Genomic DNA, 54622 nt, shown 5'->3' on the forward strand with positions numbered 1-54622 from the left:
GCCCTTACAAGGCGAGGGTCAGCGGTTCGAACCCGTTCACACCCACCACTTAATGCGGAGCGGTAGTTCAGTTGGTTAGAATACCGGCCTGTCACGCCGGGGGTCGCGGGTTCGAGTCCCGTCCGTTCCGCCACTTTAAGTTTCGAAGCACTAGTTGAATGTGGGTGTGTAGCTCAGTTGGGAGAGCATCGCCCTTACAAGGCGAGGGTCAGCGGTTCGAACCCGTTCACACCCACCACTACTGTGGAGCGGTAGTTCAGTTGGTTAGAATACCGGCCTGTCACGCCGGGGGTCGCGGGTTCGAGTCCCGTCCGTTCCGCCACTTTTTCTTAAATAGAAATTAGTGGAAATGAAATGTGATGCGACCTTGTCGCGGGCAGAGTGTCTGCCCAGTCGAGTTCCGTCCGTTCCGCCACTTTCTTTTGAAAGTGGCAGTATTGCAAAGTGTAACGACCATTAGGTCACCATCTTTTGATGGGTGTGTAGCTCAGTTGGGAGAGCATCGCCCTTACAAGGCGAGGGTCAGCGGTTCGAACCCGTTCACACCCACCAATTCCGCTGCGGAGCGGTAGTTCAGTTGGTTAGAATACCGGCCTGTCACGCCGGGGGTCGCGGGTTCGAGTCCCGTCCGTTCCGCCATTTTCCTTGAGGTTATCCAGCGCACTCGAGCGACTCCGTCGCGGCAACGCGGTTGCCGGTTGAGTCCCGTCCGTTCCGCCACTCTATATTAGAGTAAAATTTGGAAGAATCATGGCACGCATTAGGCGTGTTTTTTTTATGTCTGTAGGTTTTACGAACTTAAGGTTCGGGAAACAACTCCCTGCGTCACACCCGAATGCTTTTATCGGTGTCTAATTTGCTGTTTCGAATGTGGTGATTAGATTCCCGCCTGCGCGGGAATGACCGATAACCACGCGCCGTACAACCTACAGGGTGCCCATATAGTTCTAATAACCCTGCAATCGCCGTATTCATAAAACTTTCATCGAGTCGCATCATAGTATCCGCAAAGTTAACTGAAAGAGTAAAAAACAATGGAAGACTTTATCGATGAATTGATTGATCAAGGCCAGTACGACTACGAAGAAGAGCAGGACGTGTTCGACGATGCGGTAGAAATGTAACTTTATTGTGAACTAAACAAACCTGTTACTCATTCCCTTCTATGCAGATTTCCGATATCGCGCCATACTAGCTATACAGCAGAGCAAAGATGGACGTTATGCAGAAATTTGTCGCCTACGAGGCAGTCTACCTACTTACCAACGAGACGATCACCAAGGAGATGCGCTTTAGCGAGTTTGAAGCTGTGCTCGATCGTTATATCTCGGTGCCTGAGTTTATCAACAAGGTGGTAAAGGGTATTTACATCGCTGCCGATGACCAAATTTCACCCATGCATGCAGTTCTGTTTGCGCTTCCTTTTGACGGTAAGGGGCTAGCAGACGCTCGCTGGCATTTAAACCTATCTACCATGGCGCCTATGCTCAATGCACAGTTGTGTGGTATCCCCATTGTTCAGCGCGAGGGTTATCAAGGGGAGAAAAAAGATGTGCCCCTGTTGTGGACGCCTAAGACCCAAGTGTTAGGCGAAAAAGCATTAGGCAGCGTGCTGGGTCGGTTAAAAGAAAATCGCTTGGGCTTTAACATTGTTCGTAAGAGCGCGACAACAGAGCCTGTCCCCGAGCCTATTGCTGCACAACCGCCTGAGCAGTGGAAAGAGGTTGAGCTGCAGTTGCGCCAGAAAAAAGATGAGCTGGCAAAACAAATTGATGAACTGAACCAAGCTTTGGAGACTGAGCAGGGTAAGAATCTCTCATTAGAGCGCCACTACCAAAAGTTTATTCAAGAAAAAGATGAAAAACTGTCACTGTTAAACCAAAAGCTAAAGCTGGCACAGCAAGAAGGCGAAGCGCACGCGAAGTTATCGGCTCGCAGTCAGGCTAAGCTTATCGAAGCTGAAGAAGCGCTAGAAAGCCTCACTGAGCGCTACGAAGCCATGATTGCCGCCCAGAGCGAGAAGCTTCAGGCATTAGAAGCTAAGAATGATGCTGAATTAATCCATCGACTCAAACAGCAGAATCAGCGCTTGGCAATCGACAGAGAATACCTAGACGGGGTGAAGCAAAAGTTAGAAACCCAGTTAGAACATACCCGAGAACAGCTGCAGCAAGCTGTGGATCAAAGCGCCGAGGGGCTATTAAAACAGCTGCAAGGGTCAGATGTGGAGATGGTGGTCTATCACCCAGGTTCGGGCCACACCGCGATTGCACCCAAGCGTTTAATGGAGTACCTAGACGACCCGCAAGCATGGGCTGCTGAGCATTGTGGTGTTAGCAAAGAGCATTATTTAGCTTGGCTTGAGCATTTTGATCGGCCTGTCTGCAAAGAATGCGGCAAGCCTGCTGCGAGGGTGAATAACCCAATTGATTTTGATCGTGATAAAGATGTGTACTGCATGTTGCACAAACAAGCTTTGTAAGCGGCAAAAAAAAGAGGGCCGAAGCCCTCTAGTGTAGCTGTAAGACTAAATCGATTAACTATACAGATGGCAGCGCGTGAAGTGGTTATCGGCCAATTGGGTAACGCCTGGCATTTCTTTGCGGCAGTGATCGGTTGCCGATAAACAGCGCTCGGCAAACGGGCAGCCCACTGAATCTGGATACCAAACTGGAATCTCCCCACGCTCACCGCCTTGTAGAGGTGCATCAATTCTCTTGCTTGGGTCTGGCACCGCACTAATTAGCAATTGCGTGTATGGGTGCTTAGGCGCTTGGGTAATGGTTTCTGTGTCGCCCCATTCCACCATGTGCCCGACATACATTACTGCGGTTTGCTCGGCAAAGTATCGTGCTGTGGCAATATCGTGGGTAATGTACATAAAGCCGATGTCATGTTTGTCTTTCATATCAGACATCAGATTGAGTACACCAATTCGAATCGACACGTCAAGCATCGAAGTAGGCTCATCGGCTAGAATAATTTCAGCCCCTGCTGCCATGCCACGGGCAATATTAACCCGTTGCCGTTGACCACCGGAAAGCTCATGCGGGTACTTATCAGCCGTCGCTTTAGCAGGTGTAAGGCCAACTTCGGTTAATACTCTTAGTACTTCCGCTTCGAGTGCATCGCCTTTAAGTTTGCGATGAATTTTTAGTGGCCGCTCAATATGATGGCGAATGGTATGAGTTGGGTTGAGCGAGGCAAACGGGTCCTGAAACACCATTTGTACTTTCTGGCGAAATTTACGTTTGTCGTCGCCTTTAAGCTTCACCACATTTTTGCCATTCAGCTCAATCTCACCGCCGGTTGGGTCGTGAATTCCAGTAATGATTTTAGCAATGGTACTTTTGCCACTACCCGATTCACCAACAATCGCTAGCGCCTTACCACTCTCTAGGTTGAGGCTAACGTCATTGAGGGCGCGCATCTTTTTCGGATTGAGCGTTGTGCCACCGCTGCGGAAGTCTTTTTTAAGACCCTTTACTGTTAGGGTTAACTTTTCGCTCATGCTTTGGCCTCCAGCGGGTAGTGACAGCGGGCTAGGTGGCTTTGTACTTCGATCAGTTCAGGTACATTGGCTTTGCATTTGTCGTTGGCGTACTCGCAACGGGCGGCAAAGCGACAGCCATTTGGTACATTGCTTAAATCCAGCGGAGTACCTGGAATACCGATTAATGGCGTTTTTTCACCATGAATGGCAGGGAACGCGCGACCAAGGCCTTCGGTATATGGGTGCTTAGGCACCGATAAAATCTCGGTGCTTGGTGCTACTTCAACGAGTTCACCAGCATACATGATGCCAATGCGATTCGAGAACTCGACCATCAGTGATAAGTCATGCGTGATAAACAAGATTGAGAAGCCAAGCTTCTTCTGTAGCTCGTGAATTTGTTGCAGAATTTCACGCTGCACCACAACATCCAAGGCAGTGGTTGGCTCGTCCATAACAATGAGTTTTGGCTTCAATGCCAAGGCAATCGCAATTACGATACGTTGGCGCATACCACCACTAAACTGGTGGGGGTAGTCGAACATTCTGCTTGGGCTGATACCAACCAAGTCTAATAACTCAGCGGTGCGTGCTTGCGCTTCTTTTTTATTGCGCACCACTTTGTGCGCCATCAGTGTGTCGCGGAACTGTTTTTCCACGCGTAATACTGGGTTGAGTGCGTTCATTGCACTCTGGAACACCATGCTTACATCACCCCAGCGATACTTCTGTAGGCGATCCTTATTCATGTCAAGCACTTCTTCGCCAGCAAACTTGATGCTACCTGAAGAGATAATGGCCGGTGGTTGGTGTAGGCGAGTCACACCATAAGCCACGGTACTTTTACCACAACCCGACTCACCAGCAAGGCCGAATACTTCGCCTTCGCCAATGGTGAACGACACGTTATTGACGGCCCGCACGCTAGTGTCAGCGGTTAGGTAGTCGATGCATAGGTTATTAACTTCTAATAATGGCTTCATGCTTTCACCTCACCACGCTTTAGCATGCGCTTGTAGCGCCGCAGGGCACCTTTGGCACGCAGTTTCGGGTTGGCCACTTCGTCGACCGCAAAGTTCAGCAGTGCTAATGACGCACCAAATAGTGAGATGGCAACACATGGCACGAGAAGGTCCCACCAGGCGCCCACATAAATAGCCGAGCTAGTTTGTGCATGATACAGCATGGTGCCCCAGCTGATGGATGTTGGGTCACCCAAACCAATGAACTCAAGCGTGGCTTGGGTCATAACGGCATAAATCACCGCCCCAATAAAGCCAGAACCAATGATTGAAATTAGGTTTGGCAATAGCTCAATGAAAATAATGCGCCGTGCTGGTTCGCCAATAAGTTCTGCTGCTTTAATGAACTCTTTTTCGCGCAATGCCAAGGTTTGTGAGCGAATCACCCTAGACCCCCAGGCCCAACTGGTCACACCAATAATAAAGGCAATTAGGGCTGGGCTCACCTCACCTAAAAACGCTGCGAGTACTAGCAGCAGCGGTAACTGCGGCAGTACCAAAATAACGTTTGTAGCAAAGGTAATGACCTCATCAATACGACCGCCAAAGTAGCCAGCACTGAGGCCAGTGGCTAGGGCGATAAACGTAGTAATCAAACCGGCGGTAATACCAACGGTAATCGAGATTTGTCCAGCGTAAAGCACCTGGCTAAACACATCACGGCCCATGCGCGAGGTGCCAAATAGGTGCTCACTGCTAGGCGCTTCGTGTGGTAAACCGACGCGGGCTTCTGGGTCATAGGGCGCGATAATCGGCGCGGCCAGCGAAATGACGATAAAAAACGCCATAATAGACATGCCGATAACGGCCTGCGGGTTGCGAATTAACAGTTTGAAAAACATTAGGCTTCACCTCCGTGGCGTACGCGTGGATCAAGCACCACGTAAAGCAGGTCTGCAAGGAAGTTGGCGGTCAGCATCACCATAGTGAAAATCAACATATGGCCCTGAACCAGCGGGTAATCGCGAGCTAGAATGGCTTGAAACATAATGTAGCCAATACCAGGGTAGTTAAACACCACCTCGGTGATGAATGAACCACCCACCACAAAGCCTAGCGCCATGGCCAATGTTGTCATTGATGGCAACAAGGCGTTGCGCGCACCATAGGTAAACATCACGCGGCTACCCGATAAGCCCTTAGCACGGCCCATAGTGATGTAGTCTTCGCCAAGCAAGTTAATCATGTTGGCGCGCATTGGGATCAAGAAACCCGCCATTTGGAACACCACTAGCGTGCCAATAGGCAGAATGGAGTGTTTAAGCACACTGCCGGCAAACTCGAAGGTCCACTGTGGGTCTAAGGAAGTGTCGTAACCATAGCCTGTGGGCAACCAATTGAGCCCAATACCAAAAATTATTAGGGCCACTAAGCAGATGACCACCGAAGGGATGGACTGCATGACCAGTGCCCCAGGTGTGGCGAGGCTGTCAAATATGGAACCCCTAAACCAAGCGGCAAGCAAGCCGAGAATAGAACCAAGCAAAAAGCTGATAATGGTGGATGAGCCAACCAAAAACAGCGTCCACACTAGGCCATCCGCCAATACTTCGCTTACTGGTTTAGGGAAGAATTTAGTCGATACGCCAAGGTCCCACTGGAACACGTTCACGACGTACTGGAAATATTGTTGAATTAACGGGGCGTCCGAAAAACCAAAGGTGTCGCGCATGGCGTCGATGGTTTCTGGCGACATCCGCGCCATCTGGGGGCCGAACATAATCGCCAACGGGTCACCAGGCATAATGCGAGGCAAGAAAAAGTTAATGGTAGCGGCAATAAGAAAGGCTACCAGGTAGAACGACAAGCGTCTGGCAAAAAACTGCATAAGCGCACCTAGCGGCTAAATTAGAGAGAGAGGCCGGGCTTGCGCCCGGCCAACGCATAAGCAATGAGCTTACATGCGTGGTTCTAGGTCCAGAACGAGCATCAGGCGAGATTCGTTGCCTGGGTTCACGTTAGGTAGACCTTGTGGGTTTTCAGCACTCCACCAACCAGTGAAGTTGGTTTCGTTGTACTGGTACCAAGTAGGGTTGTTGTATAGCGGTACAACTGGGAAGTCTTCTGCCCAAATTGCTTGTACGCGGTCCATGATCTCACCACGTTCGCCAGCATCAACGGTCTGAGTGAAGGCTGCTAGTGCGTTGTCTAGCTCTTCATTACAGTAACGGCTGATTGCGAACCAACCTTGAGGGTTGCCACACGCATCCTGGAACTGGCTATTGAAACCAGTGTGGAAGTAGTCGAATGGATCTACGCCGTTGGCATAGCCGTTCATCACTACATCGAACTCACCGCTTGAGCGCTTGTCGATGATTAAGCCCCATTCAGGCGTCGACATTTCGGCGTTGATGCCCGCTTTCTGCAAGCCTTCCATCGCGATTTGTACTGTGTTCACCCAGTCGGTCCAACCATTTGGTACTAACAGTTCGAAAGCGAGTGTTTGACCTGATGGCGTCTCAACAAAACCATCACCATCGGTATCAACAAAGCCAGCTGCCTCTAAGCGAGCTTTGGCTGCGTCGATGTCGTAAGTCAGAAGCTCACCGTACTGATCTTGCACATCTTGGTTAACCCAAGCTGCGTAAGTTGCACCCATACCCGTTGGGTCAGTCATGTTGGTCGCTGCTGGGTTAGCAAAGTCGATCATCGCTTGACGATCCATTGCTTGAGACATAGCGCGGCGGAACTCAACATTGTTAACCGCTTCGTTAACTGCTTCGTTTGCTGTTGCAAGGTTTAGCGCTAAACCTACGGTGCCACCAGCCGGGAACCAGTATTTGAAGTTTTCGTTTTTCGACGTGTAAACCGTTTCTGGCTCCATCATGCCGATCGAGAACCAGTCTAGTTTGCCTTGTTGTGCTTGAATCAATGCCGCGTTGTTATCAACTACTTGTGGCATTTCCAAACACTTAACCGCTAGGTTGTCAGCATCCCAGTAGTGTGGGTTTTCGCACTGCACGTAAATTTGCTGGCTGAAACGAGTGATTTCAGTGAATGGGCCTGAGCCAACCGGGTTCTCGTTGGTGTACAGCGCAGGATTTTCTACGTCTTTCCAAATGTGTTCTGGCACAACGTATAGCGACTCACCAAGCTGTGCTAAGAAGTTAGCATTGGCTTCTGCAAGTTGTAGTTCAACCGTGTGGCTATCAACTTGTGTAACGCTAGCAATTTTGTCGTTGGTGATCGAGCCTGAATCTAGCTCATCTGTGTTCAGCAGTAGGTTGATGGTGAATACAACGTCTTCAGCGTCGAAAGCTTCGCCATCTGACCATTTCACACCTTCGCGTAGTTTAACGGTAAGGGTTTTTAGGTCATCCGAGAACTCAGCTGCTGTGGCTAAGCGATAATCGATTTCGCCACCTTTTAGGATGTTCGAAATATATAGTGGTTCATACATAAACTCGCGGGTTGTACGCAGACGAGTTTGTGTGCTGAACGGGTTAAAGTTGCGAATGAAGCCAGTCGAAAGCTCTGGCAGAATGCGCAGGTTAGGCACTTCAGCTACTTCTGCTTCTGCGGCTGCCGGAGCAGCACTGTCAGCACTGGCTGCTTCTGTTGGTTCATTGCCACCACATGCAGTTAACGTCATTGCAGCGATAAGCGGGGTAAGCGCAGCACTCAGGAGTGTTTTTTTCATGAAATTACCCTATACAGTTCTATTGTTGTTGTTTTAAATCTTCGTTGCCGTCCCAGCAAAATGCCTTATTTCGGCACCGGTTCCAATACATTACCCAGAAATTGCCAGAAAACAAAGCACCTTCGTTGAGCCTGATCAGGTATCATAAGCAGGAAATAGGAGGAGACATGCAAATACATTGGTTTCCGGGCCACATGAACAAGGCTCGCAAAGAAATAAAACAGATCATGCCAAGAATTGATGTGGTGATTGAAATTCTTGATGCTCGCTGCCCAGACACCGCGTCTTCTCCGCTGTTGGCTGAATTAAGGGGCGATAAGCCCGTTTTGCGCTTGCTTAGTAAATCTGATCTTGCCGACCCAAACACCACTAAAGCTTGGGTAAACGAGTTAACAGATGGTAAGACCCAGGTGCAGGCAATCATTAACGGTCAAAAAAATCTGCGCAAGCAAGTTGTCGACTGGACAAAAGCCATGGCACCAAAGCGTGGCAACATGATTAAACCACTGCGGTTATTAGTGGTGGGGATTCCAAACGTGGGTAAATCAACGCTGATTAATACCCTTGTGGGCAAAAAAATTGCCAAAGTAGGTGATGAACCAGCGGTGACTAAAGGCCAGCAAAAGGTCGCTTTGGCAGATGGTGTATTCATTCACGATACGCCAGGGGTAACCTGGCCTAAACCAAAAAGCATTGAATCAGGGTTCCGCTTAGCCGCCGCTGGCAGTATTCGCGATACGGCAATGGAGTACTCCGATGTCGCCATGTTCTTGGTGGATTACCTGCAGCAAGCCTACCCAGCACTGTTGGAAAAGCGCTATGGCGTCGACATTTCGGGTGATGCTGATGAAGTGATTCACCGAGTGGGTGAAAAGCGCGGCACCATTACCGACGGTGAAGTAGACTTTACCAAAGCATCAGAAGCCATCGTACGAGACTTTCGCACAGGTCGAATAGGTCGAATCTCGCTAGAGCACCCAGCCAAAGAAGTTCCCTTCCGCTTCGCACCACCGCCGGAAGAGGAGGAGGTTTAATTCCCAATCTGATAAGGGGCTGATGGCTGCGTAGGTTTTACAAACCGAAGGTTTGGGAAACTCCCCACCGAGTGTCGGATCAATTAAAAACGTCGGGGATAACGGATTCCGGTGTAGGTTTTACAAACCGAAGGTTTGGGAAACAAATCAGTCGCCCAAACCTATGGTTTGTACGACCTACGATTCTTTTGATGTTAGTTAAATCCTCAGCCTCTGTAACTAGATCCCTGCAGCGTGTCGGGCCATGTAGACAGTTGGGGTACCGCCTTAGTCTGGCTTCCAATCATAAGGCAAATCACTTAACGCCAGCAGGTGCTTCTCTACGCAGACAGACAGGGCTTGCAGGTGATAACCACCTTCGAGCATGGAAATAATGCGTCCATCACAGTGCTTTTCGGCAAACTCTACTATCTGGCGGGTGAGCCAGTAGTAGTCTTCGCTATGCCAACCTAAATCAGCCATCGGGTCGGCCGTGTGGGCATCAAAACCGGCGCAAATTAAAATGATCTCAGGCTGATGCTTTTCTAGGGCAGGCAGCCAGTCGTCTAACCAAACACGTTTGACTGTATGGCTATCGCTACCAGCGGGTAGGCGGGTAAACACCATATTGGGTTTGTCTAAATGGGTAAAACGCTCTGGGTAGTGCGGTGACTGAAAGCTTGAGCAAAACAGTACATCTGGAATATTTTGAAAAATGCTGGCCGTACCATTGCCGTGGTGCACATCAAAATCAAGAATAGCAACCTTGTTTAGGCCATATTCGTGGCGCAGTAACTGAGCGGCCACGGCGATGTTGTTAAAGAAGCAAAACCCCATCACCCGGTCCACTTCGGCATGGTGCCCAGGTGGGCGCACACAGCAGAAAGCACGCTTGTAGTAGCCAGCCATAATGTCCTTTGCTGCCATCACGCCGGCACCAGCAGCTAGATAAATGGCATCCAATGACCCAGGGCTCACCCAGGTATCACCTTCCACTTGAATACAGCCGTGCTCGGGTTTTAGGCGGTCGACTTGGTCGATATGTTTTGGATGGTGAACTCTTAATACATCGTTGTAGCTAGCGCGATCAGCCACCTGTTCCATTAGCAACTTGTCTGTTAAGCCAATATTTTTGAGGTGACGCATAATCGCCTGAACACGTGCGGGGTGTTCTGGATGGGCAGGCCCTGGCTGATGTAGGTCACATTCTGGGTGGTAGATAAACGCCGTTTCGGTCATAGAGTTGACTATAGTTGTTGTTATTCAATATACGAGTATATTGACAGAAACAGCCAACGACCACCCCTGAGCGACTAAGGAAGTTTTAATGCCGCAACTTGATGCTTTCTTCCACCCTAACTCGATCGCCGTGATTGGCGGTTCAAATCGACCGTTATCGATGGGCGCACTGGTCATTGAAAACCTGAAGTCAGCTGGCTACCAAGGCCGGGTGTGGGCAGTCAACCGCAAGGGTTACGACGATGTGCAAGGCTACCCCTGTGTGAAAACCATGTACGACATTAAAGAACATGTCGATCTGGCGGTGATTTGTATCCCACAGCAGGGCATTCTGCGCGCGTTGAAAGAGATTGCCTCTCACGGCACAAAAGCAGCGATTATCCTAACAGGCGGCATCGCGCGGCGCTTATCCGAGGGGGCGGTTTATGTTGAGAAACTAAACGAGCACGCCAATAAGCTAGGCATTCGACTCCTAGGCCCAAACTGCATGGGCGTATTGGTACCAGACGAGGGGCTCAATGTTAGCTTTAGTCACGTGCCGATATTGCGGGGCAACACAGCGTTTATTGGTCAGAGCGCGTCGCTGGGTGCATCACTACTCGATTGGGCTTATGGCCAGTCGATTGGTTTTTCACACTTTTTAACCGTAGGCGAGCGTGCCGATATCAATGCCTCCGAAGCCATTGACTACCTAGCTGCCGACCGGCGAGTGAAGTCGATGTTGCTGCACGTAGAAAAAATCATCAATGCGCGACGTTTTATGACCGTGTTGCGCTCGGCTTCGAGAACCAAAAACGTATTAGCGATAAAAACCACCGCTGATGAACAGCCTGCGCCTGGTTTGCGCACACGTGATGGGTTAGATGACGCATTTTTTGCCCGTGCGGGTGTTTTATCGGTCGATAATATGGACGGCTTGTTTAATGGTTTGGAAACGCTGGCGCGTGCTAAGCCACTTTATGGTGGCAAGTTAGTCATTGTTTGCAATGGCCTAGGCCCAGCCATACTGGCAGAGCAGCGCCTGAAAGCGCTGCATGGCGAGCTCGCTGATACCAGTGTGATTGCTGAGCGCTTTGGTGAGGCGTTTTGGTACGCCGATGAAACCGGCGGCAACCCGATTATTTTGCGCCCAGATGCGGATGCCGATGAGATCATTCAGGTACTGAAAAAACTCGATCAAGATCCACAAGTCGGTGGCATTCTATTGATCCATGCGCCGAATAAGCGCTCACAATCGGCCGATTTAGCCGAGGCGTTAGCGCCGGTTATAAAACGTTTGTATCACAGTGTGCTAACTTGCTGGACGGGCCATGCGACGGTAGATGCGGCAAAAGAGCTGTTTGCCGAAAAGGGCTTGCTAACTTATGACTCGCCAAACGAGGCCGTGGATGCCTTTATGACTCTGGTGGCGCATGAGCGAAACCAAAACCTACTGCGCCAAACGCCATCCACTATGGAGCTTAACACTCGCCAAGCACGGCAGAGGGTGCGCTCGCTAGTTGCCAAAGTAGAAAAATCCGGTCGTGATTACCTTACTTGGCTAGAAGCTCGTGATGTGCTGGAAGCTTACGGTTTAAAAGTAATCGAGAGTCGGTTTAGTGAGCAGTTTGAACCACTAGTTGATGAAGTCTACCAATACCCTTGTGCGTTGCGCTTAGTTCATACCGAAGCCTGCTATCCATTCAACTACCCGGAAGACCCGAGTAAACGCTGGCGCGGTGTTGCCATTGAGCTAGCGGACTCGGATGCGCTGCAAGTGGCGGGCAAACGCTTGATTAACGAAAAAGCTGAGCGCTTCCCAAATAGTCAAACGCTGGGTTTTGCCGTTCAGCCGATGCTGCGGCGATTAGACTCTATGCAGTTCTGTATGGGGATTACACGTGACCCGGTTTATGGGCCTTTGGTGTTATTTGGTGAAGGCGGCTCGGCGGCGGATATCTTGGCCGATCGACAGTTTGCCTTTCCACCACTGAACAGCGAGTTGGCGCGGCAGTTGATTGAGTCATCACACGCGTGGAGTGTGTTGCGCGAGCGTTCGAAACAATTGAGTAAAGATCAAGGGTATCTGGTTGGTGCGTTAATGCGTATCTCTCAAATGATCATAGATGTGCCAACGATACGCTTACTGGAGGTTAATTTTTTATTACGCCCAGAAGAAGGCCTTACCGCACTTGGTGTGTCGCTTAGCCTAGGGGAGCCAGAGTTGCCGGTCGTGACGCCATACCCTCAAGAGTTAGTATCGACGATGGAAATAGACGGTGAGCAACTGCAGGTGCGGCCAATACGAGCTGAGGATGAACCCCAGTTAAAGCAGTTCTTCGACAGTATGACACCACAAGATCTTAGATTCCGGTTTTTTGGCTCACGTATTAATTTTCAGCATCGAGAGCTGGCCTCGATGTGCCAAATTGACTACGAACGGGAAATGGCATTTTTAGCATTCAGCCAATCAGGTCAAGTGGCAGGCGAGGTGCGCACTTGGACTGATGTTAATTACAACACCATGGAGTTCTCTATCATGGTGGCGCCGGCGTACAAGGGAAGGGGGCTTGCTAAGGCTTTAATGCGTAGAATGAAGAACTTTGCTGCCGAGCGCGAATGTGATGAATTGTTGGCTGAGGTGATGCCAGAAAACCGCCCTATGCGTGGGTTGGCGAAACATTTTGGTTTTAGCGAAACCATTGAAGAAGAAGCGGTGCTATTAAAACTGCCGCTTAGCTGAGCAAGGAACTAATTTGTATATAGCATTTGTAAAAGACCAGCTGGTTCAGTCGCCAGTTGGCATTGTATTGCCAAGTGTACGATCGGTTAATATTCATAAACAGCTGCCTTTATGGCCGGGTATTGAGATTAGTGCTGTAGAGGTGGATGCTTGCCCAGAAGGCTGCGAGCTTGTGCCACCTGTGGAGGCGAGATTCTTAGCCCCAGATGATTTGGCCATGTATGCCAGAGCTCGACAGTTATTGTACTGGCAAACACAAATGCGCTTTTGCGGCTTTTGTGGCACCGAAAACAACCTGCAAACCACGCCTAATGAGCAGTTTTTATTGTGCCCGCAATGCGATCAGCGACATTACCCGCGCTTGAACCCTTGTATCATTAGTATCTTGACCGATTACGACAATCAGCGAGTGTTACTTGGGCAGGCGAAAAAGCATAAAAATGGCATGTATGCTTGTTTTGCTGGTTTTATCGAAGCAGGAGAGTCGGCCGAGCAAGCACTAGTACGCGAGTTAAAAGAGGAAACGGGCGCGGATATCGGTCGTTGCCGGTACCTTGGTAGTCAAAGTTGGCCGTTCCCACAGCAACTGATGATGGCCTATGCCGCCGAGTATCGCGATAGCGAAATAGTTGCTGATCCAGATGAAATGAACCATGTAAAATGGTTCGATATCCATGCATTGCCGGATAATATACCCGGCGAGCAAACCATAGCAGGGCGCATCATCCGCTTCGTGACCAGCCGGATGCGCGCGCAGCAATCGCTATACGATGATTATTTTTCTTTGTCTTGATGCATTTTGATATCGCGCCGAATGGCGTAAACAAAGCCACCAAAGAATAAACAGGTTGCCGCCACAACGGCTAAGCCAGCGATAACAACAGTGTCTAAATACATAATTCAGCTCCAGTGATAAGTAGCAATGAGTTAAGCATAGCTACTTATCGCAAGCGCCAATTGACTTGGCGCAATGGAGTGGTTGAATCAGTCCAATAGACAAAAAAAGCCCAAGCAAGGCTTGGGCTAGTTTTTATGTCGGCAGGTTGTGCTTTACTTGCACGCGCAAATTAGCATTTCGGTGCGCTCACCAGCCGTTAGTGCGGCGGCTTTGGTCAAACCATCCATATCAGTGATATTGATTTCTTTGGCGTTACCAAGCAAATCGATTAACCCCTGCTTTTGGAAGCGGGTAAACACGCGTGAAACCGTTTCAACAGCTAAGCCTAGATAGTTCGCCATATCGGCGCGAGACATGGTTAAGCGGAAAGTTGTGCCTGAAAAACCACGGCGCGCAAAACGCTGAGAAAGCGATAATAAAAATGATGATAAGCGCTCTTCGGCTGTTTTCTTCGAAAGCAATAACATCATGCGCTCATCCGCGCGCAGCTCTTTGCCCATCATCCGCATTAACTGACGGCGAAGTTCAGGTAAGTCGCCCGACAGTTCATCTAAGCGATCAATCGGGATTTCGCAAACGTTAGTGGTTTCTAACGCTTTTGCTGATGCCGGGTACTCATCTAAGTCGTAGGCGTTTAAACCAATGATTTCACTGGCTAGGTGAAAGCCGGTGATTTGCTCTTCACCATCGCTCGTGAGCGTATACGTTTTAAGCGTGCCGGTGCGAACAGCGTAGACCGCTGAGAACTTATCGCCCTGGTGAAAAAGGTGCTCACCTTTACGAATTGGACGACCGCGACGAATGATATTGTCGAGCTTGTCAATTTCGTTGTCATCCAATGACAGCGGTAAGCATAGTGGGTGCAAGCTACAGGTCTTGCAAGCTGTGGTTAAGCCCATAATTTTTCCTCCATCAGAGCCATACTCAGGCCTCCTGCCACAAAGGCTCAGCGCTAGACTCCGATTCTCCTTCCGGTACCCAGGCATTCACTTTTGTATGTGCCATGGGGTGGTAACTTGAATCGTGTGACTGATTTACCATTGGGATCGCATTCGCTCGCAGATCGGCGAAGTTAAATAGTTCGCTATCGGCAAGCTGCGATGGTGCAACATTTTGTAATGCGCGGAAGATGGTTTCAATCCGCCCCGGGTGTTGCTTATCCCATTCGCCAAGCATTTGTTTGATCGCTTGACGTTGTAGGTTCTCTTGGCTGCCACACAGGTTACATGGAATGATCGGGAACTCGAGATGCTTCGCAAAAGCGGCAATGTCCGACTCTTTCACATAAGAGAGTGGGCGAATAACGACGTTGCTCTGGCTATCAGCTAAGAGCTTGGGTGGCATAGCTTTAAGCTTGCCGCCGTAGAACATGTTGAGAAACAGCGTTTCAATGATGTCATCGCGGTGATGGCCTAGTGCAACCTTGTTAGCACCTATTTCATCGGCAAACGCATAAATAGTTGAACGGCGCAGGCGCGAACAGATACCACAGGTCGTTTTACCTTCTGGTACGGTTTCTGTTACCAGTGAATAGGTATCACGCTCTAAAATGTAATAGGGTACATTTTGCGATTTTAGGTAGGTCGGTAAAACGTCTTCAGGAAAGCCAGGCTGTTTTTGGTCTAGGTTAACCGCCACCAGCTCAAAAGACACCGGCGCGCTGCGCTGCAAACTTTGCAACACATGCAGCATGGTGTAAGAGTCTTTGCCCCCCGACAAACAAACCATGATTTTGTCGCCGTCTTCAATCATGTTGTAGTCAGCGATGGCTTGCCCTGTTAAGCGACGAAGGCGCTTTTGCAGCTTATTAAACTCAGTTTTACTTTTGACGGTCGACACGCCTACCTCAATTATTTACGCTTTAGGTGCATACCAATGAACCTAAATCAATTTCTCTACGTATTATTCTAATCCATTTTTCAATGAACTAAAAATGACACTTTAAGATTCTGCGTAAGCAACCAAAGAAAATGTGCTAATTCCGGCGCTAGTGAGCTTACTGCTGCCGCCTAAATCGGGCAAGTCAACGAGTGCTGCCACTTCAGCAACCTTAGCGCCAAGCGATGTAATGAGTGTGGTGGCAGCCATTACTGTGCCGCCTGTCGCCAAAAGGTCGTCAAATAGTAATATATTATCGCCAGCTTTCAGAGAAGCTTTCTGCATTTCTACCGTTCGGCTGCCGTATTCCATACTGTAACTAGCTTGTTCGCACTCACCTGGAAGTTTGCCCGCTTTGCGAACCATGATGAGTGGCTTCTTTAACTCCCATGCGAGAATGCTGCCCACGATGAAACCGCGGGCATCAATGGCAACCACCGCATCTAGATCCCAGTCGATATAACGCTCTAGGTAGCGGTCAATGCAGATGCGAAGTGCTTTAGGGTTGGCAAAAAGTGGGCTGAGGTCACGAAATACGACGCCTGGCTCTGGGAAGTCAGGAATAGCGTGAATATATTGTTCAATTTCAAATTGCGAAGACATTAGCTTACCACTAGGTTGATCTGTTGAATGACCGGCCAAAGCGTATACACACCAAGCGCTGCCACACTGGCTGCAGCGATTCGTCGATAGCCTTTAGATTGCAGCAGTTTTATCACATGACCGCCTGCTAGGGTAGTCGCAAGCATGGCAGGAATGGTGCCAAAACCGAAAGAAAACATGACAGCCATGCTACCAATTGGGGTGGCTTGACTAACCGCTAAGGCCAGCATGGAATACACTAGCCCGCACGGCAATAAGCCCCAAAAAGCACCAGCTATAAGTGCTTGTGAGCCAGACCTTGGTACCGAAAAGCGGCTGGCGTAGGGACGCAGTCGATTAAAAACGGCTTTACCACCTAAGCGCTCCAGCCATAGTAGGCCTGCTTTCCATTCTAATAAGTAGGCCGCCATGAGCAGCATTAATACGCCAGCAAAGCCGCGCAACCAGAGTAGGTCTTGAATCGCGAATAGGCTGCCAATCAGGCCAATAATTAGGCCCAGAACACTATAGGTAAATACTCGGCCAACTTGATAGTTGATCGCTAAGATCGGTCTGCCATTTAACCCAAGGGTTGCAGCCAAGCCACCACACATGCCTAGGCAATGTGCGGCGCCAGACAGACCAGATATAAACGCAGCAAATACAGCGGCAGACATGGTTACTGCTCGTCTTTCGGTGGTGTGTCTTTGTTTTGTTTTGCTTCCGGTGGAATCAGGTCTTCATCGTCGTCATACAAAATCATATGGCTCGGTGAATCCAGGTCATCATACTGGCCTGATTTGATCGCCCAAATGAGGCCAGCAATCGCTACTGATAAAAAAATCAGACTAATGGGAATCAATAAAAGAATAATGGTCATGCTTTTCTCCGCATGCGCATAGCGTTACTTACCACCACTACTGAGCTTAGCGACATGCCAATGGCAGCAAGCCATGGTGGCACTAAGCCTGCCACGGCTGCCGGCAATGCCAGTAGGTTATAAACCAAAGAAATAGTTAGGTTTTGTTTTATCGTGCGCTTGCAGCGTTTGGCTGTGGTGAGCAGTTCGGGTAACTGGTTAAGATTAGCTTGCAACAAAACCACATCGGATTGCTGTTTGGCCAGATCGACGGCATTACTCATGGCGACTGAAACATGAGCGCTGGCGAGCACTGGTGCGTCGTTAAGACCATCGCCTACCATCATCACTGCTTGTGCTTGGCTTAACTCGCGCAGTTTGGCAATTTTATCCTGAGGCGTTAAGTCACCATAAAATTGGGTAATACCCAATTCATTGGCGATTTTTGCCACGCGCTTACTCTGGTCACCACTTAGAATAAAGCAGCGGTCGCTCCCTAATGTTGCCACGGCTTGTTTGGCTTCTGGGCGTAAGTTGTCATCAAAGGCAAACCAAGCAAGCGGGTTGCCTGCTAGCGTTAGCAAGTGCCAAGAAGCACTATCATCAGGTGAGTCAATTGATAGACCAGCCAAAGCTGGCTTGCCAAAAGTGATGGGCTCGCCTTGCCAATAAGCAGTTAGGCCTAAACCGGCTTTTAGTTCGATGTCTTCACAGTGTTGGTTTGGGTTGCCTTTATCGGCTAGTGCTTCGGCAATCGGGTGGGATTGGCCACGCTCAATCGCTGCTGCCATGTTTGTGAGTGTTTGCTCGTTGTACGCTGGGTCGATGATGCTAATGTCGGTTAACGACAACTGCCCATCAGTTAGCGTGCCTGTTTTGTCAAAGGCAATACATGACACTGACTCAAGCGCCTCGAGCGTGGTGCCCTTGGTAAGCAGGATAGCCTTGCGTCGTAGTCGTGTGGTGGCTGCGGTCAGTGCTGTGGGTGTGGCGAGGCCTAACGCACAAGGGCAGGTAACCACTAGTACAGACAGCGCCACCCAGAACGCATGGCTAGGGTCAATGAAATACCATGCTACGGCGGTAATAGAGCAAACAACTAGTACCACTACCACAAAGTAAGAAGCGACTTTATCAGCCACTTGCGCGATATGTGGCCGGTTGCTGCTCGCTTGATCTACCAGTCGATGGAGCAGGGATAACTGCGTATCGGCACCTGTGTGCTCAACCTCAATGAGTAAGTGTTGAGCACGGTTAATGGTGCCTGCGGCAACTTTGCTGCCCGGCTCAACAGCCACTGGAATTGATTCACCGGTAAAGGAAGCTTGGTCAACCTCACTACTGCCTTCAATAATGCGGCCATCTACTGGAATGGTTTGCCCTGCAGGGATGCTAATCAAGTCACCTTGGCGAAGTTGCTTCACTAGCACCTCTTCGCGGTTGTCGCCCTGAATACGAACAATGGCTTCTGGTAAGCTAGGGTCTAACACATTGCCTGATTCGCCAAACGCCAACCGAGCCCTGAATTCTAAGTAGCGGCCAATGAGCAAGAAGCAGGTAAACATAGCAACGGATTCATAGTAGGTCTCGCCCGAGCCTTTGAACGTTGCCCATATCGAAGCACCAAACGCTAAGCCGATTGCCAAGGATACGGGGACATCCATACCTAATTTACGTGTGCGAATACCACGCCAAGCATTAGTGAAAAAAGGCCCGGCACTTATAATGATCACAGGGATCGTTAGCACCAAGCTCGCCCAGTTAACAAAGGATTTATCGGCGCCTGCAATGCCACCACTGTAAAGTACCACGGCATTCATCATTACCTGCATCATGCCTATGGCCGAAACACCTAAGCGTATGAGGTATTGGCGGTGCGTGCGCTCTAGTTGTGCCTGTGCCTCGCTGTGGCGATAGGGTCTAGCGGTGTAACCGAGTTCGAAGACGGCTCGTAACAGTTGCGAAAGAGGCTGTTCGCTACGCCAAGTAAGCTGCATGCGTTGAGTGCTTAAGTTGACCTGTACATCCATAACGCCATCAAACTGCTGCAGGCGCTTCTCGATTAGCCAAACGCAGGCAGCACAGCTAATACCGTCGACTAAAAACGTCGCGTGGCGCTGTTGCTCACCGATGTCGACAAAGTCACTTTGAATTTCGTCTTGGTCATAGCGTGCTATGGCGCTAATTTGCTTGGCGGTTAGTGTGGTTGCACGCGGTGAGAACTTATCGCGAAAACGGTAGTAGTTGCTTAAGTCACTGCTGTCGCCAATTAAGCTTGCGGCTGCTTGGCAGCCGGGGCAGCAGGCGTCCTGCACTTTTTGGTCAAGCGTAACTGGGAAGCGGCCAGCTTCTGCTGGCTCGCCGCAGTGAACGCACTGACTCATTGCCAGATAGCTGGCGTCAGGTTAACCGGAATGCTTGACGGCCATCGTTCTAAGTTGCCATGAACACGCCACATCTGCTCTGCTTCAAATGGTTGTAGCTGTAGGATGCGGCTGCCTTCAAATGCTGTGATTTCGGTATTGGCCAGGTAGCGGTTGCCTTCTTGCAAGGTAAAGTCGATGCGCTGGTCAAAATCAGATTTAGTCGGGTGAATCACATACAGCTTTAACTCTTTTGGCAGGCTGTTGATTTCACCATTGACTTGCACCAGTAGGTTGTCGCCTTGTTGAAGCATTAGAGCACTCAAGCCCATTTGTCTTGCCGCGTAGTCTTCGTCTTGGCGCATCTCATAAGAACGCCCGTCTTTGTAATAGTTGTCTACTACAACGCCATCCCAAGACACAATCGACGCTATAAGGAAGGTTGTGCCCGCGACAACGGACGCCATAACCGGTATTAACACCATCCACATGTATGGGCTTTTGTAGCCCGGGGTTGGCTTGTTTTCTGTCATTACAAATTACTCCGGCCAATAAATCGGCTCTCTTGTTTCACCGATGTATCAGGGTCATCGGCGAGTGACATAATAAAATCGACGTCATGTACAGGTAGCGTGATGTCATCACCCTCTGCTACCAAGCGCACTGGCAGTGTTTGGTTGGCGCTGCCATCAAGCGTTAGCGTTGTTGGCCCAATAAACGAAATCTCTATATCTGATTCTATTAGCAAGTTTACCGTTTGTGGGCGCTCAGTCATATTAAGCAATTGCAAGGTGTACACATTCTCAATACGGCCATCCGATAGTACGCGGCTTAACTGGTCGCGTTCACGCATGACATCAATATCTAATGGTACGCGCAAGCTTATCCAGGCGGCTAGTATGCCGATCATCAGCACCATTAAGGCACCATAGCCAAATAAACGTGGACGCAGGATTTTAGTTGGTTTGCCATTGAGGGCGTTTTCTGTGGTGTAACGAATCAAGCCTGGCTCATAGCCCATTTTGTTCATTACATCGTCGCACGCATCAATACAGGCCGCGCAGGTGATGCACTCGTACTGCAAGCCATTGCGGATATCGATCCCTGTTGGGCAAACCTGCACACATATTTGGCAATCGATACAATCGCCCTTATCGCTTACTTCTACGCCACGCTTGCGCGAACCTCTTGGTTCGCCACGGTTTTTGTCATAAGACACCACAAGTGTGTCGGCGTCGAACATCACTGACTGGAAGCGTGCATAAGGGCACATATAAATGCACACCTGTTCGCGCATCCAGCCAGCGTTGATATAGGTTGCAGCTGTGAAGAAAAATAACCAAAACGCCGCCCAGCCAGATATTTGCAGCGTAAACAAGTTCGGGATTAGTTCACGAATGGGCGCAAAATAACCAACGAAAGTAATGGCCGTTGCCAAGGCCACGATTAGCCATAAAACGTGTTTGGCGGTGCGCTGTGCTAGTAGTTTTTGCGTTAATTTTTGCTTGTCTTGGCGAATGCGAACATTGCGCGGGCCTTCCGTTTTCTCTTCGATGAACATGTAGATCCATGTCCAAACACTTTGCGGGCAGGCATAACCACACCACACCCGGCCTGCGAATACAGTGATAAAGAACAAACCAAATGCGCAAATAATTAGGGCAAAAGTTAATAGCGTGAAGTCTTGTGGCCACAAAGTTAAGCCAAAAATATGAAACTCGCGGCTAGGTAGGTCAAACCAAACGGCTTGCCGCCCATTCCACTGTAGCCAAACGACGCCAAAATAAAGGGCGAATAAGAAAGCGCCACCATAAAGGCGAAGGGCTCGGTATAAGCCTTTTACTCGGCGTACGTAAATCTTTTCTCGGCTGGCATATAAGTCAGTCGATTGCGGGTCGACTTGTACCGCGGCAATGCGATCGTCAGACATGAATCACCTCATGTGCTGATAAATAGAAGGGAGGTTGGGGTGGGCCCCAACCCTATACTCGTTACCTAAATAATGGGCACTTTAGCAAGTGCCCGCAAGTTATTAAGGCTGTTGCTCTTGGCTCAATGAGTAAACATAAGCTGTCAGCAAGTGGATTTTCTCGTCGCCGAGAATTTCCTGCCAAGCTGGCATAACGCCGGCACGGCCGTGGCGCAGTGTGAAGCGAATGTTTTCAATTAACGTTGCGTCTGCTTCGCGGTACAGCCAGATGTCATCGGTTAGGTTTGGAATACCAAAACCACCTTTACCTTCTTTACCATGACAAGCAGCACACACACCATTTTGGTAAATGCTTTCACCTAAACCTGCAAGCTCGGCGTCGTGCTCGGCACCAGAAAGGCTTGCCACATAGTGAGCCAGTTGGTTGATAGCAATTTCACCATACTGTTCTTGGTAAGCCGCCATTTGTGGATAGCCGCCAATTTCGGCTGGCGCTTCTTGCGCACGGATGCCATAGATCAGGGTAAGCTTGATCGATTCCGGCAGAGTGCGCGTCACGTTGCCATTTGCATCAACGACCTCGCCATAAAGCCAATCGTTATCCGTTAGGTTCGGGTAGCCATAAAGGCCATCCGAAGCACCTTGCGCGTTTTTCCCATGGCAAATTGCACAGTTGTTTTCGAAGATTTGGCCACCCATAGCGAGTGCTTGTGGTTCGTTTAATAACGCTTCTACTGGCATTTCAGCGTAGCGCTCAAAAATTTCACCATAAATTTCAGCATGGGCTGCTTGCTCTTCTTCTAGTTGGTTAATAGAAGTCCAGCCCCAAATGCCTTTCCAGCCACCCAGTGGGTATTGCAGGATATAAACAAAACCAAAAATAATGGTGCCAAAGAATAGCCACAGCCACCATTTAGGTAGCGGGTTATTGTACTCCTCGATACCGTCAAACTCGTGACCCATTAGCTCCGAGTCTTCTTTGCCGGTATTCATGTTGCGAGTGGCTTGTACCAATACAACCAAGCCAATCATCAAGCCAACTGTGATCACAATGATCCAGAGGCTCCAAAAACTAAATAATTCCATCAGTCGTTACTCCGCTTTTCACGATTGGCCGGCTTTTTGTCTTCATCCTCATCCTCGAAGATGACGTTCGCCGCTTCGTCGAAGCGTGCTTTGTTCTTCTTACTGTAAGCCCAGAAGACAATCGTTAAAAATGCAATCAAGCAGGTGATTACGGCAACGCCGCGCCAATCGTTAATATCCATTATTGACGCTCCAAGCCTGAACCTAGTCGCTGCAAGTAGGCTACCAATGCGTCGATTTCACGCACACCGTCTACTTCAGCGGCGGCACCAGCAAGTTCTGCTTCGGTGTAAGACACGTTAGTCCAACGGTCTAGTGCTGCCATTTTCTTAGCGACCACTTCGCCATCGATTGTCTGCTCAAACAACCATGGGAAGGCAGGCATGTTTGATTCCGGCACAACTGAGCGCGGATCGTACAAGTGTTGTTTATGCCATTCGTCACTGTAACGGCCGCCTACACGATGCAAGTCTGGACCTGTACGCTTCGAGCCCCATAAATGTGGGTAGTCGTAGTAGTACTCACCAGCAACAGAGTAGTGGCCATAACGTTCTACTTCAGCACGCAAAGGACGAATCATCTGAGTGTGGCAAACGTTACAACCTTCACGGATGTAAATATCGCGACCGGCTAATTCGGTCGCACTGTATGGTTCTAGGCTTGCTGTTGGTTCAGTGGTGTCTTTGATGAAAAACAGCGGTACGATCTCAACCAAACCACCAAAGCTTACGGCGATGACGATAAGAATCGTCATCAAGCCAAGGTTCTTTTCTACCTTTTCGTGTTGCATTGATCGCTCCTTATTATGCTGCTGCGTTCGCTGACGCTTCAGAAGTCACAGGTTCTTTCACTGTGCGCCAGAAGTTGTATGCCATTAGGCCCATGCCAACTAAGAAGATGGCGCCACCTAAGGTGCGAAGCGCATAGCCGAAGAAGCTACGATCCACTGCTTGAACAAAGCTGTATGCGAGGGTGCCGTCAGCTGATACTGCGCGCCACATTAAACCTTGCATAATGCCATTCACCCACATTGCAACAATGTAGAAAACTGTGCCAACTGTTGCCAACCAGAAGTGAACGTTAATCAACTTGGTCGACCACATAGCTTCACGACCCCATAAACGAGGGATCATGTGATAAAGCGAACCAATGGTAATCATTGCAACCCAGCCCAGCGCACCTGAGTGTACGTGACCGATTGTCCAGTCTGTATTATGCGACAAGGCATTCACTGTCTTGATCGACATCATTGGGCCTTCGAACGTCGACATGCCGTAGAACGACAACGACACAACGAGGAAGCGCAAGATAGGGTCGGTACGCAGCTTATGCCAAGCGCCAGATAGCGTCATCATACCGTTGATCATGCCACCCCAGCTTGGTGCAAGCAGGATCAGAGACATCACCATGCCAGCATTCTGTGCCCAGTCCGGTAGGGTAGAGTAATGCAAGTGGTGGCCACCGGCCCACATGTATACTGAGATCAATGCCCAGAAGTGAACAATTGATAAGCGGTAAGAGTAAATTGGTCGTTCAGCTTGCTTAGGTACGAAGTAGTACATCATGCCCAAGAAACCAGCTGTTAATAAGAAGCCTACAGCATTGTGGCCGTACCACCATTGCACCATGGCATCTACCGTACCTGCGTAAGCAGAATAAGACTTGCCAATGGTTACTGGGATTTCGGCGTTGTTCACTAGGTGCAAAATCGCGATGACGATCATGAACGCTAGGTAGAACCAGTTACCAACGTAGATGTGCTTGGTTTTGCGGCGTCGAATGGTGCCAACAAATACTGCAATATACGCCACCCAGACAAAGGTGATTAAGATATCAATTGGCCATTCAAGCTCGGCATATTCTTTTGAGCTAGTCCAGCCCATTGGCAGAGTGATAACCGCCGATAGAATAACTAGTTGCCAACCCCAAAAAACAAATGGCACTAGCGGCGCAAAAGCCAAACGAACCTGACTCGTGCGCTGCACTACATAAAATGAAGTGGCCATTAATGCTGATCCACCAAAGGCGAAGATCACTGCGTTCGTATGCAGTGGTCGCAAACGACCAAAGTGGAAGAATTGACGGAAATCGACGCCGATGCTGTCGCCGATAAATGCGTTCATGGCATTGCCCAATACCATGTTTAATTCAGGCCAGGTCAGGTAAGCGGCGATGAGTACGCCGACTGCCATGCCGACAATGCCCCATATTACCGTCGCGATTGTAAACTTCCGAACGACATCATAGTCGTAAGTCGGATGTTCCAATGCCGAAGCGTTGCTGTGACTCATGTTGGTTTCCGGATTGTTGTAAAGGTTATTAGAATGGTCACGCTAAATTATGCTTGCTGAATGCTCTGCATGCAAATTACATTGCCATTTTTTCTAGTATTTCTGCTGGAAAACCCCAACATGTGTCAATTTGGTAGGATTAAATGATTGCTGCGAAGCAATTGGTTTGCTTGCTGGTGTGATTGGTTTTTGTTACCGCGATTCTAGTAATTAAGTGCTAGTACTGCCAAAATCGATCCCATCTATCCATAACACGCTCTGGATACCAGGTTTTGCCAAGCGAACCGTTGTAGCGAGCCAGTGCGCGCGTTAAGTCACCGTCTTCAATTTCTAAATAGTGCTTTAGAATAGTGGTGCCGTACCTAAGATTGGTGGCGACATCAAATAGGTTGTCATCTGGACGCCCCAATTCCTCGAGCCAGAATGGCATAATTTGCATTAAGCCTAGCGCACCGGCCCGTGATACCGCGTATTGATCAAACAAGCTCTCAACATGGATAACTGATAAAATAAGTTCAGCTGGCAGCTCAACGCGTGCCGCTTCGGCATGAACTAAACGCAGAAATTCAAGTCGCTCCTCATGATCGCGCATGTATTTGTAACGTTGCAGGCGGCCAGACATGTCGGCATACCACACCATGGCATCATATTTGTCTGGAAAGCTGCTTGAGTCTTGCACGGCGTTGCTAAGCGCTTCGATCAGTGCTTGATTGCTGCGCGCACTGTCAGGTTGACTGGCGTGAACCAAGCCTGTAAACAGCAATAAAACGAAGAAAAACACAGTTCGTGACATCATGGGGCTTATCTCAAACGAATTTGCGCGTATAATTTGCGCCTTATTAAATTGGGTCAACCCAAAATCACTATAAAACAAACGGATTAACTATGCGTACACACTATTGCGGAGAATTGACTAGCGCTCAAGTCGAAGAGACCGTTACTTTTTGCGGTTGGGTACATCGTCGTCGTGACCACGGCGGGGTGATTTTCTTAGACGTTCGAGATCGTGAAGGCTTGGTACAGGTTGTTTTCGATCCAGACGTGGAAGATGTATTCAATACTGCTGATCGTGTACGCAGTGAATATGTGGTGCGCATTACTGGTCGTGTTCGCCCGCGCCCTGAGGGCACGGTTAATCCAAATATGCGCACTGGCGAAATTGAGGTGCTAGGCAAAGAGATTGAAGTGCTAAGCGCTTCGCAAACGCCTGCGTTCCCGCTAGACAACTACTCGCCAGTTGGTGAAGACGTACGTTTGAAGTATCGCTACTTAGATTTGCGTCGTACCGAAATGCAAGAGAAGTTGATCTTGCGTTCGAAAATTACTTCATCGGTACGCAAGCACCTAGAAGCACAGGGTTTCCTAGATATTGAAACGCCGATTCTAACGCGCGCTACCCCAGAGGGTGCACGTGACTACCTAGTGCCGTCACGTACGCACGCAGGTGAGTTTTTTGCGCTGCCACAGTCACCGCAGCTCTTTAAACAGCTGTTGATGGTGTCTGGTTTCGATCGTTATTATCAAATTGCTAAGTGCTTCCGCGACGAGGACTTGCGTGCCGACCGTCAGCCTGAGTTTACTCAGATTGATATGGAAGCGTCTTTTGTTAACGAAGAAGACATCATGGGCATGACTGAAACCATGATCCGCGGCATTTTCAAAGACACGCTAGGCGTAGAATTTGGTGAGTTCCAGCACATGCCATTTTCGGAAGCGATGGAAAAGTACGGCTCGGACAAACCAGACCTACGTATCCCGCTAGAGCTTGTGTCGGTTGATGACCTAATGGGTGAAGTAGAATTTAAAGTATTCTCAGGCCCGGCTAAAGATGACGACGGCCGTGTTGCTACTTTGCTGCTACCAAAAGGTTCTGAACTGACTCGTAAGCAAATTGATGACTACACCAAGTTTGTTGGCATCTATGGCGCCAAAGGCCTAGCTTATATCAAGGTGAACGACAAGTCTGACCTAGAAAACGGTTTGCAGTCGCCAATCGTTAAGTTCTTGCCAGTGGAAGTTCGCCAAGCCCTGCTAGAGCGCCTTGATGCGAACGATGGTGACTTGATCTTCTTCGGTGCCGACAAGGCTAACATCGTCAACGATGCACTCGGTGCACTTCGTTGTAAGCTAGGTGCTGACCTAGACCTATACACGCAAGAGTGGGCGCCACTGTGGGTTGTTGACTTCCCAATGTTTGAGAAAACAAAAGAAGGTCACCTAACTGCATTGCACCACCCATTCACTGCGCCAAGCTGTTCACCAGAAGCGCTCAAAGCAGCACCTGAAAAAGCGCTGTCGCGTGCCTACGATATGGTGCTCAACGGTGTTGAGCTAGGTGGTGGTTCAATTCGTATCCACGACCCAGCAATGCAGCAGACGGTATTTGAAGTGTTGAACATCGATGAAGCTGAGCAGCAAGAGAAGTTTGGCTTCTTGCTTGATGCATTGAAGTTTGGTGCGCCACCGCACGGTGGTTTGGCATTCGGTCTAGATCGCCTAGTAATGCTTATTACTGGTGCAGAGTCGATTCGTGAAGTGATTGCGTTCCCGAAAACGCAAACGGCTGCCTGTGTCATGACAGATGCCCCAGGCGAGGTTGCGCCAGAGCAATTACGTGACCTACACATTCGTGTTAGAAAGCCTGTTACTGAAGAAAAGTAATCGAGCGTTTTAGTTCAAAAAGCCTCTATTTATAGGGGCTTTTTTGGATCTGATTAGGAGAATAAAAATGGCTGGCCATAGTAAGTGGGCAAACATTAAGCACAAAAAAGCAGCGCAGGATGCCAAGCGCGGCAAAATTTTTACTAAATTGATTCGTGAGCTAGTAGTTGCTGCGCGCAATGGCGGCCCAAACCCTGACGACAATCCAGCTCTGCGTGCTGCCATCGATAAAGCGTTATCGAACAACATGAAAAAAGACACGGTTGATAAGGCCGTGGCCCGTGGCGCTGGTAATAATGATGGCGAAGATTATCAGCCGATGACCTACGAAGGCTATGGTCAAGGTGGTGTGGCGGTTTACGTTAAATGTCTATCGGACAATAAAAACCGTACTGTGTCAGATGTGCGTCACGCTTTTACCAAGTGTGGTGGTAACCTAGGTACTGACGGCTCAGTTGCCTATTTGTTCTCTGATGTTGGCCAGCTATTTATTGAATCTGGCGACGAAGATGAAATCATGGAAGCAGCACTGGAGGCGGGTGCCGAAGACGTTATTACTAACGATGATGGTAGCTTTGAAATTCGTTGCGAGCCAAGCGAGTTTGCAACAGTTCGCGATGCACTAAGCCAATACTCGCCAGAAGGTGAAGTGACCATGGTGCCAAGCACTGAAGCACCAGTAGAGGGTGAAGTGGCAGAGAAGGTTCAAAAGCTAATTGATATGCTTGAAGACCTAGATGACGTGCAAAATGTTTATACCAATGCTGACTTTCAATAAGTATTAGCGCTTGTAAAAAAGGCATTCCGTGCAGCGGAGTGCCTTTTTTTATGGCATGAGATAACGCTATGGATCATTCGCACATTACTATAGAACAAGTCGCTCACCCTGTTGTTATGTACCTTAGGCAGAAGGTGTTTTGCCCAGATGAATCACCAGCTGCTTGCATGCAAACAGGTGACGAGCATGCATTGCACTTTGCTGCATTTCTGCATGACCAGCTTGTCGCTGTTGTTTCAGTATTTATCGATGGTAGCTCAGCACAGTTAAGCCAGTTGGCAACCGATCCCGAGTTTCGGGGCCAGCGGATAGGATCTCAGCTTATTCAATACGTGCAGAATGAGCTAGCTAGGCATGGCATTACCCATCTTGTCTGTAAGATTTCTAAAGCGCTAGGCCCGCTCTTCTTTAGGCTGGGTTTTACCTTGCAAAACAAGGGGCAAAATAGTGAAGAAGAGGGGTATTTGTCTGTGGAGTACTGGCTTGCGCAATAATCCATCTTCCATTGGCCGGCGGTTGCAATTTAGTTCAACTAGCATGGCAACTTTGTGTAAAATGCGCCGCTTAATTGGCTCGCCCACTTAATGGGTGACAACAGATCTAGGAGGCGGTGAGCGCAAATCGTATTGCCCACCGACTCCACAAACCAGCACGGGTTAAGCTCCCGTGGAGGCTAGATGAACGAAATATTGGAAGTGTCGACCGTAGTTTTTTGGTTGGACTTATTTGGTGTGGCAGTGTTTGCCGCGGCGGGTGCATTAGAAGCGGGCCGTGCTCGATTCGACTTCTTTGGCGTGCAGTTCATTGCTGTGGTCACAGCACTTGGCGGCGGTACTTTGCGCAACCTGGTGCTGGGGCTGCCTGCCTCCTGGGTGGACCAAACCATTTATATGTACGTGGCACTCTTTGCTGGGGCGGCAACGTTCATAGCCGACAAGTACATTGAAATCCACATAAAAACCTTGCTCTATGCTGATGCGCTAGGGCTAGCGGTGTTTGTTGTCACCGGCATGCAGGTTGCCTTTGCCTATGGAGCCGACCCGCTTATTGCCATTATCATGGGTATGAGCTCTGGTATTGTTGGTGGAATTTTGCGCGACGTATTCTGTAATGAAGTGCCGCTTATTTTTCAGCGCGATATTTACGCCACGCCAGCCCTAGCCGGTGGTGTGGTATTTTGGCTGGGTACTAGCTACCTAACGGACACCATGGCAATTATTGCAGCCATTGTTACCTGCTTTGGTATTCGCAGCGCTGGCATTTATTGGCACTTGTCGCTGCCGCGCTTTTTGCATACTGTGCATTATCGAGAAGAAAACCGAGGGGAATAACTGTGATTGGTCAGCTAACGGGCGTACTGCGCGCAAACCGCATGCCGGAATTACTCATTGATGTACAAGGTGTGGGGTACGAAGTTTTAGCGCCAATGTCGACGATCGCTAAACTTCCAAGCCTAGGTGAGCAGGTGTCGCTGGCTGTGCACACACAAGTGCGAGAAGATGCAATTACGCTATTTGGTTTTAGTAATAACCGCGAGCGCCAGTTGTTTCGCGTGCTAGTAAAGGTAAACGGTGTTGGACCAAAAATGGCGTTGGCGATTATGTCAGGCCTTGAGCCCGATCGGCTAGCGGCAGCCGTGACCGATAAACAAGTTACCATGCTTACCAAGATTCCTGGCGTGGGCAAAAAAACCGCCGAGCGCTTGATTGTTGAGCTAGCAGACCGCTTGGGTGAATGGGCAAGCCCAGATGCAGCACTCGAACTGGCCAGTGCGCCGCGCGCGCAAACCGCTGAACATAGCGCCGATGCGGTACAAGCTTTGCAAGCATTGGGATATAGCGCCGCGCAAGCAGAAAAAGCAGTTAATAAAGTGGCGACACCGGATGCCACCGCTGATCAATTGATTCGCGACGCGCTGCGGTCACTGGTGTAAGGGGCAGCTATGATTGAGAGCAATCGATTTATTTCTGGTGAAACAAAAAGCCAGTCGGAAGCCAATTTCGATAAGGCGCTGCGCCCAACTCGGCTAGCTGACTATGAAGGCCAGCCTGTGGTGCGTGAACAGATGGAAATCTTTATTCAAGCGGCGCGCAACCGTGGCGATGCACTTGATCATACGCTCGTGTTTGGCCCACCCGGGCTTGGTAAAACCACTTTGGCGCATATTGTTGCCAATGAAATGGGTGTGCCTCTGCGTACCAGCTCTGGCCCAGTTTTAGAAAAGGCCGGCGACTTAGCGGCCTTGTTAACCTCGCTTGAGGGCGGCGAAGTACTGTTTATCGACGAGATCCACCGCCTCAGTCCACATGTAGAGGAAGTGCTGTATCCGGCAATGGAAGACTGGCAGCTGGATATTGTGATCGGCGAGGGCGCTGAGTCACGTTCGATCAAGATTGATTTACCACCCTTTACCCTAGTAGGCGCCACCACTCGCGCTGGTTTGTTAACCGCCCCATTGCGCGACCGTTTTGGCATTGTACAGCGTCTAGAATTCTACTCAGTAGATGATTTGGCAAAAATCGTAGCCCGCTCAGCCGCGCAATTAGGGGTGCAAATGGATGCCGATGGCGCCCTCGAGGTCGCTCGCCGAGCACGCGGCACGCCGCGTATTGCCAACCGTTTGCTACGCCGCGTTCGAGATTACGCCGAAGTTAAAAGCAATGGTGAAGTAACGGCGGAGATTGCCGATGCGGCGCTGACCATGATCGCAGTTGATCAATCTGGATTTGATGAGTTAGATCGTCGTTACTTAGAAAACTTGGTCCACAAGTTCCAAGGCGGCCCGGTGGGCGTTGATAATATGTCGGCAGCAATGAGTGAGGAGCGCGATACGCTGGAAGACGTTGTTGAGCCGTATCTAATTCAGCAAGGTTATATCATGCGTACCACGCGCGGACGGGTAGCAACCCAACTAGCGTGGCGCTATTTTGGGCTGCCGGTGCCAGAGTGATTCTAGATTGGTTATCCTCTTAAGCGGCGCGAACGCTTGGTTTACGCAAGCTGCTTAGCCAAGAAACCACCACAATGATGAGTACGCTTATGCCAAAGGCTGGCAGGATTAAGCCTAGGGCTGCAATCAGTACTAATGTACCCAGGCCTACTCGAAAGCTCGCCGGTGGCTTAGGTAGGCCAAGTTTGCCCTTTGGTTTGCGCATCAGATATGACGTGATGCCAGCAAGGCTTAAGGCTACCAGTGCAATGCAGGTAAAGAGTGCAATCAACCAGTTAGCAATGCCGAAAAATTCACCTTGATGTAGGCGCATAACAACTTGTTGCCCAGCTGAAAGCATGCCTACTTCGTCCCAAGTATGGTGCAGCAGCAGTTCCCCAGAATACTGGTCGAAGTGCATGACCTGTTGCTCACTGAGCTTGGCGCTATTGCTGACAGTAAAAACACTATCGCTTGTTTGCGGCAGTGCTAAATACACTTTGCCGGGTAGCTCTTGTGCTTGTGCAATGGCAAACATTTCATCCAGTGTGAGTGCCTCGCCAGCAACCGTTGAGTTCAAGCTGCGGCTACTAAACCAAGTAGCTGGATAGCCTGAGTTGGTTGCCTCTTTCAATTTGTGGAAGTTTGCACCAAAAAGGTCGGTCCAGGGTAAGCCGCCAGCAATAATGACCAGTAAGAATGCGCTAATCCAGAAACCTAAAACAGCATGTAAATCGCGCATCATTATGCGTTTGCCTTTATTTAATCGCACTCTTACAAGGTTTAGGATGGGTTGCTTGCGTGGCCAAAACACAACAATGCCAGTGATGATTAATACCACTAGCCAACTGGCTACCAACTCGATCACCTTGGTGCCGTAGTCACCCATTAATAGCTCACCATGCAGATTACGAATGGTTTCCATTATGTCGTTCGACCTGATGTACTGCCCGGTAATCCCGCCAGTTGCAGGGTCTACATAAACTGATTCATTTGGTGAAAAGCGGCCATTGTAAAAGTGGGTTGCTTGCCCGTCGGCCACTTCAATATGGGTTAGTGGGTTTTGGCTAAACATATTGGCCATATCAAACTGCTGTGATAGTGGCAGTGGTTCGCCTTCAGTTGTTGCCAACATGGGGGCTTCAATATTGGCTCGATACTGATCTTTAAAGAGATAAATAGCGCCCGTTGTCGCGAGCAGAATAATAAACGGTAATACAAATAAGCCAGCAATAACATGCCAGCGCCAAAGCCATAGTTTTAGCGAATTGGAAATCATTTTTTTGCCCTACAAATAATCTTAATTGCCGCTGCCCAGCGGAAATGTCGTGCTTCGGAGGATTATTCAGCAGGTGGGGCGCGAGCGAGTGATTTGCTGTAAGTTGAGGTGCTCGGGGTGACTAGTACTTCCGTCCGTGGAACGGGTGGAGACCAAAACTCACTAAGCAGTAAATCACTAGGGTTGGCGCTGTGAATGATGCTCGGACATTGACAGTCCGACGCGTTTTGCAGGTAAGGCGTATCACTTTCGATAAATTCTGCGCTAACGCCAAATTGGTCGCACAACATCACTATGCGCCCAGCAAACGCGTCTTGGGCGCACAATATCGGCTGCACAAAAATGGCGAGCCATGTAATGAAGGCGAGTAGATGGTGTTTCATGGCAAAAAGATTACCGCAAGATTATCTAGCCGCTAGATAAATTGTTTGCGTTTGTGAGGCGATTGGCATTGTCATTCAGTGGCCAATTTTTAGGGTTGTGTTGCACAACTGTACTCAATCAAACCAGCTCGCTATAGTGGCAGGTTTCTGGTTACAAGGGTTGAGTATGTTTGAATTACCCGTGCGTGTTTATATTGAGGATACCGATGCTGGGGGCATTGTTTACCACAGCAATTATTTAAAGTTTATGGAGCGAGCGCGCACTGAGTTTCTGCGTGGTCATGGTTATCAACACACAGAAACCGAAAAAGCAGGCGCGATCTTTGTTGTGACTGAGCTGTCAATTCGTTATTTCAAACCGGCATTAATGGATGATGAGCTAACGGTAACCTTGTCGTTGAAAAGCCATAAAAGAGCGTCTGCTGTCTTCGATCAGCAGGTGTTGCGCGGCGAAACGCTGCTTTGCCAAGCGCAAATTACAATCGCCAGTATCGATCCTGTGAGCAAGCGTCCACGAACGATGCCTGAACATATTTTGCAATCGCTACTTTCGGGCTAGCGTCTTGCCGTCAATTTATTTACGCTAATGCGATAATTTGTGAACGGAGTACCACCGTGTCTGAATCAATGTCGATTTGGTCGCTCATCTTAGAGGCCAGTTTATTTGTCCAACTCGTTATGGCGCTGTTGGTTGGTTCCTCTATCTATAGTTGGGTCGTCATTTTTGAACGCCGCAGTTTGTTTGCTGCAAGCCATCGCTCATTTGCTGAATTTGAAGAGCGCTTTTGGTCGGGTTTAGACCTGACGCAACAATATCGCCAGTTGCCGCCACCTGAAGAAGAAAGCGCAGGTGAAGCAATTTTCCGCTCAGGTTTTCGTGAGTTTCAACGTTTGCGCCAACAAACCAAAGCCGACGAAGAGACGATTATGGTGGCCGTTCAACGCGCTATGCGTGTTGCCATTAACAAAGAACTGTCACAGTTAGATGCCAAACTACCGTTTTTGGCGACCATAGGCTCAACTGCACCATACATTGGCTTACTGGGTACGGTTTGGGGCATTATGAATGCTTTTTTAGGCTTAGCTGAGGTTCGCCAAGCGACGCTGGCTACGGTGGCGCCAGGTATTGCCGAAGCCTTGATTGCCACGGCGATGGGCTTGTTCGCTGCGATCCCAGCGGTGGTTGCGTATAACCGCTTTTCGACACAAGCGGATCGTTTGGCACAGGATTATGAAACCTTTGCCGAGGAAGTTGCTGCCATCTTGCACCGCCAGTTACATGTGTTGAAAGCGCGCGAGCAACAGGCGCGAGCGGCAGCCAAACCGGCTGCACAAACGACTGCAGCGAAACCTGCTACTGGCGAAGTGAATGCAGCACCGCCTAGGGCGAGGACTGAATAATGCATATTAGACGTCGTCGCAAGCCCATGTCTGATATGAATGTGGTGCCTTATATCGATGTTATGCTGGTATTGCTAATTATCTTTATGGTCACGGCACCCATGTTGACCACGGGTATTGATATTGAGTTACCGCGTGTAGACGCTGAACAAATTGACGTAGATGAAAACAATGTGCCCTTGGTCATTAGCATTTCGGCCGATGGGGGTTACTACATTGAAGAGAATGGCGATACCCGTGAGGTGTCTTTGCCAGACTTAAAAGATGCTGTTGGCGCGATGCTGGCGCAAACGCCTAATCGAGCAATTTTAGTGCGCGGTGATGATCGTGTGGACTATGGCACCGTGGTGGCCATGATTCAGATTGTTAAAGAGCAAGGTGCAACTCGTGTTGGTCTGATGACCGATCAGGAGTAATTGATGCGATTGATATGGCCGACCATTCAAGCATTGCTGTTGCACATTGTTGTTGCCATTGTGCTGGTATGGACGTTTGATGTGTCGCCGGCAGTGAAAGAGTTTGATTTATCTAGCCCGGCGATTGAATGGGTTGAACTGCCTCCGGCTCCGCAACCTGAACCTCAGCCTGTGCAACAACCGGCGCCAGAACCTGAACCAGCGCCCGAGCAAGATAGGGCAGCAGAGCTAGCACTAAAAGAAAAACAAGAGGCAGAGCGGCGCGAACGTGAAGCACAGCAACGGCGTGAAGCCGAAGCGCAACGCCAGCGCGAAGCCGAACGTCGCCAGCGCGAGGAGCAGGCGCGCAAAGAGCGCGAAGCACAAGAGGCAGCTGAGCGCCAAGCCGAGCAAGAGCAACGTGAACGCGAGCAAGAACAACGTGACCGAGAGAGGCGAATAGAGGCTGAGCAGCAACGCCTAGCAGAATTGCGCGAGCAGCGTCTAGCCGAGATGCAATCCCGTTTAGAAGCCGAGCAAGCCGCCAATGAGCAAGCCCAGCAGGCGCAAGCGAGTCGTCAGGCTTCAGAGGTAGAAAGCTTTGTGGCGGGTATACGAATGCAAATTCAACGCCAATGGCGCCGCCCAGCCTCGGCGAATAATGATATGCAGGTGCTGCTTCTGATCGATTTGCTACCAACAGGCGAACTGCGTAACGTATCGATATTGCAATCCAGTGGTGATCGTTTATTTGATCGTTCGGCCATTACCGCAGTGGAGTCGGTAACCCGATTTTCGGTACCGAAAGACCCGAATATGTTTGAGCAGAATTTTCGCAGCTTAAATCTGCTATTTGATCCGGAGGATCTATTTTGAAACAGCTAAGAACAATAATAATTGGCTTGTTAGTGCTTGCGATGACCGCCTCGGCGGCGTCGCGAATCACCATTAAAATTACCCGTGGTGTTGACTCCCCAACCAATATAGCGGTGGTACCGTTTTTAAACTCAACGGGCCAGCAGTTGCCGGAATCGATGAGTCAGGTCATTGCCAATGACTTAGAGCTTAGTGGTCGTTTTAAATCACTATCGCGTACCGCAATGCCAGGCTTGCCAAGCCAGCAAGAATCTATAGTAATGCGTGATTGGCGCGCGCTGAACCAAGACTACATCGTCATTGGTCGAGTCGATAACGACAATGGTCGTTTGCGAATGACGATGGAGTTATTCGACGTATTCACCGGTCAACGCGCCATAACGCCAAAAACATACTATGCCCAGCCTAATGCCATGCGTGCGGTTGCACACCGGATGAGTGACGAAATATATGAGCACATCACAGGTACTCGCGGCATTTTTTCAACCAAGCTGGCCTATATTGTTAAATCACAACGTGGCCGCAGCACTGAGTATCGACTAGAAGTTGCTGACTATGATGGGGCCAATGCAGTGGTGGCGCATCGCACGCCGATGCCAATTATTTCGCCAAAGTGGTCACCAGATAGCAAAAAGATAGCATTTGTTACCTTTGATGAAGTTGGCCGTTCTCGCATTGATATGCTGGATCTAGCCAGTGGGCGAGTGACTAATGAAATTCAGTTTAAGGGCATCAATGGTGCGCCGGCCTTTTCGCCAGATGGTTCAAAACTCGCTTTTACTAACTCTCAAGATGGTAACCCTAATATTTACGTGAAAGACCTTCGCAGTGGCCGTGTGCAACAGTTAACCGATCACTGGGGTATTGATACGGAAGCTGCATGGTCACAAAACGGTCGTCAAATTGTGTTTACCTCAGACCGAGGCGGTATGCCACAGCTGTACATGGTCCGTGCAACAGGCGGGCGGGCTGAGCGCATAACGTTTGAAGGTAATTACAATGCCAGAGCACAATTTAGTGCCGATGGTCAGTATATTGTCTATGTTCATGGTAAGGGCGGTGATAATTTTAATATTGCTGCAATGAACATGGCATCAAGGCAAACGCGAATATTAACCGCAACAACACTTGACGAATCGCCAAGTTTGGCGCCAAATGGCAGTATGCTAGTATATGGTACTAAGCAACAAGGAAAGGGTGTGCTTGCCTGGGTCTCGGTGGATGGCCAAGTGCGCAGCACAATGCCTGTCGTGGACGGAGATGTTCGCGAGCCAGCTTGGTCGCCATACCGTGGTGATTAATGTTCAGGCCCCAATTTATAAACCAAGAAAAATAGGAAATTAGCAATGAGCAAAGCTAGACTGATGCAAATTGCCACACTGGCAGCCGCTGTTTCATTGGCAGCTTGTGGTGGTACTGGTAGCGACGACAGCAACACAGTTGATACAGCAGAAAACACTGCAACTGAAACCGTAGAAGTGGTTGAGCCGGTTGTAGAAGAAGCTGAAGAAATGGTTGAAATGGTCGAAGAAGACATGACCGACTGGGCCCAGCAAGAGCGCGACTTCCTGGTTGAGAACTCAACTGTATACTTCGACTTCGACCAGTCGACTATCCGCAGCGATGCACGTCAAACATTGAACGCTCACGTTGGCTACCTGCTAGCGAACACTGGCGCAACAGTAAGCCTAGAAGGCCACGCTGATGAGCGCGGTACACGTGAATACAACGTTGCCCTAGGTGAGCGTCGTGCACAAGCGGTTGAGTCTTTCATGAAGCTGAAAGGCGTTAAAGACGACCAAATTGAAGTGACTAGCTTCGGTGAAGAGCGTCCTGTGAGCACTGACCACGCATTGAACCGTCGTGTAGAGGTTCGTTACCTAGCATGGTAATTTGAGTTATGCTGAAAAAAGCAATCCTAGTAAGTGCTGCCCTCGTTGGCAGCACTTTTGTTATGGGCAATGCCCAAATTGTTAACTCACAGCCAGTCACCCGTTCAGGTACACCTGCACCGCAAGCGGCAAACAGCATGGTGGAAGAAATATTCTTCGAAAACCAGCGTTTGCGCCAAGAGTTATCTGAATTGCGTGGTCAGGTTGAAGAGTTAATGTTTGAAGTACGCCAACTGCGCGAAGAAAATCGTGAGCGTTATATCGAGCTAGATGGCCGCATTAGTGATGTGGTTCAGTCTCAGCTAGGTGGTGGTTCTGCTACCGAGATGAGCCCAGAGTCGACCACAGCGCCAACAGCTCAATCGCCTGAGCAGCTATACCAAGATGCCCGCAACCTTATTAGTGAGCGTGACATTGACGGTGCAATTTCTGCTTTTGAAGCCTTTGTTGTGCAGTACCCAAGCCATGAGCTTGCGCCAAATGCCTACTATTGGTTGGGTGAGGTGCAGTCGTTGGTGCCGGATTGGGAAGCTGCCTTGGTGTCGTTTAGCCAAGTGGTAGATGGTTATCCGGTGAATAATAAAACGCCTGACGCGATGTATAAGTTGGGTGTGGTCTATCAGGCCTTAGGCGATGAAGAATTAGCACGTAGCTGGTTCTCAACCTTAATCACTGAGTTTCCAGACTCGCAAGCGGCAAGATTAGCGGAGCGTAAACTGCAATGAGCAAAGCGGTTGTACTTCTCTCAGGTGGCTTAGATTCAGCCACCTGTTTAGCCATTGCAGACAGCAAAGGCTACGACGAAATTCATACGATGAGTTTTGACTATGGCCAGCGCCACAAAGCTGAACTGTTAGCGGCAGAAAAACTCTCTGAAGCGTACGGTGTGGCAGCACATAAGGTGGTAAGGCTCTCGATTGGTGAGTTTGGTGGCTCGGCACTAACCGACACCAATACAGCAGTGCCAAGTGCTGACGAAGGCGCCGGCGGCATTCCTGTAACCTATGTGCCTGCGCGCAATACAGTCTTTCTTTCGATTGCCTTGGGTTACGCCGAAGTAATCAATGCCCAAGATATTTATGTTGGTGTGAATGCGGTGGATTATTCAGGTTATCCAGATTGTCGACCAGAATTTATTTCTGCCTTTGAGACGATGGCGAACTTGGCAACCAAAGCTGGGGTGCAAGGCAATGGATTTAATATTGTTGCGCCGTTGCAGTCACTCACTAAGGCTGAAATTATCCGCCAAGGCAGTGCGCTTGGTCTCGACTACGCCATGACGGTGTCGTGCTATCAAGCCGATGCACAAGGGCGCGCATGCGGCACCTGTGACAGCTGTCATTTACGTCAGCTTGGCTTTGAACAAGCCGGCGTTGAAGACCCTACGAATTATTTTTAATTTTTTTGCAAAAAAGGGTTGCACTAAAAATAGTTCTCCCTATAATGCGCACCTCGTTGGGGGTCGTTAGCTCAGTTGGTAGAGCAGTTGGCTTTTAACCAATTGGTCATAGGTTCGAATCCTATACGACCCACCAACCACCTAACTTATTGATTTGCTTGACATTTTAATTGGTTAGTTTAAAATTGAAAAAATCCAGTTGAGGGTCGTTAGCTCAGTTGGTAGAGCAGTTGGCTTTTAACCAATTGGTCATAGGTTCGAATCCTATACGACCCACCATTTTTGAGAAACGCCGCTACATTGTAGCGGCGTTTTTCGTTTCAGTTGATATATCACAGCCTAATGTCGATTCAGCTGTAAACAGTTGCAAATTCCTCGCTCCATGATCATCAATAAGTCGTAGATATGGTAAGATAACCAATTATCTGGGCAAACACGTGACGTTTTCATGACGCATATTATCTCTCTTGAACATACCGACTTTAATGTACCGGCTACGCAGGTCGAGGCGCCCTTGTCGGGGGCTGAACGCGACGCCAAATTGGATGAAATGACGGCTTTGCTAGCCAAGCATAACGCAACACTTGTAGCGCATTATTATACCGATACGCTAATGCAAGCTTTAGCCGAGCGCTCTGGTGGTTTTATTGGCGACTCGCTGGAAATGGCGCGTTTTGGTCGCGACTGTGAAGCCGACACCTTGATTGTTGCTGGTGTTAAGTTCATGGGGGAAACGGCGAAAATTTTAGCGCCAAACAAGCGTGTGCTGATGCCAACGCTCGAGGCAACCTGTTCGCTAGATTTGGGCTGTGACCCGAAAGCACTGGCGAAAATGAAAGCCGACAACCCCGATAGAACCCTGGTGGTTTACGCAAATACTTCGGCGGAAGTTAAAGCCATTGCCGATTGGGTGGTGACGTCAAGCATTGCGGTGAATGTCATTGAACACTTGCATGCCAATGGCGAGAAAATTCTTTGGGCGCCAGACCAGCACTTAGGGGGCTATATCGCCAAACAAACTGGCGCTGATATGATGCTTTGGAATGGCAGCTGTATAGTGCATGAAGAGTTTAAGGCGCAGAAACTTGAGCAGCTGAAAGCAGCCTATCCAGACGCTGCGGTATTAGTGCACCCAGAATCGCCAGCAGCAGTTGTTGAGCTAGCTGATGTCGTTGGGTCAACAACGCAGTTGTTGAATGCCAGTAAAGACATGGATAACCAAGTATTCATTGTGGCAACCGATCGTGGCATCTTCTACAAAATGCAGCAGGCCTCGCCGAAGAAAACTTTTATTGAGGCGCCAACCGGTGGTAACGGTGCTACCTGTCGTAGCTGTGCACACTGTCCGTGGATGGCAATGAATACGCTAGACCTACTGGCTAAAACGCTTGAACAAGGCTCAAACGAGATTTTCGTTGCGCCAGAGTTGATTCCAAAGGCGCTAAAGCCGCTAGACCGAATGCTGGATTTCGCTGCTAGTCAAACTCGTTAGCCTGTATAAGTTCTTCTGCCCATTGTTGATAGATAGGGCGGTTTAGGCGCTTCGCTTGCCGCTCTAAATAATCTATGGCCCCTATCAAGTCGCCTTGCCAATTAAGTTGTTGGGCATAACCAAAAACGGCATCGTCTTGGCGTCCTAGGTTGCTCATAATGGCCGAATAATGGCGCCAAAACTTTGGTTGGTGTTCTAGTTGTTGTTTGGCTTTGTTGAGCATGTCAAACCCTTTGCGCCATGCTTCCGTGGCAACGTAATAATCGAGTAGGGCAAACTGCATAACAGGATCGTTTGGCCGCAGTTGCAACCATAGTTCCGCTAAAGAAGGGCACACTTGCAAACGCGCTTCGCAAGCGCTGCTCAACATTGCCAGTTGAGTAATTCTCGCTTCGTCTTCCTCTATTGGCTTGGCGGCGCTAGATAGTGCGATAAACCTTTGTTCACTAGCCGGTTGATGAAATGCCTGTGCAAAGGCTTCATCAGGAAAACGCTCGGGTTCGGCGAGTATTTGTTGAACAAAACGCAGTGGACCTGCACCAGATGGTTCGACGTTATCGTCAGAGCGCTCTCTTAACGAGGCGGCTAGTCGACTATCAGTGCTAGGGTGCGTCGAAAGCCATTCTGGTGGTTCGCCATTAAGGCGCCCGATCTCCGACATATGCAGAAAGGCTAAGTTAAGAGAGTTGCTTGGGTAGCCTGCGTTGGCCAAAATCTCATGTGCAATGGCATCGGCTTCGCGTTCATTGGCGCGGCTATAGGCCAGTAGTTTATTCATTGCAATGGCTTGTCCGCTTACCGCAATGGCTGCGCCTGCTTCTGCATTAACTGTGCTAATAATCATCCCTGCAACAAAGGTAGCTAGGCTCTGATTGCGTACACTTGCTTGGCGGGTAATTTGCTGTTCATTATGTTGGGCGTATAAATGACCCAGTTCATGGGCGATAATGGCTGCGAGCTGAGCTTCTGTCTCAACTGATTTTATTAGACCAGCGTTGATCCCCATAAAATTGCCCAGTGCTGCAAAAGCATTAAAGCGGTCATCGGCAATTAAGCGCACAGTTGGTGCTGGCTGTGGTGGGTCGTATGCTTGCGCTAACCGGTTGGTTAAGCGCTGCAAATAATCATCTACAATAAGGTAGGCGTCGGCATTGGCGGCGTTGATTGAGCGCTGCCACATGTTAGTCAGTTTTTCCTGTTGTGCTTCGGATAACTGGTAACTGAGTAGCTGGGCTGAACTCATGCTGCCAATAAGCAGTAAACATGTCACAATTAGGTAACGCAAAATAAGCATTCTCATGAGTAATAGATCTAGTTCAACTTTAGAAGCTAAGGGCATGCGTTGTCCATTGCCGTTGCTAAAATTAAAGCAGTGGTTAGCCAAAGCAAGTGAAGGCGATCAGGTACAGTTAATCGTTGACGATCCACAAAGCATAAACGATGTGCCCAAGTGGTTATCCACAACCGCGCATCAACTGCTAGCCATCGAAACGCAGCAGAGTGCAGTGATAATAAGGATACAAAAGTAGCATGATTGATTACTTTAAGCGTTGGTATGAGCGCCATTTTGCCGATGAAGAAGCAGTGGTGCTGGTCGTTTTTGCTGCCGTCATGGCAATCATTATTTGGCAGTTTGGCAGCATCCTAATGCCAGTACTGGCTGCTATTCTAATTGCTTACATCCTTGCCCCAATTGTCGACTGGCTAGGCAAGTACATTTCCATCACGTGGGCGACGAGTGTTGTAACCCTGGTATTCCTCGGTATTTGTGTTTTAGCTTTCTTAGTGGTCGTACCGCTCATTTGGCAGCAGCTATTTAATTTGCTGTCTGATGTGCCAAAAATGGCGAGTGAAATTGAAAAGGGCATCGTGTACCTACAAGGGCAGTACCCAGAAGTGTTTGGTAACTGGCAACTTAATCAGGCGCTAGGTCAATTAGATTTAACCAACTTAGGGGCACAAATCACCCCAGTCATCAGTAGAGCGGTCACACTGAGTTTTACCAGTATCACCACGATTTTAGCCGCCGCGGTTTACCTAATTATCATTCCAATTTTGGTGTTTTTCTTTTTAAAAGACCGTGCATTGTTTTGGCAAGGATTTACTGCATTACTGCCGAAAAAACGCAATGTTTTGAATTATATTGCACGCGAAATGGATCAGCAGGCCTCAAATTATCTGCGTGGTAAGGCGATCGAAATTTTAATCGTTGGCGCTAGTGCTTTAGTAATTTTTAAACTGTTTGGCCTTGAGTACTCGGCACTTTTAGCTATTGCCGTTGGCTTGTCGGTGCTCGTGCCCTATGTTGGCGCTGTATTGGTATCGCTGCCGGTTGCGCTAGTGGCGTTGTTGCAATTTGGCTTAACACCTGAATTTTACGGTGTTGTCATTGCTTACATGGTATTGCAAGCATTAGATGGCAATGTATTAGTGCCAATACTGTTTTCTGAAGCGGTCAGCTTGCATCCAGCCTCGATCATCATTGCCGTACTGTTTTTCGGCGGTGTCTGGGGATTTTGGGGTGTGTTCTTCGCCATCCCTCTTGCAACGTTAGTGAAAGCAACCTTCAATGCATGGCCAAGTAACCGGGAGCCAATCGTTGATGAAGGTGCCCAGTCATAAGCCTAAGCAGTAGCTTTGTTTAAACTCTCAAGCACGCTCAGCACTTGCTTGGCGTGCCCTTTTACATTTACATCTTGCCATGCATGCAGCAGCTTTCCGCATGGCGATAGTAAAAAGGTAGATCGGTTGACCTTGGTTATTTCACTACCACCAAGCTGTTTGGTTTTGATCACACCGAAAGCCTGCGCCAAACTGCAGTCTGGATCGGCTGCTAGGGTGAACGGGAGTCTCAGTGCCTGTTTGAACTGCTTCAGTACTGGCACTGGATCTCTAGAAACACCTATTACTTCTGTATTGTATTGGCTGAACTGCTCATAATGCGCGCCAAAGTCTTGATTTTGAATGGTGCATCTAGGTGTGTGGCTTTTTGAGAAGAAGAACAGCAATAAATACTTATTTTTTTCAATGGCTGAGGCAATGTCGGGATGGTTTGCCGCAGCACTAATAAGATCCTTGGTATTTTCCACAGTCATGCCTTTCATTATTCGTAACGCCTGTTCTAAGTATTGACCATAATCTGACTGTTTGCTGACTTTTTGCCGTGCTCGGCAGGCGTTTTACTTGTTAGAATAAAACCTGCCAAGTACCATTAATTGCTTAACTCACAATGGAGTATTTTTATGATCACAGGTAGTACCGTTGCACTGGTAACCCCTATGACGGCGGCTGGCGATATTTGCTGGCAGACCCTCGAACAGTTGATTGAGTTTCATGTGTTTAATGGTACTGAGGGGATTGTGGCAGCCGGTACTACTGGTGAGTCAGCAACACTTAGCTTTGAAGAGCATGCTCAGGTTATCCGCTTCACTGTTGAAAAAGTGGCTGGGCGTGTGCCTGTAATTGCCGGCGCTGGCGGTAACTCAACCGCTGAAGCAATCAAGCTTACTAAAGATGCGAAGCAGTATGGTGCAGATGCTGTGCTTTCAGTAGTGCCTTACTATAATAAGCCAACGCAAAAAGGCCTGATTGCTCATTTTACAGCGATTGCTGATGCCGTCGATATTCCAATCCTGCTTTATAACGTACCGGGTCGCACGATTGTTGATATGACAGTTGAGACGGTAGCGGTTTTGGCTAAGCACAAAAACATTGTTGGGATTAAAGATGCGACCGGCGATGTGAGCCGTGTGCAGCCTACATTAGAAGCCTGTGGCCCCGACTTTGCACAGCTTTCTGGTGATGATGCGACGTCCTGTGAATTTCTTCTTGCCGGCGGCCATGGCACAGTGTCGGTGACAGCCAACGTTTCACCGAAAGGCATGGTTGAAATGGTGTCAGCAGCAAGGCAAGAGGATCGAGATCGGGCAGAGCGATTTGATCAGCTGCTGGTACCATTGCACCAGAAACTGTTTGTTGAACCAAATCCAATCCCTGTGAAATGGGCACTCAATCAAATGGGTTTGATTCCACCAGGTATTCGTTTGCCTCTAACTGAACTGGACGCATGTTTCCACGAAGAAGTGATGCAAGCTTTGAAAGATTCAGGAGTCGCAGGATGAGATGGACAGTTATAGCACTGCCAATCTTTCTAACCGCCTGTGCGAGCAAAGATCTATCTTGGATTGACCAAGAAGGTCAAGCGCCGCAAGTTCTGCCGGCCAGTGACAATGCTTTGTATTTGCCTGAGGGCACAAGAACGCCAGCCGAAAATTTAGCTGTGCCAACACCGCCTGAGCTTGAGCTTCGTGAAGTGGCGTTGAACCTTGAGCCCGGTGAAGTGATTGATGGCAACGGTGTGCCGGTGTTAAACCTAAATATGACGGCAGTACAAGCGCTCAATTTGCTACTAGACAATATTGAGCAGTACGATATCAATATTGTTGAAGTGAACGACAGTGGATCGTTGCTGACTATTCAAAGTGAGTCGTTCCAACTAGAAGGCAACCCAAGCTGGTTTAACCGATTTGATCAGCGTCTGCGCATTTCATTTGCCGATATTGGCAGCCAGTCCCGGATCAGCGTATGGCGTTACGACAATACACAGCCAGAACCAGAGTTGCGGGCGCAAGTGTTCGACATATTAAGTGAAATTCTCATCGAAACTGAAATGTAGCCTTTTAGTTAGTGAGGATTTGCTTGCCGTATCGCTAATATATACTAGGGTATGGGTTAGTTAGCATTTACGCTTGGGCGTGGTGTAAATGATCAATATTAAAAAATAGTCAAAGCCATTCTTGGTTTATCGAAACATCTACCGAGACTGGCTCTGCAAGGAGTCTGGAATGAAAAAGTTGGTTGCAGCCATTTTAGTTGCGTCGGCGCCGTTAGCTTCGGCGAAGTTGGGTTTGAATATTGACGTCAGTGCGGGTGGGAATTTCCCAACGTTAGCAAGTGATTCAAACATAGGAGACACTTTTAACCTTGAAAGCGATCTTGGATTAGAAGGTCAAACGGGTTTTTATGTGTTCGGAAGCCTTGAGCATCCAATTCCAGTATTGCCTAATGTTCGTTTACATCATAAATCGCAAGTCTTGAGTGGTGAAAAAGAACTAACTGAACAAGTTGATTTTTTGGGTGAGACCATACCGGCATCAAAAGTGCAGACGACATTAGATTTGTCGCATACCGATGCCACTATTTTCTGGGGTATCCCGTTTTTGCCAGTGGTTGACATTGAATTTGGTTTGAACGCCCGAGTTTTTAACTTAGGTATTGAAGCTGACTTGCCGAAAGAATTAAACGACCAGCAAGTTGACGACATTTCTGCGTCTCAAATGCTACCCCTGCCTATGTTGTATTTAGCGGGTGATGCCACTATCCCAGTGGTTGGTTTAAATTTGGGTGGTGAGTTCAAAACCATCTTCATCGAAGAAAACAATATCACCGAATATAATATTTACGGTCGTTACTATGCGCCTCTTCCAACAAACTTGTTGGTGAAAGTTGGCGTGGAAGCCGGTTGGCGACAGTTTAATATGACCATCTCTGATAGCCTGTTAGGACAAGACACTTCCGATTTACAGTCGGACATCACAATTGGTGGTGCATACGTTGGTTTAACAGCACGCTTCTAAGATTCATTAAAAAAGGCGCCCGAGGCGCCTTTTTTAGCTAAATACGACCGTTTTGTTGCCGTGTACAATCACTCGGTCTTCTAAATGCCAGCGCAAGCCGCGCGCGAGCACCGTCTTTTCAACATCTTTGCCACGTCGAACCATGTCTACTGGGTCTTCCCTATGGGTAACCCGTGCTACGTCTTGGTCGATTATTGGGCCTGCATCTAGGTCCTTCGTGACATAGTGGCAAGTAGCACCAATCAACTTTACGCCGCGCTCATGCGCTTGGTGATAAGGCTTTGCGCCAACAAAAGAAGGTAGAAAGCTGTGGTGAATATTGATGATTCGACCTGGCATAGCCTGGCAAATGGCTTCTGGCAATATTTGCATATACCGAGCAAGTACTACGGTGTCTGCCTTTAACTCATTTATTATTCGAGTTACTTCGTCGAAGTGAGGCTGTTTATCAGCCTTATCCACTGGCACATGATGATATCTAATGCCATGCCACTCTACTAAACCACGCAAGTCGTCATGGTTGGAAATAACACCAACAATTTCACAGTTTAGGTCACCTGAATGCCAACGATTCAGAATATCTGCCAAACAGTGAGACTCTTTGCTAGCCATCAATACGACTTTTTTCGGTTCATCAGAATCAGTAATTCGCCAAGTCATATTTAAATCATCAGCGATTGGCGCAAAGGCTTCCGATAGCTTTTCTTTGGAAAGTGGTAAAGTATCAGCTAATATTTCATTACGCATAAAGAACCAGCCGTTCTGCTGATCCGCATGGTGATTGGCTTCGACGATGGTACCATTATATTGCGTAAGGAAAGTGGATACCTTGGCGACGATGCCCACTTGGTCGGGGCAGTCCAGAACTAGACGTAGTACACGGCTCATTTGGCGGTTACCTTTTCAAAAGCGTTTCCAAAAGTGGCGAGCATGATATAACATGACCTGCCCTTTGAATACTACATACGTCAAGTCAAAGGTTTTTATCAAGCGTTCGAGGAAAGCGAGTTATCATGCTGACAGTGGAACAAATTCTAGCGGCACCTGAAGAAGAATACATGAATGAAGATCAGCTTGAATTCTTCCGTGCCCTAATCGTGCAGCAGCTCGAAGAAACACACGAGCAAATTAATGATGCAAAAGAACAGGTTCGTACTCAGCAGTACGAAGCAGATGAGTTAGACAAAGCAGCGGTTGAGGAAGAACGTCGCTTCCAGTTACGGATGATCGATCGCTTGACTAAGTTGGAACCGAAGCTGAAAGAAGCGCTCAAACGTATTGAAGACGGTGATTTCGGTTTTTGCGAAGTAACAGGGGAACCAATTGGGGTTCGTCGTTTAATGGCTCGCCCAACAGCTACGCTTTGTGCTGAAGAAAAGCAGCGGCAAGAAATGCAGGAAAAGAATTTCCGCGACGACTAATATCGCGGCAAACCATCGCCTTTCAGGCTGCAAAAACCTCGCATTCGCGGGGTTTTTTTTGGCACGTGTTTTGAAATGCTTATGTCAGTAGACGATTGTTGAGAGAAAATCATGGCTATAGCTGTTCAATCCCACGCCATAAACAGTTACCACTCCGCCCTAGCAAGAACGGATGCGTCGGCGCCGCTAGATGCTTCACAAGAGGTAACCGATGCTGGGTTAGACCAGGTGCAACTGTCAGGGCTTGATAAATTGTTTGAATATGTGGCCGACAAGTTTGATGTCCAGCGTATGGCGCGTCGTGATCGAACGGCATTGGCATCTGAATTATTTTCACTTGGCTTGATCGATCATAGCGCACACCAAATGCTGGCAAGCGTGGGTAGTAGCGAAGCAGGGGAGATTAATTTGTCGACTACGATGACTAAGGTTGTTGATATGTTGCCGTTTAGTCAACAGCAGGTTGCTGAGCGCTTAGTCATTGTCACTCAGAACCTGTTGGCTGCTCGATTACCTAGGCAATAAACTTACGTACTTCTGCCATTAAGGTGTTCTCATCGACAGGCTTAACCAAATAGCCCTTAGCACCTTGACGCTGGGCCCATACGCGGTCGGTCGGTTGATCCTTTGTGGTGACAATAATCACCGGAATATGCTTGGTGCGTTCGCCACGGCTCAGCTTGCGAGTGGCTTGAAAGCCATTCACTTCTGGCATGACAACATCCATTAACACTAAATCTGGTAGCTCTTTCTCGGCAACTGCTACTCCTTCATTGCCATCCCTCGCCGTTATGACATCATAGCCATTCGACTCAAGTACACGCTGGTGGCTAGCTAGTTGGCTAGCTGAATCGTCTACAACCAATACTTTTGTCATGCGTCTTCCTCTATGGAATTTATCTACTACTATAAATTATGCCTAGTTTTTTCGGGCTTCCAACCGGTGTTTGGTTCAAATTGTGTCGAGATCGGCTTTTTTTACCAAGCAATTACAAGGAAAATAGTAGTATAAACATAGGAATTCATCAGTATGAGTGCACAGATATCAACTAGAAACCAAAGGATTAGCCGGTCACTGATTTTAGATTGTGCTCGAGTAATCCTAGAAGAGCGCGGCGCGGATGCAGTGTCGATCCGACGTATTGCTGAAGCAATTCCATGTGCGCCACCTTCTATTTATTATTATTTCCGCAATAAGAAGGCGATCATCGAAGCGTTGATGGTTGAACCAATTGAGGGATTAGTAGAAGAGCTAGCCAACAGTGACAATATGTCGGCGAAAAGCTTCTTATCATCTTACGGCAATTACTGGCTAGCGCGCCCTGATAAGCTAAGACTTTTATTGTTGCCATCTCAGGGGATAGATCAGTCAATGCTGCAGTCGGAGCAATATGCCCTGATTGAAGCCAAGCTAGCTGAACGCCTAGACGGCGATTTACTGCAGGCCGAGGCGCTGCTTGGTGCTGTTAACGGTATGCTATTGAAGTTGATGGTGGAAGCAGAGCGGGATCATAGCGCGGCAGCAACCAAGATGACGCGCTACTTAACAAGTTTGACTGCCTAACTGATTAGGCGGTCAACTTCGTCGAAATTGTTCACCCAAGTAAATTCGGTTGGGTGATCTTTTACGCCTCTTTTTAGTCCTAAAACATTCACGCCTGTATTTCTTGCCGCTTCTAACTCTTGCCACACGTCGGATAAAAACAGTATTTCATCTGGCGCAAGGGCAAGCGCTTCGGCGATTTTCTGATAACTCTCAGTTTCGCGCTTATGGCCGATTTTAGTATCAAAATACTGGCTTAGGTAAGGCGTTAGATCGCCGGCTTGGCTGTGTTTAAACAATAATTGCTGAGCTTGCACGCTACCCGATGAGTAAATCGCAACGGTGTAATGTTGCGCCCATTTTTGAATGGCTGCGCTGGCATCAGCAAAAATATGGCCTTTTAACTCGCCGCTTTCATAACCATGTTGCCAGATCATCCCTTGTAAGGTCTTTAGGGGCGTTGCCTTAACATCTTCATCTATCCAAGCGAGCAGTTGCTCAACAACACTTTCTACGTCATTTGATATGTTCGCTAGGGCTGCCGCTTCGGCAAGGATGCCAGCAACGGCGGTATCGTCGCTATGCTGGCCAACGTATTGCGCTAGGTGCTGCTTAGCATACGGAAACAAAACATCGGCAACGAACTCGATAGACGACGTGGTGCCTTCTATATCGGTTAATATTGCTTTAATCATGCCGTCTCCAAGTATGGGTACTGTTCAGCAATATCACTACCTGTGTAGTGTGCAATCCAGCCAACGGGGTTGTTGAAGAAGCGAATGGCCGCAAAGTCAGGCTCTGGGCCCATATCAAACCAATGTGGCGTGTTGGCAGGTACGCCAATTAGGTCGCCGGCTTCGCAATGTACGGCCACTACTTTGTTATCTATATGGAGGTAGAATAAGCCTTCGCCACGCACAAAAAATCTGACTTCGTCTTCGCTGTGGCGATGCTCAGAGATAAACTTTTCCCGCAGTTCTGCAATATTTGGGCTGTCTTCGTTAACGCTTACAACATCGACTGTTTGATAGCCACCACGTTTACAAATACGGTCAATTTCAGCGCGATAAGATTCGAAGATGTGCGCTTCACTGTCTTGCGCTTCTGGTGCCAGCGTAATCCACTGTTCGAATAGCACGCCTTGGTCTGTTAAAAACTGTGTAATCGCCTCATCCTGTTGAAGCTTCTCTTGCACATTGCCTGATTCGTCGAAAACGGTAAGTGTTGTCATGGTACACCTATTTCAGTTGTAAGCGTTGTAGTTCGCACTCAAGGAGAAATTCGAGTGCCTCAATTTGTCGTACACAGGTGTCTACGTCGGTCGCCCAAGTATAAATTCCGTGGCCGCGTATAATATACGCACAGCACTCTGGGTGCGCCAAACGCCAATTGGCAAAAGCTTGAGCGATATCAGCCATCGTTTGACTATTTTCAAATATTGGTAGCAGTAGTGATTGTTCGTGACTACTGATATGTGGGAAAGCTTTCAGTACTTCATAACCACGCAATGGCAATGATTCCATGGCGCCAAGTGCCATAGACAATACTGTGCTGGCAACCGAGTGGGTGTGTAGCACGCATTGTACATCGCGATGTAGTTGGTAGATTTGGCAATGCAGTTCGGTCTCGGCTGATGGTGTGCGCTGCGCGACAGCTTTGCCGTGTTCGTCGACGACGATAAAATCGGACTCACTTATTTGAGCCTTATAAACGCCAGACTCGCTGACCCAAATTTCTGCCTCTTTGCGCAGGGAAAAATTGCCCGCCGCTGCCGGTGTCCAGCCCCTGCTAGCAAAGTATTGTGTTGCGCGTGTTAGGCCTGAAATGCTGTGCTCAAACGCCATATATACCCCTCTTGTTGTGGGCAAATTATAAAAGGCTTACCACGAAAGCGGAAGTTGAATAGGCCCTTGAGTTAATTGACACTGAAGACCAATCAAGCGAACCGGTCGGCGCTGGCGCTGCCAGGCAATACGGCAAAGTTCGGCGATAATTTCTTGATCAAAATGACTGCACTGGCTGGTTGCTGTGGTGACTTGAAAATCATCAAATTTGAGCTTAACGCTTAAATGATTAAACGGCCGACCCGCTAAGCGCTGACGTGCTTGCGGTAATAAGCCCAGCACCACCTCTGTTATGCTGTCTTGATCTTCGAGGTTTTGCGGAAGCGTTTTTTCAACACCCACCGACTTTCTGCGTCGCTCAGTTTGCACCGGCCGATCATCTTCCCCAATGCTCATCTGTTTTAGTCGAGTCGCGAAGTTGCCAAGAAAAGTGAGCGACTCTATGCTGGTTTGCCAAACGTCTTGGCAAAGCGTTATGCCTTTTCGTTCGAGGCGGGTTTGAGTTTTGGGGCCAACGCCAGGAAATTTTTTTACCGGTAAGTTTTGCAAAAACTCAAGCTGCTTGGCAGGTGATATGGTGGTAACCCCTGCTGGCTTGCGCCAATCACTCGCTAGTTTTGCCAGCAGCTTGTTTTGGCTAACCCCAGCAGACACGGTAATTCCTACTTCTCGAGCCACTAAAGATTGCAGCCACAGCGCTAAGTCTGTTGCACTACCGTATGCTTGGTAATAATGGCTAACGTCAAGGTAGGCCTCATCAATAGATACCTGCTCAAATTGATCACAATGATCTTTGAGCAACTGCATGACTTGCTTGGACACTTCCTGGTAGCGTTGCATACGTACCGGTTTGATGATCAGTTGTGGGCATTTTTGCTTTGCTTGCCATGTCGGCATCGCCGAGCGCACGCCAAATGCTCGAGCAGGGTAGTTAGCTGTTGTGAGCACCGAGCGAGCGCTAGCGCCGCCAACCGCCAAAGGGTGATTGGTTAAGCTAGGGTCGTCCAATTGTTCCACAGATGCAAAAAAGCAATCGCAATCTATGTGGATAATTCTGCGTTGGCTTGTGCTAGAGTCCAATATGTACCCCATATGGAGTTGAACAATGACTGCAACCTATATTACCGAAAAATTCGCTGTATCTCCGCAAATCTTGCCTGATCATGTATCGGCGCTTGCAAGTGAAGGGTTTACCGACATCGTGTGTAATCGACCAGACGGTGAAGAGCCAGGCCAGCCAGCTCATACCGAGATTCAGGCAGCGTGCGAATCAGCAGGGATTAACTTCCATTATTTGCCAATGAGCAATCCAGCCGAAGCCGCCGTGCACATTGAGCCGTTAAAGGCTTTGATTGGTAGTGATGCGAAAGTATTTGCGTTTTGTCGAACTGGCAATCGCTCCTCTATGCTATTCAACGCCGCACAAGGTTGATTATCAATAAGCGCCACTTGAGTGTGGTGCAAAAAAAAAGCTGCCGATACAGGCAGCTTTTTTAGTTGGTCTGATTAGCCTTTATAGGCTGCAGCGGCAGTTTCGATGGCTGCTCTCGCGGTAGCTGCGTCTTTCCAGCCACGTACCTTCACCCATTTGCCGGCTTCTAGGTCTTTGTAGTTCTCAAAGAAGTGCTGGATTTGCTCACGCAATAATACAGGTAGGTCTTCAACATCTTGCACGTCATCGTATAGCTTGGTGAGTTTGCTATGCGGTACGGCAACGAGCTTGGCATCTTCGCCAGCTTCGTCTTCCATTTCTAGTACCCCAACTGGGCGGCAACGTACCACTGAGCCTGGCTGTACTGGGTATGGTGTTACCACTAGAACATCGAGCGCGTCGCCATCGTCTGCGAGTGTATTTGGAATATAGCCATAGTTGGCAGGGTAGAACATAGGAGTGGCCATGAAGCGATCAACCAGCAGCGCATCCATGTCTTTGTCAATTTCGTACTTGATTGGGTCGGCGTTCGCCGGAATCTCAATCGCCACGTAAATGTCGTTAGGCAAATCTTTGCCAGCCGGAATATTCTGATAGCTCATAGTTGTCATCTCTTGTTGTATGCCCAATGGGCGTTAGCGACCAAAGCATTATATGGAGGCAATCTTTGGCACGCAAATCACATACCTTGCATGATGATTTGCAGCTGATTTTGTTGAATATCGACAGCTTTTACACGTGTCTCAATCAAAGCGGCCCACTGATTATCTAATTCGGCTAGCAACCTTTGTTCAATAGCATTGGTAGCAAAATCTGGTAGTTGCCAGCCTGATAAGCTGATTTGCTCAAGGGTTAAATAAGGAAACTGGGACGTGGAGGTAACCCATACGTCGACAGGTAAGTAGCGCCCCTCACCAAGCTGATCGACTGGCCAATCAAGTTGCCAAACCAGTCTTTCTGGCGCAGCCAAAAAGCTTTGGTTAACACTGATGCCAAGGCGCGCGAAGTTTGCCTGACTGGCCAACCAAAGCTGGCCCGTCGTGATATTGAGCTGCTCGACTGATGGATTGGCGAATTGCTGTACTAAATCTGGCGAGCGAGTGAAATCTGCTGTAGTAGGGCGATCGATGGCGCGCAATTGAGTTGTTGTTAACTGAAATACCAATAAATAAGCGGCCAATAAAGTAAAGGCAATTAGGCTTAGAACCCAGGTTAAAAAACGCATAACACCCCTCGATTTTGTTATCGCTCGAGCATAGCGGCTTTAGCGTGAAAAATCTTCTCAGCAACAGGCAACCAAATGATTAAGATCAGCGCTTTTATTGCTCAAAGTGTGAGAATGCGCGCCATACTAGCAACACGCTAGCCAGTGAAATAAGTTCATGCAATAGCTACTGTGTATTCCATGCCTGCTACAAGAGGACTATATGGCCACCCAAACCATTAATCGAAAGTCGCTGAAAGCTCTTATTTGGCTAGTTTTTATGTTGGTTTTTTCTGCCTTTCAGCCGTTTTCTGTGTTTGGACTCAATGCTGCGCAAAACGCCGCTGCAATCATTGTGTTAACGGCTGCAGTGCTATGGGTGAGCGAGTGGGTGCCCTTGTTTGTAGTAAGTTTCTTAATATTAGCCATGGAGCTCATTTGGCTATCACCTTTATTGGCAGCGCAGAAAGCTAGTTTCGACACGCAAATTTTTTTCGCGCCGTTTTTTAGCCAAATCATATTGTTGTTCTTGGCAGGCTTTGTACTGTCGCAGCTGCTGCAAAAATACAACCTAGATATTCACTTTGCCCACTTTCTGCTGCGTCGTTCACAAGGTAATCCGCAGCGTATCATTCTTGCGCTCATTGTTGCAGGCGCTTTCTTGTCTATGTGGATGAGTAACACAGCCACCACTGCGATGATGTTGGCCATCTGTATGCCGCTTATCCGCCAGCTACCGGCGCAAGATAATTATCGCACCGCCATCATTTTGGCCATTCCATTTGCCTGTAACCTCGGTGGTATGGGCACACCAATCGGCACTGCCCCAAATGCAATTGCGCTGAGTTATTTACATGGCATTGGTATTCAACTGAGTTTTGCTCATTGGATGTTGCTTGCTGTGCCGTTTATGAGTTTGCTGTTGGTGATTCTTTGGCGCCTGTTGCTTTGGATGTACCCAAGTCAAACGCAATGCATCGAGCTAACCAAAACACATTTCGACCAGTTTGATGGCCAGCAGAAGTTTGTCATTGGTATTTT

The 54622-nt window shown here is 48.7% G+C and carries 61 protein-coding genes and 8 tRNA genes (2 of these 69 only partly in view); 37 read left to right on the forward strand and 32 right to left on the reverse strand.

The window, feature by feature from the left end:
- The 7 genes from DUW71_RS11275 to DUW71_RS11305 form a co-directional block, all read left to right on the forward strand.
- Positions 1–48 (forward strand) — tRNA-Val (locus tag DUW71_RS11275); it begins 28 nt to the left of the window's first position.
- An 8-nt stretch (positions 49–56) separates the two neighbouring features.
- Positions 57–133 (forward strand) — tRNA-Asp (locus tag DUW71_RS11280).
- Between the two features lie 29 nt (positions 134–162).
- Positions 163–238, forward strand: a tRNA-Val gene (locus DUW71_RS11285).
- Between the two features lie 7 nt (positions 239–245).
- Positions 246–322, forward strand: a tRNA-Asp gene (locus DUW71_RS11290).
- Between the two features lie 154 nt (positions 323–476).
- Positions 477–552 (forward strand) — tRNA-Val (locus DUW71_RS11295).
- 10 nt (positions 553–562) lie between these two features.
- Positions 563–639: transfer RNA gene (locus DUW71_RS11300), tRNA-Asp, on the forward strand.
- 583 nt (positions 640–1222) lie between these two features.
- On the forward strand, positions 1223–2482 hold the full coding sequence (locus DUW71_RS11305) for a hypothetical protein (protein WP_158584021.1): 1260 nt from the start codon (positions 1223–1225) through the stop codon (positions 2480–2482).
- 54 nt (positions 2483–2536) lie between these two features.
- Here the strand turns inward: DUW71_RS11305 and DUW71_RS11310 are convergent, their stop codons facing one another.
- From DUW71_RS11310 to DUW71_RS11330, 5 genes are all read right to left on the reverse strand, one after another.
- Entirely contained in the window at positions 2537–3511 is a 975-nt protein-coding gene (locus tag DUW71_RS11310) for an ABC transporter ATP-binding protein (RefSeq protein WP_119395363.1), read from the reverse strand.
- Complete coding sequence (locus tag DUW71_RS11315; RefSeq protein WP_119395364.1) at positions 3508–4476, reverse strand: ABC transporter ATP-binding protein; 969 nt, start codon at positions 4474–4476, stop codon at positions 3508–3510. The genes DUW71_RS11310 and DUW71_RS11315 overlap by 4 nt, the downstream gene beginning before the upstream one ends.
- Positions 4473–5357, reverse strand: coding sequence for an ABC transporter permease (locus DUW71_RS11320; protein ID WP_119395365.1), 885 nt, complete (start codon positions 5355–5357; stop codon positions 4473–4475). Before DUW71_RS11320 ends, DUW71_RS11315 begins: the two co-directional genes overlap by 4 nt.
- Positions 5357–6343, reverse strand: a complete 987-nt coding sequence (locus DUW71_RS11325; protein ID WP_119395366.1) for an ABC transporter permease — start codon at positions 6341–6343, stop codon at positions 5357–5359. Before DUW71_RS11325 ends, DUW71_RS11320 begins: the two co-directional genes overlap by 1 nt.
- 69 nt (positions 6344–6412) lie before the next feature.
- Complete coding sequence (locus DUW71_RS11330; protein ID WP_119395367.1) at positions 6413–8155, reverse strand: ABC transporter substrate-binding protein; 1743 nt, start codon at positions 8153–8155, stop codon at positions 6413–6415.
- Positions 8156–8322: 167 nt separating this feature from the next.
- Here DUW71_RS11330 and ylqF point away from each other — a divergent pair, with 167 nt between their 5' ends.
- The gene (ylqF, locus tag DUW71_RS11335; RefSeq protein ID WP_119395368.1) at positions 8323–9189 is read left to right on the forward strand and encodes a ribosome biogenesis GTPase YlqF; all 867 of its coding nucleotides are present in this window, start codon (positions 8323–8325) and stop codon (positions 9187–9189) included.
- 267 nt (positions 9190–9456) lie between these two features.
- On the opposite strand, the gene DUW71_RS11340 is transcribed toward ylqF, so the two are convergent.
- Positions 9457–10407: a histone deacetylase family protein gene (locus DUW71_RS11340; RefSeq protein WP_119395369.1), complete on the reverse strand. Its 951-nt coding sequence runs from the start codon at positions 10405–10407 to the stop codon at positions 9457–9459.
- Positions 10408–10495: 88 nt separating this feature from the next.
- Between DUW71_RS11340 and DUW71_RS11345 the strand changes: the two genes are divergently transcribed.
- Positions 10496–13129 carry a bifunctional acetate--CoA ligase family protein/GNAT family N-acetyltransferase gene (locus DUW71_RS11345; RefSeq protein ID WP_119395370.1) on the forward strand — a complete coding sequence of 878 codons (2634 nt, stop codon included), beginning with the start codon at positions 10496–10498 and terminating at the stop codon, positions 13127–13129.
- 13 nt (positions 13130–13142) lie between these two features.
- Entirely contained in the window at positions 13143–13922 is a 780-nt protein-coding gene (gene nudC / locus DUW71_RS11350) for an NAD(+) diphosphatase (RefSeq protein WP_119395371.1), read from the forward strand.
- Here the strand turns inward: nudC and ccoM are convergent.
- The 14 genes from ccoM to DUW71_RS11415 form a co-directional block, all read right to left on the reverse strand.
- The gene (ccoM, locus tag DUW71_RS17955) at positions 13904–14026 is read right to left on the reverse strand and encodes a cytochrome c oxidase subunit CcoM (protein ID WP_267896663.1); all 123 of its coding nucleotides are present in this window, start codon (positions 14024–14026) and stop codon (positions 13904–13906) included. The two genes, nudC and ccoM, sit on opposite strands and share 19 nt — an antisense overlap.
- A gap of 153 nt (positions 14027–14179) precedes the next feature.
- On the reverse strand, positions 14180–14926 hold the full coding sequence (gene fnr, locus DUW71_RS11355; protein ID WP_119395372.1) for a fumarate/nitrate reduction transcriptional regulator Fnr: 747 nt from the start codon (positions 14924–14926) through the stop codon (positions 14180–14182).
- Positions 14927–14951: 25 nt separating this feature from the next.
- The gene (gene ttcA, locus DUW71_RS11360; RefSeq protein WP_119395373.1) at positions 14952–15866 is read right to left on the reverse strand and encodes a tRNA 2-thiocytidine(32) synthetase TtcA; all 915 of its coding nucleotides are present in this window, start codon (positions 15864–15866) and stop codon (positions 14952–14954) included.
- A gap of 102 nt (positions 15867–15968) precedes the next feature.
- Positions 15969–16508, reverse strand: a complete 540-nt coding sequence (locus DUW71_RS11365) for an adenine phosphoribosyltransferase (protein ID WP_119395374.1) — start codon at positions 16506–16508, stop codon at positions 15969–15971.
- Complete coding sequence (locus tag DUW71_RS11370) at positions 16508–17164, reverse strand: sulfite exporter TauE/SafE family protein (RefSeq protein WP_119395375.1); 657 nt, start codon at positions 17162–17164, stop codon at positions 16508–16510. The genes DUW71_RS11365 and DUW71_RS11370 overlap by 1 nt, the downstream gene beginning before the upstream one ends.
- A 2-nt stretch (positions 17165–17166) precedes the next feature.
- On the reverse strand, positions 17167–17367 hold the full coding sequence (ccoS, locus tag DUW71_RS11375; RefSeq protein ID WP_119395376.1) for a cbb3-type cytochrome oxidase assembly protein CcoS: 201 nt from the start codon (positions 17365–17367) through the stop codon (positions 17167–17169).
- Complete coding sequence (locus DUW71_RS11380) at positions 17364–19730, reverse strand: heavy metal translocating P-type ATPase (protein ID WP_119395377.1); 2367 nt, start codon at positions 19728–19730, stop codon at positions 17364–17366. Before DUW71_RS11380 ends, ccoS begins: the two co-directional genes overlap by 4 nt.
- Positions 19727–20242, reverse strand: a complete 516-nt coding sequence (locus DUW71_RS11385; protein WP_119395378.1) for a FixH family protein — start codon at positions 20240–20242, stop codon at positions 19727–19729. Before DUW71_RS11385 ends, DUW71_RS11380 begins: the two co-directional genes overlap by 4 nt.
- Positions 20242–21639, reverse strand: coding sequence for a cytochrome c oxidase accessory protein CcoG (ccoG, locus tag DUW71_RS11390; protein ID WP_119395379.1), 1398 nt, complete (start codon positions 21637–21639; stop codon positions 20242–20244). Before ccoG ends, DUW71_RS11385 begins: the two co-directional genes overlap by 1 nt.
- A 102-nt stretch (positions 21640–21741) precedes the next feature.
- Positions 21742–22725, reverse strand: a complete 984-nt coding sequence (gene ccoP / locus DUW71_RS11395; protein ID WP_119395380.1) for a cytochrome-c oxidase, cbb3-type subunit III — start codon at positions 22723–22725, stop codon at positions 21742–21744.
- Positions 22725–22907 carry a cbb3-type cytochrome oxidase subunit 3 gene (locus DUW71_RS11400; protein ID WP_119395381.1) on the reverse strand — a complete coding sequence of 61 codons (183 nt, stop codon included), beginning with the start codon at positions 22905–22907 and terminating at the stop codon, positions 22725–22727. Before DUW71_RS11400 ends, ccoP begins: the two co-directional genes overlap by 1 nt.
- Positions 22907–23515, reverse strand: a complete 609-nt coding sequence (gene ccoO / locus DUW71_RS11405; protein ID WP_119395382.1) for a cytochrome-c oxidase, cbb3-type subunit II — start codon at positions 23513–23515, stop codon at positions 22907–22909. Before ccoO ends, DUW71_RS11400 begins: the two co-directional genes overlap by 1 nt.
- A 13-nt stretch (positions 23516–23528) precedes the next feature.
- Entirely contained in the window at positions 23529–25016 is a 1488-nt protein-coding gene (gene ccoN / locus DUW71_RS11410; protein ID WP_119395383.1) for a cytochrome-c oxidase, cbb3-type subunit I, read from the reverse strand.
- A 217-nt stretch (positions 25017–25233) separates the two neighbouring features.
- Positions 25234–25812 carry a lytic transglycosylase domain-containing protein gene (locus DUW71_RS11415; protein ID WP_199671210.1) on the reverse strand — a complete coding sequence of 193 codons (579 nt, stop codon included), beginning with the start codon at positions 25810–25812 and terminating at the stop codon, positions 25234–25236.
- An 89-nt stretch (positions 25813–25901) separates the two neighbouring features.
- Between DUW71_RS11415 and aspS the strand changes: the two genes are divergently transcribed.
- From aspS to ruvB, 6 genes are all read left to right on the forward strand, one after another.
- Complete coding sequence (gene aspS, locus DUW71_RS11420; protein WP_119395385.1) at positions 25902–27677, forward strand: aspartate--tRNA ligase; 1776 nt, start codon at positions 25902–25904, stop codon at positions 27675–27677.
- A gap of 67 nt (positions 27678–27744) precedes the next feature.
- Positions 27745–28455 carry a YebC/PmpR family DNA-binding transcriptional regulator gene (locus DUW71_RS11425; protein WP_119395386.1) on the forward strand — a complete coding sequence of 237 codons (711 nt, stop codon included), beginning with the start codon at positions 27745–27747 and terminating at the stop codon, positions 28453–28455.
- Between the two features lie 68 nt (positions 28456–28523).
- The gene (locus tag DUW71_RS11430) at positions 28524–28949 is read left to right on the forward strand and encodes a GNAT family N-acetyltransferase (RefSeq protein ID WP_119395387.1); all 426 of its coding nucleotides are present in this window, start codon (positions 28524–28526) and stop codon (positions 28947–28949) included.
- 183 nt (positions 28950–29132) lie between these two features.
- Positions 29133–29786, forward strand: coding sequence for a trimeric intracellular cation channel family protein (locus DUW71_RS11435; protein ID WP_119395388.1), 654 nt, complete (start codon positions 29133–29135; stop codon positions 29784–29786).
- Between the two features lie 2 nt (positions 29787–29788).
- Entirely contained in the window at positions 29789–30388 is a 600-nt protein-coding gene (gene ruvA, locus DUW71_RS11440; RefSeq protein ID WP_119395389.1) for a Holliday junction branch migration protein RuvA, read from the forward strand.
- A gap of 9 nt (positions 30389–30397) precedes the next feature.
- Positions 30398–31405 (forward strand): Holliday junction branch migration DNA helicase RuvB, encoded by a 1008-nt coding sequence (gene ruvB, locus DUW71_RS11445; protein ID WP_119395390.1) that lies wholly within the window; start codon positions 30398–30400, stop codon positions 31403–31405.
- A gap of 19 nt (positions 31406–31424) precedes the next feature.
- Here the strand turns inward: ruvB and DUW71_RS11450 are convergent, their stop codons facing one another.
- Together DUW71_RS11450 and DUW71_RS11455 are read right to left on the reverse strand one after the other, a co-directional pair.
- Positions 31425–32663: a PepSY-associated TM helix domain-containing protein gene (locus DUW71_RS11450; protein ID WP_119395391.1), complete on the reverse strand. Its 1239-nt coding sequence runs from the start codon at positions 32661–32663 to the stop codon at positions 31425–31427.
- 62 nt (positions 32664–32725) lie between these two features.
- Positions 32726–33046, reverse strand: coding sequence for a hypothetical protein (locus DUW71_RS11455; protein WP_119395392.1), 321 nt, complete (start codon positions 33044–33046; stop codon positions 32726–32728).
- 166 nt (positions 33047–33212) lie between these two features.
- On the opposite strand from DUW71_RS11455, the gene ybgC reads away from it, so the two are divergent.
- From ybgC to nadA, 11 genes are all read left to right on the forward strand, one after another.
- Positions 33213–33605, forward strand: coding sequence for a tol-pal system-associated acyl-CoA thioesterase (gene ybgC / locus DUW71_RS11460; protein ID WP_119395393.1), 393 nt, complete (start codon positions 33213–33215; stop codon positions 33603–33605).
- Between the two features lie 56 nt (positions 33606–33661).
- Entirely contained in the window at positions 33662–34447 is a 786-nt protein-coding gene (gene tolQ / locus DUW71_RS11465) for a protein TolQ (protein WP_325048584.1), read from the forward strand.
- Positions 34447–34863 (forward strand): protein TolR, encoded by a 417-nt coding sequence (gene tolR / locus DUW71_RS11470; protein WP_119395395.1) that lies wholly within the window; start codon positions 34447–34449, stop codon positions 34861–34863. The genes tolQ and tolR overlap by 1 nt, the downstream gene beginning before the upstream one ends.
- Before the next feature lie 3 nt (positions 34864–34866).
- Complete coding sequence (tolA, locus tag DUW71_RS11475; protein WP_119395396.1) at positions 34867–35718, forward strand: cell envelope integrity protein TolA; 852 nt, start codon at positions 34867–34869, stop codon at positions 35716–35718.
- The gene (gene tolB / locus DUW71_RS11480) at positions 35715–37019 is read left to right on the forward strand and encodes a Tol-Pal system beta propeller repeat protein TolB (protein ID WP_119395397.1); all 1305 of its coding nucleotides are present in this window, start codon (positions 35715–35717) and stop codon (positions 37017–37019) included. The genes tolA and tolB overlap by 4 nt, the downstream gene beginning before the upstream one ends.
- A gap of 45 nt (positions 37020–37064) precedes the next feature.
- Entirely contained in the window at positions 37065–37610 is a 546-nt protein-coding gene (locus DUW71_RS11485; RefSeq protein WP_233546114.1) for an OmpA family protein, read from the forward strand.
- Positions 37611–37618: 8 nt separating this feature from the next.
- Positions 37619–38335, forward strand: a complete 717-nt coding sequence (ybgF, locus tag DUW71_RS11490) for a tol-pal system protein YbgF (RefSeq protein WP_119395398.1) — start codon at positions 37619–37621, stop codon at positions 38333–38335.
- On the forward strand, positions 38332–39009 hold the full coding sequence (gene queC / locus DUW71_RS11495; protein WP_119395399.1) for a 7-cyano-7-deazaguanine synthase QueC: 678 nt from the start codon (positions 38332–38334) through the stop codon (positions 39007–39009). The genes ybgF and queC overlap by 4 nt, the downstream gene beginning before the upstream one ends.
- 60 nt (positions 39010–39069) lie before the next feature.
- Positions 39070–39145 (forward strand) — tRNA-Lys (locus tag DUW71_RS11500).
- A 67-nt stretch (positions 39146–39212) separates the two neighbouring features.
- A tRNA-Lys gene (locus DUW71_RS11505) sits at positions 39213–39288 on the forward strand.
- A 169-nt stretch (positions 39289–39457) separates the two neighbouring features.
- Positions 39458–40501 carry a quinolinate synthase NadA gene (gene nadA, locus DUW71_RS11510; RefSeq protein ID WP_119395400.1) on the forward strand — a complete coding sequence of 348 codons (1044 nt, stop codon included), beginning with the start codon at positions 39458–39460 and terminating at the stop codon, positions 40499–40501.
- On the opposite strand, the gene DUW71_RS11515 is transcribed toward nadA, so the two are convergent.
- Positions 40485–41840 (reverse strand): M48 family metallopeptidase, encoded by a 1356-nt coding sequence (locus DUW71_RS11515; RefSeq protein ID WP_119395401.1) that lies wholly within the window; start codon positions 41838–41840, stop codon positions 40485–40487. The genes nadA and DUW71_RS11515 overlap by 17 nt on opposite strands.
- On the opposite strand from DUW71_RS11515, the gene DUW71_RS11520 reads away from it, so the two are divergent.
- Both DUW71_RS11520 and DUW71_RS11525 read left to right on the forward strand, forming a co-directional pair.
- The gene (locus DUW71_RS11520) at positions 41839–42030 is read left to right on the forward strand and encodes a sulfurtransferase TusA family protein (RefSeq protein ID WP_199671211.1); all 192 of its coding nucleotides are present in this window, start codon (positions 41839–41841) and stop codon (positions 42028–42030) included. The genes DUW71_RS11515 and DUW71_RS11520 overlap by 2 nt on opposite strands.
- Position 42031: 1 nt before the next feature.
- Positions 42032–43123, forward strand: coding sequence for an AI-2E family transporter (locus tag DUW71_RS11525; RefSeq protein WP_119395403.1), 1092 nt, complete (start codon positions 42032–42034; stop codon positions 43121–43123).
- Positions 43124–43125: 2 nt separating this feature from the next.
- On the opposite strand, the gene DUW71_RS11530 is transcribed toward DUW71_RS11525, so the two are convergent.
- Positions 43126–43605 carry a peroxiredoxin gene (locus DUW71_RS11530; protein WP_119395404.1) on the reverse strand — a complete coding sequence of 160 codons (480 nt, stop codon included), beginning with the start codon at positions 43603–43605 and terminating at the stop codon, positions 43126–43128.
- Positions 43606–43743: 138 nt separating this feature from the next.
- On the opposite strand from DUW71_RS11530, the gene dapA reads away from it, so the two are divergent.
- From dapA to DUW71_RS11545, 3 genes are all read left to right on the forward strand, one after another.
- Positions 43744–44622, forward strand: a complete 879-nt coding sequence (dapA, locus tag DUW71_RS11535) for a 4-hydroxy-tetrahydrodipicolinate synthase (RefSeq protein WP_119395405.1) — start codon at positions 43744–43746, stop codon at positions 44620–44622.
- On the forward strand, positions 44619–45176 hold the full coding sequence (locus DUW71_RS11540; protein ID WP_119395406.1) for a hypothetical protein: 558 nt from the start codon (positions 44619–44621) through the stop codon (positions 45174–45176). Before dapA ends, DUW71_RS11540 begins: the two co-directional genes overlap by 4 nt.
- Positions 45177–45345: 169 nt before the next feature.
- Positions 45346–46137, forward strand: coding sequence for a TIGR04219 family outer membrane beta-barrel protein (locus tag DUW71_RS11545; RefSeq protein WP_119395407.1), 792 nt, complete (start codon positions 45346–45348; stop codon positions 46135–46137).
- 33 nt (positions 46138–46170) lie between these two features.
- Here DUW71_RS11545 and purU read toward each other — a convergent pair whose 3' ends face one another.
- Entirely contained in the window at positions 46171–47025 is an 855-nt protein-coding gene (gene purU / locus DUW71_RS11550) for a formyltetrahydrofolate deformylase (protein ID WP_119395408.1), read from the reverse strand.
- Positions 47026–47150: 125 nt separating this feature from the next.
- On the opposite strand from purU, the gene DUW71_RS11555 reads away from it, so the two are divergent.
- Positions 47151–47558 (forward strand): TraR/DksA C4-type zinc finger protein, encoded by a 408-nt coding sequence (locus DUW71_RS11555; RefSeq protein ID WP_119395409.1) that lies wholly within the window; start codon positions 47151–47153, stop codon positions 47556–47558.
- A 111-nt stretch (positions 47559–47669) separates the two neighbouring features.
- The gene (locus DUW71_RS11560) at positions 47670–48083 is read left to right on the forward strand and encodes a hypothetical protein (protein ID WP_119395410.1); all 414 of its coding nucleotides are present in this window, start codon (positions 47670–47672) and stop codon (positions 48081–48083) included.
- Here DUW71_RS11560 and DUW71_RS11565 read toward each other — a convergent pair.
- Positions 48073–48435, reverse strand: coding sequence for a response regulator (locus DUW71_RS11565; RefSeq protein WP_119395411.1), 363 nt, complete (start codon positions 48433–48435; stop codon positions 48073–48075). The two genes, DUW71_RS11560 and DUW71_RS11565, sit on opposite strands and share 11 nt — an antisense overlap.
- Before the next feature lie 153 nt (positions 48436–48588).
- Between DUW71_RS11565 and DUW71_RS11570 the strand changes: the two genes are divergently transcribed.
- Positions 48589–49122: a TetR/AcrR family transcriptional regulator gene (locus DUW71_RS11570; RefSeq protein WP_119395412.1), complete on the forward strand. Its 534-nt coding sequence runs from the start codon at positions 48589–48591 to the stop codon at positions 49120–49122.
- On the opposite strand, the gene mtnC is transcribed toward DUW71_RS11570, so the two are convergent.
- Genes mtnC through dinB form a run of 4 tightly spaced genes read right to left on the reverse strand, consistent with a single transcriptional unit; the run spans position 49119 to position 52037 of the window.
- A complete protein-coding gene (gene mtnC / locus DUW71_RS11575) occupies positions 49119–49796 on the reverse strand; it encodes an acireductone synthase (protein ID WP_119395413.1) in 678 nt (225 codons plus the stop codon). The genes DUW71_RS11570 and mtnC overlap by 4 nt on opposite strands.
- Positions 49793–50332 (reverse strand): 1,2-dihydroxy-3-keto-5-methylthiopentene dioxygenase, encoded by a 540-nt coding sequence (locus tag DUW71_RS11580; RefSeq protein WP_119395414.1) that lies wholly within the window; start codon positions 50330–50332, stop codon positions 49793–49795. The genes mtnC and DUW71_RS11580 overlap by 4 nt, the downstream gene beginning before the upstream one ends.
- A gap of 7 nt (positions 50333–50339) precedes the next feature.
- Positions 50340–50945 carry a methylthioribulose 1-phosphate dehydratase gene (locus DUW71_RS11585; RefSeq protein ID WP_119395415.1) on the reverse strand — a complete coding sequence of 202 codons (606 nt, stop codon included), beginning with the start codon at positions 50943–50945 and terminating at the stop codon, positions 50340–50342.
- Positions 50946–50981: 36 nt separating this feature from the next.
- On the reverse strand, positions 50982–52037 hold the full coding sequence (gene dinB / locus DUW71_RS11590) for a DNA polymerase IV (protein WP_119395416.1): 1056 nt from the start codon (positions 52035–52037) through the stop codon (positions 50982–50984).
- Positions 52038–52050: 13 nt separating this feature from the next.
- Between dinB and DUW71_RS11595 the strand changes: the two genes are divergently transcribed.
- A complete protein-coding gene (locus DUW71_RS11595) occupies positions 52051–52377 on the forward strand; it encodes a TIGR01244 family sulfur transferase (protein ID WP_119395417.1) in 327 nt (108 codons plus the stop codon).
- Positions 52378–52451: 74 nt separating this feature from the next.
- On the opposite strand, the gene ppa is transcribed toward DUW71_RS11595, so the two are convergent.
- Together ppa and DUW71_RS11605 are read right to left on the reverse strand one after the other, a co-directional pair.
- Positions 52452–52979: an inorganic diphosphatase gene (gene ppa / locus DUW71_RS11600; protein WP_119395418.1), complete on the reverse strand. Its 528-nt coding sequence runs from the start codon at positions 52977–52979 to the stop codon at positions 52452–52454.
- 77 nt (positions 52980–53056) lie between these two features.
- The gene (locus tag DUW71_RS11605; RefSeq protein WP_119395419.1) at positions 53057–53602 is read right to left on the reverse strand and encodes a hypothetical protein; all 546 of its coding nucleotides are present in this window, start codon (positions 53600–53602) and stop codon (positions 53057–53059) included.
- A gap of 202 nt (positions 53603–53804) precedes the next feature.
- Between DUW71_RS11605 and DUW71_RS11610 the strand changes: the two genes are divergently transcribed.
- A protein-coding gene (locus DUW71_RS11610) for an SLC13 family permease (RefSeq protein ID WP_119395420.1) crosses the window boundary here: on the forward strand, positions 53805–54622 show its 5' portion. It continues 559 nt past the right edge of the window; the window shows 818 of its 1377 coding nt (coding positions 1–818); it begins with the start codon at positions 53805–53807; its stop codon lies beyond the right edge, outside the window.

The organism is Salinibius halmophilus (assembly GCF_003577475.1).
GTDB lineage: Bacteria > Pseudomonadota > Gammaproteobacteria > Pseudomonadales > Natronospirillaceae > Salinibius > Salinibius halmophilus.

What these genes read in the sequence shown, in the direction of transcription:
- DUW71_RS11605 (WP_119395419.1), bottom strand. Translation starts at nt 53,602, where the DNA reads ATGCGTTTTTTAACCTGGGTTCTAAGCCTAATTGCCTTTACTTTATTG.
- DUW71_RS11325 (WP_119395366.1), bottom strand. Translation starts at nt 6,343, where the DNA reads ATGCAGTTTTTTGCCAGACGCTTGTCGTTCTACCTGGTAGCCTTTCTT.
- dapA (WP_119395405.1), top strand. Translation starts at nt 43,744, where the DNA reads ATGATCACAGGTAGTACCGTTGCACTGGTAACCCCTATGACGGCGGCT.
- ybgC (WP_119395393.1), top strand. Translation starts at nt 33,213, where the DNA reads ATGTTTGAATTACCCGTGCGTGTTTATATTGAGGATACCGATGCTGGG.
- DUW71_RS11450 (WP_119395391.1), bottom strand. Translation starts at nt 32,663, where the DNA reads ATGATTTCCAATTCGCTAAAACTATGGCTTTGGCGCTGGCATGTTATT.
- ybgF (WP_119395398.1), top strand. Translation starts at nt 37,619, where the DNA reads ATGCTGAAAAAAGCAATCCTAGTAAGTGCTGCCCTCGTTGGCAGCACT.
- DUW71_RS11435 (WP_119395388.1), top strand. Translation starts at nt 29,133, where the DNA reads ATGAACGAAATATTGGAAGTGTCGACCGTAGTTTTTTGGTTGGACTTA.
- DUW71_RS11400 (WP_119395381.1), bottom strand. Translation starts at nt 22,907, where the DNA reads ATGGATATTAACGATTGGCGCGGCGTTGCCGTAATCACCTGCTTGATT.
- ccoO (WP_119395382.1), bottom strand. Translation starts at nt 23,515, where the DNA reads ATGCAACACGAAAAGGTAGAAAAGAACCTTGGCTTGATGACGATTCTT.
- DUW71_RS11310 (WP_119395363.1), bottom strand. Translation starts at nt 3,511, where the DNA reads ATGAGCGAAAAGTTAACCCTAACAGTAAAGGGTCTTAAAAAAGACTTC.
- DUW71_RS11370 (WP_119395375.1), bottom strand. Translation starts at nt 17,164, where the DNA reads ATGTCTGCCGCTGTATTTGCTGCGTTTATATCTGGTCTGTCTGGCGCC.
- DUW71_RS11365 (WP_119395374.1), bottom strand. Translation starts at nt 16,508, where the DNA reads ATGTCTTCGCAATTTGAAATTGAACAATATATTCACGCTATTCCTGAC.
- tolR (WP_119395395.1), top strand. Translation starts at nt 34,447, where the DNA reads ATGCATATTAGACGTCGTCGCAAGCCCATGTCTGATATGAATGTGGTG.
- DUW71_RS11485 (WP_233546114.1), top strand. Translation starts at nt 37,065, where the DNA reads ATGAGCAAAGCTAGACTGATGCAAATTGCCACACTGGCAGCCGCTGTT.
- DUW71_RS11545 (WP_119395407.1), top strand. Translation starts at nt 45,346, where the DNA reads ATGAAAAAGTTGGTTGCAGCCATTTTAGTTGCGTCGGCGCCGTTAGCT.
- DUW71_RS11385 (WP_119395378.1), bottom strand. Translation starts at nt 20,242, where the DNA reads ATGACAGAAAACAAGCCAACCCCGGGCTACAAAAGCCCATACATGTGG.
- DUW71_RS11525 (WP_119395403.1), top strand. Translation starts at nt 42,032, where the DNA reads ATGATTGATTACTTTAAGCGTTGGTATGAGCGCCATTTTGCCGATGAA.
- ccoP (WP_119395380.1), bottom strand. Translation starts at nt 22,725, where the DNA reads ATGGAATTATTTAGTTTTTGGAGCCTCTGGATCATTGTGATCACAGTT.
- DUW71_RS11305 (WP_158584021.1), top strand. Translation starts at nt 1,223, where the DNA reads ATGCAGAAATTTGTCGCCTACGAGGCAGTCTACCTACTTACCAACGAG.
- DUW71_RS11320 (WP_119395365.1), bottom strand. Translation starts at nt 5,357, where the DNA reads ATGTTTTTCAAACTGTTAATTCGCAACCCGCAGGCCGTTATCGGCATG.
- DUW71_RS11530 (WP_119395404.1), bottom strand. Translation starts at nt 43,605, where the DNA reads ATGAAAGGCATGACTGTGGAAAATACCAAGGATCTTATTAGTGCTGCG.
- mtnC (WP_119395413.1), bottom strand. Translation starts at nt 49,796, where the DNA reads ATGATTAAAGCAATATTAACCGATATAGAAGGCACCACGTCGTCTATC.
- tolA (WP_119395396.1), top strand. Translation starts at nt 34,867, where the DNA reads ATGCGATTGATATGGCCGACCATTCAAGCATTGCTGTTGCACATTGTT.
- ccoS (WP_119395376.1), bottom strand. Translation starts at nt 17,367, where the DNA reads ATGACCATTATTCTTTTATTGATTCCCATTAGTCTGATTTTTTTATCA.
- ppa (WP_119395418.1), bottom strand. Translation starts at nt 52,979, where the DNA reads ATGAGCTATCAGAATATTCCGGCTGGCAAAGATTTGCCTAACGACATT.
- queC (WP_119395399.1), top strand. Translation starts at nt 38,332, where the DNA reads ATGAGCAAAGCGGTTGTACTTCTCTCAGGTGGCTTAGATTCAGCCACC.
- aspS (WP_119395385.1), top strand. Translation starts at nt 25,902, where the DNA reads ATGCGTACACACTATTGCGGAGAATTGACTAGCGCTCAAGTCGAAGAG.
- DUW71_RS11540 (WP_119395406.1), top strand. Translation starts at nt 44,619, where the DNA reads ATGAGATGGACAGTTATAGCACTGCCAATCTTTCTAACCGCCTGTGCG.
- DUW71_RS11430 (WP_119395387.1), top strand. Translation starts at nt 28,524, where the DNA reads ATGGATCATTCGCACATTACTATAGAACAAGTCGCTCACCCTGTTGTT.
- ccoG (WP_119395379.1), bottom strand. Translation starts at nt 21,639, where the DNA reads ATGTCTGACGATCGCATTGCCGCGGTACAAGTCGACCCGCAATCGACT.
- ruvB (WP_119395390.1), top strand. Translation starts at nt 30,398, where the DNA reads ATGATTGAGAGCAATCGATTTATTTCTGGTGAAACAAAAAGCCAGTCG.
- DUW71_RS11595 (WP_119395417.1), top strand. Translation starts at nt 52,051, where the DNA reads ATGACTGCAACCTATATTACCGAAAAATTCGCTGTATCTCCGCAAATC.
- DUW71_RS11585 (WP_119395415.1), bottom strand. Translation starts at nt 50,945, where the DNA reads ATGGCGTTTGAGCACAGCATTTCAGGCCTAACACGCGCAACACAATAC.
- DUW71_RS11415 (WP_199671210.1), bottom strand. Translation starts at nt 25,812, where the DNA reads ATGATGTCACGAACTGTGTTTTTCTTCGTTTTATTGCTGTTTACAGGC.
- nadA (WP_119395400.1), top strand. Translation starts at nt 39,458, where the DNA reads ATGACGCATATTATCTCTCTTGAACATACCGACTTTAATGTACCGGCT.
- DUW71_RS11560 (WP_119395410.1), top strand. Translation starts at nt 47,670, where the DNA reads ATGGCTATAGCTGTTCAATCCCACGCCATAAACAGTTACCACTCCGCC.
- DUW71_RS11515 (WP_119395401.1), bottom strand. Translation starts at nt 41,840, where the DNA reads ATGCCCTTAGCTTCTAAAGTTGAACTAGATCTATTACTCATGAGAATG.
- DUW71_RS11330 (WP_119395367.1), bottom strand. Translation starts at nt 8,155, where the DNA reads ATGAAAAAAACACTCCTGAGTGCTGCGCTTACCCCGCTTATCGCTGCA.
- dinB (WP_119395416.1), bottom strand. Translation starts at nt 52,037, where the DNA reads ATGGGGTACATATTGGACTCTAGCACAAGCCAACGCAGAATTATCCAC.
- DUW71_RS11520 (WP_199671211.1), top strand. Translation starts at nt 41,839, where the DNA reads ATGCGTTGTCCATTGCCGTTGCTAAAATTAAAGCAGTGGTTAGCCAAA.
- ccoM (WP_267896663.1), bottom strand. Translation starts at nt 14,026, where the DNA reads ATGTATTTAGACACTGTTGTTATCGCTGGCTTAGCCGTTGTGGCGGCA.
- DUW71_RS11380 (WP_119395377.1), bottom strand. Translation starts at nt 19,730, where the DNA reads ATGAGTCAGTGCGTTCACTGCGGCGAGCCAGCAGAAGCTGGCCGCTTC.
- ylqF (WP_119395368.1), top strand. Translation starts at nt 8,323, where the DNA reads ATGCAAATACATTGGTTTCCGGGCCACATGAACAAGGCTCGCAAAGAA.
- fnr (WP_119395372.1), bottom strand. Translation starts at nt 14,926, where the DNA reads ATGGGCTTAACCACAGCTTGCAAGACCTGTAGCTTGCACCCACTATGC.
- DUW71_RS11565 (WP_119395411.1), bottom strand. Translation starts at nt 48,435, where the DNA reads ATGACAAAAGTATTGGTTGTAGACGATTCAGCTAGCCAACTAGCTAGC.
- ccoN (WP_119395383.1), bottom strand. Translation starts at nt 25,016, where the DNA reads ATGAGTCACAGCAACGCTTCGGCATTGGAACATCCGACTTACGACTAT.
- DUW71_RS11455 (WP_119395392.1), bottom strand. Translation starts at nt 33,046, where the DNA reads ATGAAACACCATCTACTCGCCTTCATTACATGGCTCGCCATTTTTGTG.
- DUW71_RS11340 (WP_119395369.1), bottom strand. Translation starts at nt 10,407, where the DNA reads ATGACCGAAACGGCGTTTATCTACCACCCAGAATGTGACCTACATCAG.
- DUW71_RS11580 (WP_119395414.1), bottom strand. Translation starts at nt 50,332, where the DNA reads ATGACAACACTTACCGTTTTCGACGAATCAGGCAATGTGCAAGAGAAG.
- purU (WP_119395408.1), bottom strand. Translation starts at nt 47,025, where the DNA reads ATGAGCCGTGTACTACGTCTAGTTCTGGACTGCCCCGACCAAGTGGGC.
- DUW71_RS11425 (WP_119395386.1), top strand. Translation starts at nt 27,745, where the DNA reads ATGGCTGGCCATAGTAAGTGGGCAAACATTAAGCACAAAAAAGCAGCG.
- DUW71_RS11345 (WP_119395370.1), top strand. Translation starts at nt 10,496, where the DNA reads ATGCCGCAACTTGATGCTTTCTTCCACCCTAACTCGATCGCCGTGATT.
- DUW71_RS11315 (WP_119395364.1), bottom strand. Translation starts at nt 4,476, where the DNA reads ATGAAGCCATTATTAGAAGTTAATAACCTATGCATCGACTACCTAACC.
- DUW71_RS11555 (WP_119395409.1), top strand. Translation starts at nt 47,151, where the DNA reads ATGCTGACAGTGGAACAAATTCTAGCGGCACCTGAAGAAGAATACATG.
- DUW71_RS11570 (WP_119395412.1), top strand. Translation starts at nt 48,589, where the DNA reads ATGAGTGCACAGATATCAACTAGAAACCAAAGGATTAGCCGGTCACTG.